55 protein-coding genes and 3 tRNA genes (2 of these 58 running past the window's edge) are annotated in these 56,794 nt (G+C 63.0%); 32 read left to right on the top strand and 26 right to left on the bottom strand.

Annotated elements, in window-relative coordinates:
* The 6 genes in view from AB688_RS12310 to AB688_RS12285 are tightly spaced (at most 36 nt apart) and all read left to right on the top strand, a layout consistent with a single transcriptional unit that may run on beyond the window.
* Positions 1–253: the final stretch of an LLM class flavin-dependent oxidoreductase gene (locus AB688_RS12310; protein WP_054892727.1), read on the top strand. It extends 1,085 nt beyond the left edge of the window; only the last 253 of its 1,338 coding nucleotides appear in the window; the start codon falls outside the window, past its left edge; it ends in the stop codon at positions 251–253.
* Complete coding sequence (gene surE, locus AB688_RS12305) at positions 250–1,188, top strand: 5'/3'-nucleotidase SurE (protein WP_063544360.1); 939 nt, start codon at positions 250–252, stop codon at positions 1,186–1,188. The genes AB688_RS12310 and surE overlap by 4 nt, the downstream gene beginning before the upstream one ends.
* Positions 1,185–2,198: an LLM class flavin-dependent oxidoreductase gene (locus AB688_RS12300; RefSeq protein WP_063544358.1), complete on the top strand. Its 1,014-nt coding sequence runs from the start codon at positions 1,185–1,187 to the stop codon at positions 2,196–2,198. The genes surE and AB688_RS12300 overlap by 4 nt, the downstream gene beginning before the upstream one ends.
* Positions 2,195–3,226 (top strand): LLM class flavin-dependent oxidoreductase, encoded by a 1,032-nt coding sequence (locus AB688_RS12295; RefSeq protein WP_063544356.1) that lies wholly within the window; start codon positions 2,195–2,197, stop codon positions 3,224–3,226. Before AB688_RS12300 ends, AB688_RS12295 begins: the two co-directional genes overlap by 4 nt.
* 36 nt (positions 3,227–3,262) lie before the next feature.
* Positions 3,263–4,258, top strand: coding sequence for an LLM class flavin-dependent oxidoreductase (locus AB688_RS12290; RefSeq protein ID WP_063544354.1), 996 nt, complete (start codon positions 3,263–3,265; stop codon positions 4,256–4,258).
* A 1-nt stretch (position 4,259) separates the two neighbouring features.
* Complete coding sequence (locus tag AB688_RS12285; RefSeq protein WP_054892722.1) at positions 4,260–5,384, top strand: LLM class flavin-dependent oxidoreductase; 1,125 nt, start codon at positions 4,260–4,262, stop codon at positions 5,382–5,384.
* Here the strand turns inward: AB688_RS12285 and AB688_RS12280 are convergent.
* A complete protein-coding gene (locus tag AB688_RS12280) occupies positions 5,362–6,438 on the bottom strand; it encodes a sigma-54 interaction domain-containing protein (RefSeq protein ID WP_063544352.1) in 1,077 nt (358 codons plus the stop codon). The genes AB688_RS12285 and AB688_RS12280 overlap by 23 nt on opposite strands.
* A 423-nt stretch (positions 6,439–6,861) precedes the next feature.
* Between AB688_RS12280 and AB688_RS12275 the strand changes: the two genes are divergently transcribed.
* Positions 6,862–7,347: an autoinducer binding domain-containing protein gene (locus AB688_RS12275; protein ID WP_063544350.1), complete on the top strand. Its 486-nt coding sequence runs from the start codon at positions 6,862–6,864 to the stop codon at positions 7,345–7,347.
* A gap of 182 nt (positions 7,348–7,529) precedes the next feature.
* Here the strand turns inward: AB688_RS12275 and AB688_RS12270 are convergent.
* The 14 genes from AB688_RS12270 to AB688_RS12205 all read right to left on the bottom strand — a co-directional run bounded on the left by AB688_RS12270 (position 7,530) and on the right by AB688_RS12205 (position 16,858).
* Positions 7,530–7,605: transfer RNA gene (locus AB688_RS12270), tRNA-Gly, on the bottom strand.
* Positions 7,606–7,609: 4 nt separating this feature from the next.
* Positions 7,610–7,685, bottom strand: a tRNA-Glu gene (locus tag AB688_RS12265).
* Between the two features lie 92 nt (positions 7,686–7,777).
* Positions 7,778–7,853 (bottom strand) — tRNA-Gly (locus tag AB688_RS12260).
* A 64-nt stretch (positions 7,854–7,917) separates the two neighbouring features.
* Positions 7,918–8,478: a CDP-diacylglycerol--glycerol-3-phosphate 3-phosphatidyltransferase gene (gene pgsA / locus AB688_RS12255; protein WP_054892720.1), complete on the bottom strand. Its 561-nt coding sequence runs from the start codon at positions 8,476–8,478 to the stop codon at positions 7,918–7,920.
* A gap of 33 nt (positions 8,479–8,511) precedes the next feature.
* Complete coding sequence (uvrC, locus tag AB688_RS12250) at positions 8,512–10,335, bottom strand: excinuclease ABC subunit UvrC (RefSeq protein WP_054892719.1); 1,824 nt, start codon at positions 10,333–10,335, stop codon at positions 8,512–8,514.
* 6 nt (positions 10,336–10,341) lie between these two features.
* Entirely contained in the window at positions 10,342–10,980 is a 639-nt protein-coding gene (gene uvrY / locus AB688_RS12245) for a UvrY/SirA/GacA family response regulator transcription factor (protein WP_054892718.1), read from the bottom strand.
* Between the two features lie 63 nt (positions 10,981–11,043).
* On the bottom strand, positions 11,044–11,433 hold the full coding sequence (locus AB688_RS12240; RefSeq protein WP_054892717.1) for a helix-turn-helix domain-containing protein: 390 nt from the start codon (positions 11,431–11,433) through the stop codon (positions 11,044–11,046).
* A gap of 143 nt (positions 11,434–11,576) precedes the next feature.
* Positions 11,577–12,026 (bottom strand): GNAT family N-acetyltransferase, encoded by a 450-nt coding sequence (locus AB688_RS12235; RefSeq protein ID WP_063546703.1) that lies wholly within the window; start codon positions 12,024–12,026, stop codon positions 11,577–11,579.
* Between the two features lie 16 nt (positions 12,027–12,042).
* Positions 12,043–12,441 carry a DUF488 domain-containing protein gene (locus AB688_RS12230; RefSeq protein ID WP_063544348.1) on the bottom strand — a complete coding sequence of 133 codons (399 nt, stop codon included), beginning with the start codon at positions 12,439–12,441 and terminating at the stop codon, positions 12,043–12,045.
* A gap of 145 nt (positions 12,442–12,586) precedes the next feature.
* Positions 12,587–13,282 (bottom strand): glutathione S-transferase N-terminal domain-containing protein, encoded by a 696-nt coding sequence (locus AB688_RS12225; protein WP_063546701.1) that lies wholly within the window; start codon positions 13,280–13,282, stop codon positions 12,587–12,589.
* 112 nt (positions 13,283–13,394) lie between these two features.
* Positions 13,395–14,168, bottom strand: coding sequence for an OmpA family protein (locus AB688_RS12220; RefSeq protein ID WP_063544346.1), 774 nt, complete (start codon positions 14,166–14,168; stop codon positions 13,395–13,397).
* Positions 14,169–14,179: 11 nt separating this feature from the next.
* Positions 14,180–14,569, bottom strand: a complete 390-nt coding sequence (locus AB688_RS12215; protein WP_063544344.1) for a DUF4398 domain-containing protein — start codon at positions 14,567–14,569, stop codon at positions 14,180–14,182.
* A 299-nt stretch (positions 14,570–14,868) separates the two neighbouring features.
* Complete coding sequence (locus AB688_RS12210; RefSeq protein ID WP_063544342.1) at positions 14,869–15,366, bottom strand: PaaI family thioesterase; 498 nt, start codon at positions 15,364–15,366, stop codon at positions 14,869–14,871.
* A gap of 106 nt (positions 15,367–15,472) precedes the next feature.
* A complete protein-coding gene (locus AB688_RS12205; protein ID WP_063544340.1) occupies positions 15,473–16,858 on the bottom strand; it encodes an amino acid permease in 1,386 nt (461 codons plus the stop codon).
* A 289-nt stretch (positions 16,859–17,147) separates the two neighbouring features.
* Here AB688_RS12205 and gcvA point away from each other — a divergent pair, with 289 nt between their 5' ends.
* Together gcvA and AB688_RS12195 are read left to right on the top strand one after the other, a co-directional pair.
* A complete protein-coding gene (gene gcvA, locus AB688_RS12200) occupies positions 17,148–18,044 on the top strand; it encodes a transcriptional regulator GcvA (protein ID WP_063544338.1) in 897 nt (298 codons plus the stop codon).
* Positions 18,045–18,154: 110 nt separating this feature from the next.
* Positions 18,155–19,405: an aspartate aminotransferase family protein gene (locus AB688_RS12195; protein ID WP_063544336.1), complete on the top strand. Its 1,251-nt coding sequence runs from the start codon at positions 18,155–18,157 to the stop codon at positions 19,403–19,405.
* Between the two features lie 3 nt (positions 19,406–19,408).
* Here the strand turns inward: AB688_RS12195 and AB688_RS12190 are convergent, their stop codons facing one another.
* Complete coding sequence (locus AB688_RS12190) at positions 19,409–19,711, bottom strand: hypothetical protein (RefSeq protein ID WP_063544334.1); 303 nt, start codon at positions 19,709–19,711, stop codon at positions 19,409–19,411.
* 220 nt (positions 19,712–19,931) lie between these two features.
* Between AB688_RS12190 and AB688_RS12185 the strand changes: the two genes are divergently transcribed.
* From AB688_RS12185 to fusA, 3 genes are all read left to right on the top strand, one after another.
* Positions 19,932–20,291 (top strand): DUF3757 domain-containing protein, encoded by a 360-nt coding sequence (locus AB688_RS12185; protein WP_063544332.1) that lies wholly within the window; start codon positions 19,932–19,934, stop codon positions 20,289–20,291.
* A 76-nt stretch (positions 20,292–20,367) separates the two neighbouring features.
* Complete coding sequence (locus tag AB688_RS12180; protein ID WP_063544330.1) at positions 20,368–20,796, top strand: hypothetical protein; 429 nt, start codon at positions 20,368–20,370, stop codon at positions 20,794–20,796.
* A 71-nt stretch (positions 20,797–20,867) separates the two neighbouring features.
* Complete coding sequence (gene fusA, locus AB688_RS12175; RefSeq protein ID WP_054892708.1) at positions 20,868–22,979, top strand: elongation factor G; 2,112 nt, start codon at positions 20,868–20,870, stop codon at positions 22,977–22,979.
* A 67-nt stretch (positions 22,980–23,046) separates the two neighbouring features.
* Here fusA and AB688_RS12170 read toward each other — a convergent pair whose 3' ends face one another.
* Both AB688_RS12170 and AB688_RS12165 read right to left on the bottom strand, forming a co-directional pair.
* Positions 23,047–24,489, bottom strand: coding sequence for a SulP family inorganic anion transporter (locus AB688_RS12170; protein WP_063544328.1), 1,443 nt, complete (start codon positions 24,487–24,489; stop codon positions 23,047–23,049).
* Between the two features lie 133 nt (positions 24,490–24,622).
* Positions 24,623–26,332, bottom strand: coding sequence for a S8/S53 family peptidase (locus tag AB688_RS12165; protein WP_063544326.1), 1,710 nt, complete (start codon positions 26,330–26,332; stop codon positions 24,623–24,625).
* Between the two features lie 181 nt (positions 26,333–26,513).
* Between AB688_RS12165 and AB688_RS12160 the strand changes: the two genes are divergently transcribed.
* From AB688_RS12160 to nuoN, 15 genes are all read left to right on the top strand, one after another.
* Positions 26,514–27,248, top strand: a complete 735-nt coding sequence (locus tag AB688_RS12160) for a secretin N-terminal domain-containing protein (protein WP_063544324.1) — start codon at positions 26,514–26,516, stop codon at positions 27,246–27,248.
* 495 nt (positions 27,249–27,743) lie between these two features.
* Positions 27,744–29,069: an isocitrate lyase gene (aceA, locus tag AB688_RS12155; RefSeq protein WP_054892704.1), complete on the top strand. Its 1,326-nt coding sequence runs from the start codon at positions 27,744–27,746 to the stop codon at positions 29,067–29,069.
* A gap of 709 nt (positions 29,070–29,778) precedes the next feature.
* Positions 29,779–30,192 carry an NADH-quinone oxidoreductase subunit A gene (locus AB688_RS12150; protein WP_003251427.1) on the top strand — a complete coding sequence of 138 codons (414 nt, stop codon included), beginning with the start codon at positions 29,779–29,781 and terminating at the stop codon, positions 30,190–30,192.
* A 10-nt stretch (positions 30,193–30,202) separates the two neighbouring features.
* Positions 30,203–30,880 (top strand): NuoB/complex I 20 kDa subunit family protein, encoded by a 678-nt coding sequence (locus AB688_RS12145; protein ID WP_029614113.1) that lies wholly within the window; start codon positions 30,203–30,205, stop codon positions 30,878–30,880.
* Between the two features lie 79 nt (positions 30,881–30,959).
* A complete protein-coding gene (gene nuoC / locus AB688_RS12140; protein ID WP_054892703.1) occupies positions 30,960–32,741 on the top strand; it encodes an NADH-quinone oxidoreductase subunit C/D in 1,782 nt (593 codons plus the stop codon).
* A gap of 2 nt (positions 32,742–32,743) precedes the next feature.
* Positions 32,744–33,241, top strand: a complete 498-nt coding sequence (nuoE, locus tag AB688_RS12135; RefSeq protein WP_012313767.1) for an NADH-quinone oxidoreductase subunit NuoE — start codon at positions 32,744–32,746, stop codon at positions 33,239–33,241.
* Positions 33,238–34,602: an NADH-quinone oxidoreductase subunit NuoF gene (nuoF, locus tag AB688_RS12130; RefSeq protein ID WP_063544322.1), complete on the top strand. Its 1,365-nt coding sequence runs from the start codon at positions 33,238–33,240 to the stop codon at positions 34,600–34,602. The genes nuoE and nuoF overlap by 4 nt, the downstream gene beginning before the upstream one ends.
* A 132-nt stretch (positions 34,603–34,734) precedes the next feature.
* On the top strand, positions 34,735–37,449 hold the full coding sequence (gene nuoG, locus AB688_RS12125; RefSeq protein ID WP_063544320.1) for an NADH-quinone oxidoreductase subunit NuoG: 2,715 nt from the start codon (positions 34,735–34,737) through the stop codon (positions 37,447–37,449).
* Positions 37,446–38,453, top strand: coding sequence for an NADH-quinone oxidoreductase subunit NuoH (gene nuoH / locus AB688_RS12120; RefSeq protein WP_016488222.1), 1,008 nt, complete (start codon positions 37,446–37,448; stop codon positions 38,451–38,453). Before nuoG ends, nuoH begins: the two co-directional genes overlap by 4 nt.
* A gap of 11 nt (positions 38,454–38,464) precedes the next feature.
* A complete protein-coding gene (nuoI, locus tag AB688_RS12115) occupies positions 38,465–39,013 on the top strand; it encodes an NADH-quinone oxidoreductase subunit NuoI (RefSeq protein WP_011534620.1) in 549 nt (182 codons plus the stop codon).
* 10 nt (positions 39,014–39,023) lie between these two features.
* Positions 39,024–39,524, top strand: coding sequence for an NADH-quinone oxidoreductase subunit J (nuoJ, locus tag AB688_RS12110; protein ID WP_054892700.1), 501 nt, complete (start codon positions 39,024–39,026; stop codon positions 39,522–39,524).
* Between the two features lie 3 nt (positions 39,525–39,527).
* Entirely contained in the window at positions 39,528–39,836 is a 309-nt protein-coding gene (gene nuoK / locus AB688_RS12105) for an NADH-quinone oxidoreductase subunit NuoK (protein WP_023631349.1), read from the top strand.
* Positions 39,833–41,686, top strand: coding sequence for an NADH-quinone oxidoreductase subunit L (gene nuoL, locus AB688_RS12100; RefSeq protein WP_054892699.1), 1,854 nt, complete (start codon positions 39,833–39,835; stop codon positions 41,684–41,686). The genes nuoK and nuoL overlap by 4 nt, the downstream gene beginning before the upstream one ends.
* 58 nt (positions 41,687–41,744) lie before the next feature.
* Positions 41,745–43,277 carry an NADH-quinone oxidoreductase subunit M gene (gene nuoM / locus AB688_RS12095; RefSeq protein ID WP_054892698.1) on the top strand — a complete coding sequence of 511 codons (1,533 nt, stop codon included), beginning with the start codon at positions 41,745–41,747 and terminating at the stop codon, positions 43,275–43,277.
* Positions 43,278–43,284: 7 nt separating this feature from the next.
* Positions 43,285–44,754, top strand: coding sequence for an NADH-quinone oxidoreductase subunit NuoN (gene nuoN / locus AB688_RS12090; protein ID WP_054892697.1), 1,470 nt, complete (start codon positions 43,285–43,287; stop codon positions 44,752–44,754).
* 78 nt (positions 44,755–44,832) lie between these two features.
* Here nuoN and AB688_RS12085 read toward each other — a convergent pair whose 3' ends face one another.
* Entirely contained in the window at positions 44,833–46,629 is a 1,797-nt protein-coding gene (locus AB688_RS12085) for a glycoside hydrolase family 15 protein (protein ID WP_063544318.1), read from the bottom strand.
* 162 nt (positions 46,630–46,791) lie between these two features.
* On the opposite strand from AB688_RS12085, the gene AB688_RS12080 reads away from it, so the two are divergent.
* On the top strand, positions 46,792–48,624 hold the full coding sequence (locus tag AB688_RS12080; RefSeq protein ID WP_054892695.1) for an SLC13 family permease: 1,833 nt from the start codon (positions 46,792–46,794) through the stop codon (positions 48,622–48,624).
* Between the two features lie 146 nt (positions 48,625–48,770).
* Positions 48,771–50,189, top strand: a complete 1,419-nt coding sequence (locus tag AB688_RS12075; protein ID WP_063544316.1) for a GGDEF domain-containing protein — start codon at positions 48,771–48,773, stop codon at positions 50,187–50,189.
* A 1-nt stretch (position 50,190) separates the two neighbouring features.
* On the opposite strand, the gene AB688_RS12070 is transcribed toward AB688_RS12075, so the two are convergent.
* The gene (locus tag AB688_RS12070) at positions 50,191–50,949 is read right to left on the bottom strand and encodes a sulfite exporter TauE/SafE family protein (protein ID WP_054892693.1); all 759 of its coding nucleotides are present in this window, start codon (positions 50,947–50,949) and stop codon (positions 50,191–50,193) included.
* Positions 50,950–51,049: 100 nt separating this feature from the next.
* On the opposite strand from AB688_RS12070, the gene AB688_RS12065 reads away from it, so the two are divergent.
* Positions 51,050–51,949 (top strand): LysR family transcriptional regulator, encoded by a 900-nt coding sequence (locus AB688_RS12065; RefSeq protein ID WP_063544314.1) that lies wholly within the window; start codon positions 51,050–51,052, stop codon positions 51,947–51,949.
* A gap of 126 nt (positions 51,950–52,075) precedes the next feature.
* Here AB688_RS12065 and AB688_RS12060 read toward each other — a convergent pair whose 3' ends face one another.
* The 4 genes from AB688_RS12060 to AB688_RS12050 all read right to left on the bottom strand — a co-directional run bounded on the left by AB688_RS12060 (position 52,076) and on the right by AB688_RS12050 (position 53,637).
* Entirely contained in the window at positions 52,076–52,270 is a 195-nt protein-coding gene (locus AB688_RS12060; protein WP_063544312.1) for a hypothetical protein, read from the bottom strand.
* A gap of 219 nt (positions 52,271–52,489) precedes the next feature.
* Entirely contained in the window at positions 52,490–52,651 is a 162-nt protein-coding gene (locus AB688_RS26790) for a hypothetical protein (RefSeq protein WP_155738203.1), read from the bottom strand.
* Positions 52,652–52,749: 98 nt separating this feature from the next.
* Entirely contained in the window at positions 52,750–53,103 is a 354-nt protein-coding gene (locus tag AB688_RS12055; RefSeq protein ID WP_063544309.1) for an SH3 domain-containing protein, read from the bottom strand.
* 42 nt (positions 53,104–53,145) lie between these two features.
* On the bottom strand, positions 53,146–53,637 hold the full coding sequence (locus AB688_RS12050; RefSeq protein ID WP_063544307.1) for a GNAT family N-acetyltransferase: 492 nt from the start codon (positions 53,635–53,637) through the stop codon (positions 53,146–53,148).
* A 252-nt stretch (positions 53,638–53,889) separates the two neighbouring features.
* Here AB688_RS12050 and AB688_RS12045 point away from each other — a divergent pair, with 252 nt between their 5' ends.
* On the top strand, positions 53,890–54,921 hold the full coding sequence (locus AB688_RS12045; protein ID WP_419555263.1) for an alpha/beta fold hydrolase: 1,032 nt from the start codon (positions 53,890–53,892) through the stop codon (positions 54,919–54,921).
* 237 nt (positions 54,922–55,158) lie between these two features.
* Here AB688_RS12045 and AB688_RS12040 read toward each other — a convergent pair whose 3' ends face one another.
* A complete protein-coding gene (locus tag AB688_RS12040) occupies positions 55,159–55,620 on the bottom strand; it encodes a carboxymuconolactone decarboxylase family protein (protein WP_063544303.1) in 462 nt (153 codons plus the stop codon).
* A gap of 1 nt (position 55,621) precedes the next feature.
* Positions 55,622–56,053 carry a cupin domain-containing protein gene (locus AB688_RS12035; RefSeq protein ID WP_063544301.1) on the bottom strand — a complete coding sequence of 144 codons (432 nt, stop codon included), beginning with the start codon at positions 56,051–56,053 and terminating at the stop codon, positions 55,622–55,624.
* A 126-nt stretch (positions 56,054–56,179) separates the two neighbouring features.
* Between AB688_RS12035 and AB688_RS12030 the strand changes: the two genes are divergently transcribed.
* Positions 56,180–56,794: the 5' portion of a PLP-dependent aminotransferase family protein gene (locus AB688_RS12030; protein ID WP_063544299.1), read on the top strand. It continues 798 nt past the right edge of the window; 615 of the gene's 1,413 nt are visible here — the first part of the coding sequence; it begins with the start codon at positions 56,180–56,182; its stop codon lies off the right edge, out of view.

Genomic DNA, 56,794 nt, shown 5'->3' with positions numbered 1-56,794 from the left:
TGGCAACCCGGTGATCGGCACGCCGAGCGATATCGCCGACAGCTTCGAGCAGTGGTTCCAGGCCCGCGCCTGCGACGGTTTCAATGTGTTCTTCCCCTACTTTCCCGGCGCCATCGACACCTTCGTCGACCAGGTGATCCCGGTGCTGCAGCAACGTGGACTGTTCCGCCTCGACTATGCCGGCAGCACCCTGCGCGAACACCTGGGCCTGCCGCGCCCGGCCAACCGCTTCAGCACGCGGGCCCCGGCATGAAGGCCCTGGCCGGCCTGGTGCTGGCGGCGGGCGTGATCAGTGCATCGCCTGCCCTGGCCCTGAATATCCTGCTGAGCAACGACGACGGCTATCAGCATCCGAACATCCGCGCGCTGTACAGCACCCTCAAGGCCGCCGGACACACCGTGCGCATCGCCGCTCCCAAGAGCGAGCAAAGTGCGCGCGGCGGTGCCTTCTACTACGGACGCGAAGTCAGCATCGGGCGCGACGACGACCCCGCCTACCCCGACAGCTACTTTCTCTCCACCCACGAGCAAGGCCCCTGCACCAGCCCGATCTGTGCCGGCCAGAGCGTCAGCATCGAGATCAGCGCAACACCGGTGATGGCCGTGCTCATGGGCCTGAAGAAGGTCATGCCCGACCCGGACCTGGTGATCGTCGGCCCCAACCCCGGCAACAATGTCGGCGCGATCAACCTCGCCTCGGGCACCTTCAACGCCGCCAGTGCGGCGCTGCAGACCGGCGTGCCGACCCTGGCGGTAAGTACCGACCTCGAGGATCACGACCCTCAGCGCACCGCACGCTTCGTACTGCGCCTGGTGCAGGCGCTGGAGCAACAGCGCCCGGCCGACGGCAAGCTGCTGCCCGCTGGCATCGGCCTCAACATCAATCTACCCGCCGGCAGCGAGGTCAAGGGCATTCGCCTGACTCGCATCGGCCGCTACGTGGGTTTCGACACGCGATACACCGACGACCTGGGCAGTTTCGGCGCAGCGCTTTCCGGTAAACCCGGCATCGGCTTTTCCAGCAGTGCACCCGCCAGCGACACCGAGCAGGACGACGAAGCCGTGTGGCTGGCCAAAGGTTACCTGACCATCAGCCCCTTCAGCGGCCTGCTGCAGTCACCTGCCGCCACACCCGCCCTGCAACGGCTCAGCGCCCTGCCCGCCCCCGAACGAGGACAGACACCATGAGCGGTGGTTTTTCACTGGGTTTTCTCACCCGCGTCTACCAGCCGCGGTTCGACGCCAAGGTCTACCGCGACACCCTGGAGCTGTTTCGCGTTGCCGAGGAGCTCGGCTTCGACAGTGGCTGGGTGGCCCAGCACCATTTCGCCAGCGAACAGGGGCGCCTGCCCTCGCCGCTGGTGCTGCTGTCGGCCATCGCCCAGCGCACCCGGAGAATCCGGCTGGGCACGGCGATCATCGTCTTGCCCCAGGAGCCGCCGCTGCGCCTGGCCGAAGATGCCGCCGTACTCGACCTGCTGGCCGACGGGCGCGTGGAATTGGGCCTGGGTGCCGGCTTTGACCCAGACACGTTCAGCGCCTTCGAACTGAACCCCGAGCAGCGCCACGGCCGCTACGAAGACCACCTGCAACGCTTGCACGATGCCCTCGGCAACGCCGCGCTCAACGACCAAGGGCTGCAACTGCGCCCTGCGGCTCGCGGGCTTGGCCAACGCCTGTGGGAGGCCACCTCACGGGTGGAGCAGGTGGCCGCACGTGGCAACGGCCTGATCATGGCGCCCAACCCGCACCTGCCGGTCGAGGCCGGCGTGGAACTGGTGCAGCGCTATCGTCAGGGCTGGCGCAGCGATCACCTCACGGCCCCGCGCGTGGTGCGGGTGCAAGCGGTATTCCCCGAGGGTGGCGACGACACCGCGCTGCGCCAGGACATCCAGGCCTATGTGCGCCGCCAGCAAACCATCGGTGTGCTCGACGCCTCCCTGGGCGGCGATCTGGGTGCAGTGCTCGAACGCCTCGGCGTGCTGCATGGCAGCTCGACGCAGATCGTCGAGGGGCTGCGCCGTGGCCCACAGCTGGGTGTGCACGACCAACTGGTGGTGCAGGTGCAAACCACCAGTACACCGCTGCGCGAAGCGATCAGGGCCCTGGAAATCCTGCGCCAGCACATCGCACCGGCGCTCGGGTGGCGCCCTGGCGTCGCCATTAACCGACCTCTCGAGGAGCCCGTGCAAGCATGACCTTATCCCCGCAAAAACCCTTCAAGCTGGGCTTTCTCAGCCACGCCTTCGGCGAGGACCCACGGCAGGCCTATCGTGACCTGCTGGAGCAATTCGAAGTGGCCGAGGCCCTGGGCTTCGACGGCGGCTGGATCGCCCAGCACCACCTGAGCAGCGGCTTCGGGCAACTGCCTTCACCCCTGGTGTTGCTGGCCGCGGTAGCCGAGCGCACGCGACAGATCGAGCTGGGCACCGGCGTCATCGTGCTGCCCTTCGAAGACCCGATCCGCCTGGCCGAAGACGCCAGCGTGCTGGACAGCCTCAGCGGCCAGCGGGTGCAACTGGGGCTGGGCAGCGGCGGCGCCAACCTCGACAACTTCACCGCCTTCGGGCTGGATCCAGCACAACGCCAGGCGCACTTCGAAGCCCAGCAACAGCAGTTGCAGCAACTGCTCGAAGGCGCGCCCCTGCACGCCGACCTAAGCCTGCAACCGCCCGCCTGCGGCTTGCGCCAGCGCCTCTGGCACTCCCACGGCAGTGTCGCGGGTGCCGCGTATGCCGCCCGGCAAGGCAACGGCCTGCTGCTCGGCACCGCCACCCACGACCCGCTGACCGTGCAGAAGCCCCTGGCCGACGCCTACCTGCATGCCTGGCGCGATACAACCCGAGCGCCACGTATCGGCGTGGTCCGTGCAGTGTTTCCCGCACACGACCGGGGCAGTGCCCAGGCGGAACTGGCCATCGACATCGAACGGCATGTACCGCGCCTGCGCCGTGAAGGGTTGATCGACGAGGCGCTGGACCTGGACGCGCACCTGCGCCTGATGAACGTGCACCACGGCGCCCCCGACGACATCGTCCACAGCCTGCGCCAGGACCCGGCGCTGCTGGGCTACGTCGACTACCTGATCGTGGTCACCCAGGCCGAAAGCTCGACCCAGGCCCAGGTGCTCGAACGCCTGCGCATCATCGCCGAAGACATCGCACCCGCGCTCGGCTGGCGAGCGAAGCACGGGCTGGCTACTCAGCCGCAGGCGACGGTGGGATGATGGTGACCTCTTTCTGCCGCCCGACGGAGCGTGGTCATGGCCCTTGAATTCAGCTGGCAACTGCCGCTCTGCGGCCCGGCTGCGGCGCCCGGCGGCGTGACAGGCCCCGGGCACTGGATTCAACTGGCCCAGGCGGTCGAATATGCCGGGCTCGATGGCCTGTGGATTCCCGGTGGCGCGCAGTGCCTCGACAGCCTGGGCATAGCCGCAGCGCTGTGTGCACACACCCGCCATGTGCGCTTGACCGTCAGCATACCGCCGCAAGTGATGCTGCCAGCAGCGCTGGCCAGTACAGTGCAGAGCCTGCAGTCGATCAGCGCCAACCGCGTGCGCCTGCACCTGCCAGACAGCGAACAGAACAGCCTGCGCCAGGCGTTCGGCGACTGGCTCAACCGCGACCAGCGCAACGAGCGTATTGGCGAATACCTGGAAATCCTCGGGCGCCTGCTGCGCGGCAGCGACCCGGGCTTCACCTACAACGGTCGCTATTTTCAGCTGGAGAACGCAGGCTTTGCCTGGCGCGACCTGCCCGCACCGCCCATCGTCCTCGACGACAGCCAAAGCCCTGCGCTGATCGCCAGCCACGCCCAGGCCTGCCTGCTGCGCCCGGCGCCACCCGCCTGGCTGCGCCAGGCCATTGCCCGACAGCGCGACGCCAGCCCCGAACCGGCGTTGGCACCGACGTTCGCCTGCACCCTCGGCCTGATACTCGCCGACACCGAAGCGCAAGCCTGGGAAGCCGCCGCCCGCCAACTGCCTGCACCACCCGCCGACGGCGCTGACAGCGTGACGCGGTTGCAACGCGATGGCCACCCGCTACGCCGCTTCGAGGTGCACCCCAACCTGCTGCAGCAGGCCCCCGATCAACCGCTGTACCTGGTGGGCACCGCGCAGCAACTCGCCACCCGCCTGCAAGAGCTGCACGGCGTAGGGATCGAGCATATCGTCATCCAGGGCCAGCCGACGGTCAGCGAGGTGCTGCGCTTCGGCGAGCAAGTCCTGCCCCTGCTGACCCGCAAGGAGAGCGTCTGAGATGTACAAGCCCGCGCACAGGCCGATCGAGATCGACTGGTTCCTGCCCACCAATGGCGACGGCCGTCACCTGACCAGCAGCGGCCTGCCCAAGGTCGGCCTGTTCCAGCAGGGTGAACGCGCGCCGACCCTCGACTATTTGCGCCAGGTGGTACGCGCCGCCGAGCTCGGCAACTTCGACGGCATCATGGTGCCCACCGCCAGCGGTTTCGAAGACCCCTGGCTGATCACGGCCGTGCTGGCCCAGGAGGTACAGCGCCTGCGCTTCCTGCTGACGGTGCGTCCGGGGCTCGAACTGCCCGCCTACAGCGCCCACCGCGCCGCGACCCTGCAGTTGCTCAGCAACGGGCGCCTGGACCTGCATGTGGTCAGCGGATCGAGCCGCTTCGAGCAACGCTCGCTGGGGGATTTTCTCGAGCATGACGAGCGCTATGCACGCACTGCCGAGTTCCTCCAGGTGTTCCAGGCCGTCTGGAGCGGACACGGTCAACCCCATCACGGACGCTACTACCGCAGCGGGGGCGGCAGCCCGATCGCACCTCAGGCAGCAGCACCGGCGATCTATTTCGGCGGCGCATCCAACGCCGCCGAACAGGTGGGCGCAGCCCATGCGCAGACCTACCTGATGTGGTGCGAACCGCCGCAGATGATCGCCGAACGCATCCTGCGCATGCGCGAGCTGGCCGCAACTCGCGGACGCACCTTGCGCTTCGGCTTGCGTTTGCACGTGTTCGCCGCGCCCACCGATGAGCAAGCCTGGGCGCATGTGGAGCGGTTGCTGGAGGAGATCCCCAAGGAAGCCATCGAGCAGGCGCAACTGCAGATGGCCGCCTACGAGTCGGTCGGCCAGTCGCGCCAGACCGGGCTGGTCAAGGGACGTGGACGACGGGCGCGTGAGCTGGAGGTTTCACCCAACCTCTGGGCCGGGGTCGGGCTGGTGCGGGGGGGCGCCGGCACTGCGCTGGTGGGCAGCTACCAGCAGGTCGCCGACCGGATCGAAGCCTACAGCCAACTGGGCGTGGAGTGTTTCGTGCTGTCGGGCTTCCCGCATCTGGAAGAGGCGATTCACCTGGGGGCCGAGCTGGTGCCGTTGTTGCGGCGGATCAGCCCGGCGTGCGGCCCTTGAGCATGCCGTGATTGACCAGCAAGGTGCGCATGGCATTGCGGGTGATGCCCAGCAACGCCGCCGTGCGCAGCTGGTTGAAGCCGCAATAGGCAAACGCTTCGCGCACGATCAGGTCTTCGATGTCGTGCAGCAACGCCTCTCCAGGGACCTCGAACAAGCGCAGCAACTGTTCGCGCATCACCTCCTGGGGCAGCGTGTGCACGTTGCCCGCACTGGTCCTGGCCACACTCAGCCCAGCGGAAAACTTCAGGTGCTCCGGGCGGATCGGCTTGTCGCCGGCCACCAGCAATGCCAGGTGCACAACGTTTTCCAGCTCACGGATATTGCCCGGCCAGGGGTAGTCAAGCAGTGCCTGGGTCGCCGACTCGGAGAGCATCGGTTCACTGATGTTCAAGCGCGCGCTGTAGATCCGCCGAAAGTGTTCCACCAACGGCAGGATGTCGAGGGGCCTTTCGCGCAGTGGCAACACGGCGACCTGGGCGACGTTGATGCGATAGAAGAGGTCCAGGCGAAAGTTGCCCGCCTCCACCGCCTGCTCCAGGTCGACGTTGGTGGCGGTTACCAGGCGGATGTCGATCTTCACGGGCTTGCGCGAGCCGACCCGCACCACCTCCTGCTCCTGCAGCACACGCAACAGCTTGACCTGCAGCGCGAGCGGCAGATCGCCAATCTCGTCGAGAAACAAGGTGCCGCCGTCAGCCTCCTCGAACCAGCCGGGACGACGGCCCGCTGCGCCGGAAAAGGCCCCGGCCTCATGGCCGAAGAACTCGCTTTCGGCGAGAGTTTCGCTGATCGCCCCGCAATTGACCGCCACGAAGGCGCCACGACGGCCGCTGGCCGCATGCAGGTAACGGGCGACCAGCTCCTTGCCGGTGCCGGTCTCACCGTTGATCAGCACGGGCACTTCACTGGGCCCGACCCTTTGCAGAAACTCCAGCAGTTGGCGCGAACGCGGATCGGCGAAGACCAGGGCCTTGGCCCGAATCGACAGGGGATCCTTTTCACCTTGGGGGAAGGTCAGGATCGGGCTCGAATGTCCCTGGGGGCCGCTCATGGCAAGGAGTTCCAGCGTAGGTGGCGATCGGAAAGTGACACTACTTTAGCGAGCCCTGGTTATAACCAGAAATATTTAAAAAGCATTACCTCAAAACTTTTGTTTCTGAGCAGTGGGCGGGATGAAAGAGGTGCTGGCGAGCGGGAAGATCGGGTGCGGTGAATGGGAAGCGAATTGAGCCCGGAACGAAAAAAGACGCCGAAGCGTTTTACATCCGCGCACCTTTCAGGCTCTACAAAGGCCGTTGGTTTATGCACGGAATGTGCTACCCGAAAAAATGAAAAAATGGAAGTAAACGCTATGTTTATTTAGTCGTATATATTTCCCACTCTATAGTTGAAAAATTTACTCGGAATTCGGGCAGCGCCTCCACCCGCCGCCCTGCAGTAGCGTCAATCAGGAGCGACACCACAAGGAGGTTCGATGCTCAACCGAACAGCGGAGGACTGGCAACGTCTGGGCCACCTCTCGACGCTACTCGAAGCGTTGCCCGCGCTGGTGCGCGAGCTAGGGTTTCACTACTACCGTTTCAGCTTTGCAAGCTGCACGCATGCGGTCAGCGCAGGCAATCTGGTAACGGGCTCGGAAGCGATTATTCAGGCCGCGCTGGATTTGCGAGCCCATCACCTGCAGCGCTCAAACATCCCGTTGATCTGGGAGCCCAAGGCGTTCGCTACAGCGCCCTCGCTCTGGGCCCAGGCCCAGCGCCTCGGTCTTCGCCACGGGTGGCTACAGCCTCTGCATGAAGGCGTTGCCCACAGCTGCCTGGCGCTGTTGCGGCCTCACGTCAGCGTGTCTGCTACAGAGCATTATCAGAACGCAGCATCAGCGCTCTGGCTGGGTGAATTCCTCCACCGCACGGCAGCGCAAAGTGATGCAGCGCTCAAGTCCAATCGCGGGTGCGTTTGAACATCCCGCATACACGCGAGATGAGCGCGACCGCGCAAGCCCGAATTTCATGGACTAATTTCTGGACTCAATAAGTCCGGATGCTCATGGATGGGAGTGGCTTTGACTGAAACGAAAAAAGACGCCGAAGCGTCTATTTTCAAGTATCTACAGACTTCCATGGAACTCTGTAGATCGATATTTGGAGCGGGAAACGAGACTCGAACTCGCGACCCCGACCTTGGCAAGGTCGTGCTCTACCAACTGAGCTATTCCCGCTAAATGGCGTCCCCTAGGGGACTCGAACCCCTGTTACCGCCGTGAAAGGGCGGTGTCCTAGGCCACTAGACGAAGGGGACATACCCAACGCTTTTCAGCGCACCAGCTATAAAGCCTTGCGGCTTGCACTGGATTTATTTCCCAGCCCTGCCTCAGGCAGCACCGTGAAAATTGGAGCGGGAAACGAGACTCGAACTCGCGACCCCGACCTTGGCAAGGTCGTGCTCTACCAACTGAGCTATTCCCGCGTCGTGATGGGTGCCATTCTAGCGAACTGCCAGGGAAGGTCAACCCCTTGATTCAAAAAAAGTTTTACTTCTGCTCGGAGCCTTCGCGCAGGTGCGGCCAGGCCGCCAGCAGGTAATGCACCATCGACACCAAAGTCAGGCCTGCGGCCACCAGCAACAGCCCGTAACCGAGTGCGACCCAGAAGGTCAGCACCGGCGGATTGCCCAGCAGAATGACCAGCGCCAGCATCTGCGCGGCGGTCTTCCACTTGCCCAGGTTCGACACCGCCACATGCGCCCTCGCCCCCAGCTCGGCCATCCACTCGCGCAGAGCCGATACCACGATTTCACGCCCGATGATCACCGCTGCGGGCAGCGTCAGCCAGAAGTTGGCGTGCACCTGCACCAACAGTACCAGCGCCACGGCGACCATCAGTTTGTCGGCGACAGGATCCAGAAACGCCCCGAACGGCGTGCTCTGCTGAAGACGACGGGCCAGATAGCCATCGAGCCAGTCAGTTGCGGCGGCGATGGCGAACACGCTGCTGGCGGCTACGTAACTCCAGTGATAAGGCACGTAGAACAGCAGAATGAAGATCGGGATGAGCAGGACGCGTAGAACGGTGAGCAGATTTGGAATATTCATCGGTACGACTGGCTGCGAGTTGAACCCGGCATTCTACTCGCTATGCAGGCTCGCATAAATCGACTCGGCAAGCTTTTTACTGATGCCGGGTGCCTTTGCAATCTCGTCGACACTGGCGCGGTTGAGCTCCTGCAGGCCGCCGAAATGTTTCAGCAAGTCTCGACGGCGCTTCGGTCCGACCCCTGCGACGTCTTCGAGGCTGGACGTACGGCGCGCCTTGCCGCGACGTGCGCGGTGACCAGTGATGGCAAAACGGTGCGCCTCATCACGAATCTGCTGAATCAGGTGCAGTGCCGGAGAGTCGCCCTTGAGGGTGAATTCGTGGGCTACATCGTTGAGATACAACGTCTCGAAGCCGGCCTTGCGGGTCACTCCCTTGGCCACCCCGAGCAAGGTGAGGTCACTCAGCGCCAGCTCCTGCATGACTTCACGGGCCATGTTCAGCTGTCCCTTGCCGCCGTCGACCAACAACACATCGGGCAACTTGCCCTCGCCGTCCTTGATTCGCCCGAAACGGCGAGTCAGGGCCTGGTGCATGGCAGCATAGTCGTCACCGGCGGTGACACCTTCGATGTTGAAACGGCGGTAGTCGGACTTGAGCGGGCCTTCAGGGCCGAACACCACGCACGAGGCCACCGTAGCCTCGCCGCTGGAGTGACTGATGTCGTAGCACTCCAGGCGCTGCGGAACCTCCGGCAGGTTGAGCACCTGAGCCAAGGCCTCGAAACGTGCGGCCATGTGCTGGCGATTGGCCAGACGAGCGTTGAGCGCCTGCTCGGCGTTGGTCACGGCCAGTTGCTGCCAGCGCGCCCGAGTCCCTCGGACTCGGTGACTGATGGCCAGGTCGCGACTGCGCAAGGTCTGTACTGCTTCAGTGATGGCCTGAAAGTCCTCGTGGACCACATTGACGATCAGCTCTCCTGGCAGTTCTCGCTCGGCGTTGCCCAGGTAGTACTGGGAAAGGAAGGCCGCCATCACTTCGGACACCTCCTCCTCGATGCCCACCTGCGGGAAGAAGTTCTTGCTCCCCAGCACGCGCCCGCTGCGGACGCTGATCAGGTGCACACAGGCCCCGCCCGGGTTGACGAAGGCGGCGATGACATCGACGTCACCGGAGCCGCCTTCCATGTACTGCTGGTCCTGGACGCGACGCAACAAGGCGATCTGGTCGCGCAGCTCGGCGGCCTTCTCGAAATTCAGCGCCATGGCGGCCTGCTCCATCTCGGCGTTGAGCTCATTGCCCAACTGCTGGCTACGCCCCTCGAGGAACATCACCGAATGCCGTACGTCTTCGGCATACTCCTCGGGCGTGACCAGGCCGACGCACGGTCCCTTGCAGCGCTTGATCTGGTATTGCAGGCACGGCCGGGTGCGGTTGGCGTAATAACTGTCCTCGCACTGACGCACCGAGAAGGCTTTCTGCAGCAGGCTCAGGCTTTCACGGATCGCCCCGGCGCTGGGATAAGGGCCGAAGTAGCGGCCCTTGGCTTTTTTCGCGCCACGATGTATGCCCAGGCGTGGGAAATCGCCGTCGGAAAGAAAGACGTAAGGGTAGGATTTGTCGTCCCGCAACAAAATGTTGTAGGGCGGACGCCACTCCTTGATCAGCGTCTGCTCGAGCAGCAGCGCCTCGGTCTCGTTCGCGGTAATGGTGGTTTCGACCTGAGCGATGCGCCCCACCAGGGCGGCCGTTTTCGGCGCCAGGCCAGTCTTGCGGAAGTAGCTGGCCAGACGCTTCTTGAGGTTCTTGGCCTTGCCTACGTAAAGCAGCCGGGACTCGGCATCGAACATCCGGTACACGCCTGGGCGACCGCTGCAGGTCGCCAGGAACGCGCTGGCATCAAAGAGTTGGGACATGGGGGATTACAGGCTTGCGTCAACCATACCGTGGCGAACGGCCAGCAATGTCAGTTCGACGTCGCTGGTGACCGAGAGTTTTTCGAAGATCCGATAACGGTAAGTATTGACGGTCTTGGGGGACAGACACAACTTGTCTGAGATGATCTGCACTTTCTGGCAGCCGACAATCATCAGGGCAATCTGGATTTCCCGCTCCGACAGCGCATCGAACGGTGACCCCTGGGGCTGGAACGATTTGAGCGCCAGCTGCTGGGCGATCTGCGGGCTGATGTAGCGCTGCCCCGCGAAGGCCAGACGGATAGCCTGGACCATTTCGTCGAGGCCCGCGCCCTTGGTCAGATATCCCGCGGCGCCTGCCTGCAGCAAGCGCGTGGGAAACGGGTCTTCCTCGCATACGGTGACGGCGACCACTTTGGTATCCGGGTGACTGCGTAGCAATTTGCGCGTGGCTTCCAGGCCACCGATTCCGGGCATCTTGACGTCCATGAGGACTACGTCAGGTTTCAGCTCACGGGCAAGCTTGAGGGCGGCTTCGCCCGAATCCGCCTCGCCGACCACTTGCAGCCCATCGATATCGGCCAGCATGCGCGTGATACCGGTACGCACCAGATCGTGATCATCGACCACAAGTACCCTAATCAAGCAGACACCTCGTCATGGGGGCGATTGGATCCGGCCACCTTAACAAAAAATTTCATCACGAACCTAGCGCAAAGCGTCATTGGCATATGCCTGGCGGTCTGCCCTTCGCAGGCGAGTCTTTTCGTAGCTTTCGTTATCTGCCGCCAGACGCCCGAGCAGGTGCCAGATCGCTGCCCGATCGGCTGAAGTCAGCCGTCGCAACATACCCAGCACGCGGCTCTCATCGCCACTGAGGCATTCCAATGGCGCTGGCGTGCGCAGGCCGCTGAGTACGTACGCAGCATCGACGCCCTTTGCGGCGAGCGCCGCCAGATAATCGATGCGTGGCGTGCGCTCCCCACTTTCGTACTTGCCTTGGGCGTTTGGCTCGACACCCCCGATGTCGCCGAACACTCGCTGGGTCAATCCCAACCGCTCGCGCTCTTCCCTCAAACGCAGACCGAATCCTTTCATTCGACTCCCTTCCTCTCTCGATCAGATAGCCCTGGGCGCGTCCGGCCCCCAGGCGAATAGCCACGAATCCAGTTGGCACTATGCACATTGGATCCAACCAACACAAGCTACTATTACGGCGCTTGTCTAAACCTGTACCGACATCAAGACCTCGCGCCCGTGACCATGACATTGCGCTGCATACGAACGAAACAGTCGTCCTCCCCTATTTCGACAAAGCCCGACCGTGCGTAGAGTCGCCTGGCCGGGTTACTGCGGAACACCATAAGGCGCAGTAACGGCAAACGACGTTGCGCTGCCCATCCGGCCAACTGCCCCAGCACCCAGGATCCAACGCCGTGCCCGCGGTACTCGGGCAGCAGGTGCAGTTCGCGAATGAACAAAGCCTGGCGGTCCTGACTGAGGCTGCAGAAACCCAGCACTTGCTCTTCCGCCTTCACCAGCCACTGCTCGCGCCAGCTCCAAGCTTCGTCGAATGCCTCTTCGATCCATAACAGGTCGAACTCGCGGTAGTACGGGAGCATGGCGCGCCGCGTCAGATCGCGGGCGAAGGTACGACAGCCTGCGGTAGCCGGAACAAGTTCAAGTGATATTTGAGTCATAGCATCTCTATCCGCCTGGCTCCTGGGCATAACACACCGGTGAACTGCCCGGCCCCCTTCGCTCGAGCTCTTCTTCCAGCCAGTCGGCGAGCACCCGGGCATTGTTGTGCGCAGTATCCTTGCCTGCGAACAACAGGGTCAGAGTCCCCTTGGCCGCCAGATCCAACAGCGGATACCAATGCTCAGGATGGGCCGCGAGTTCGGCACGGTAGTGCTCGGAAAAACCGGCAAAGTCCATATCCCCGGCATGAAACGCCCTGCGCAGCGCATCCGACGGTGCAACGTCGCGCAACCACTGCCCGTGCAAGGCATCCTTGCGCATATTGCGTGGCCACAAGCGATCGACCAGCACGCGCTGTCCGTCCTCAGGCGAAACCGATTGATACACGCGCTTGCAACAGATCATCGAATTTTCCGGCGCTATTTTCACCCTCAGCCTACGACTTACATTGACCAAGGTCACGCAACAGCCACTCGATCAACACCAGACAACCGCTGCGCAACCCTCGCCCGGGGCAAGAAAAGAGGCCGCGCGGGCGGCCTCGATCAAGTCAGCCCGGAATTTTCAGCCCACGCTGCACCGCAGGACGCTCCAGGAATTTCGCCAGCACTCGCTGCACTTCCTTGAACGCCTCGAAGCCCACCAGATCACGGGCGTCGTAGCGATCCACCAGATTGCGCACCCAGGGGAAAATGGCGATGTCAGCGATGCTGTACTCATCGACCATCCACTCACGGCCCTTCAGGTGACGATCGAGCACACCGAGCAGACGCTTGGATTCGTTGACGTAGCGATCACGCGGACGCTTGTCCTCGTAATCCTTGCCGGCGAAGAAATGGAAGAACCCCACCTGGCCGAACATTGGCCCGATGCCGCCCATCTGGAACATCAGCCACTGCAAGGTCTGATAGCGCTGCGCGGGGTCCTGGCTGAGCAACTGGCCAGTCTTCTCCGCCAGGTACTGGAGGATCGCCCCTGACTCGAACAGCGGCAATGCCTGCCCGCCGGGACCGTCGGGATCGAGAATCGCAGGGATCTTGTTGTTGACGCTGAGCGAGATGAACTCGGGCGTCAGCTGATCGTTGGTCTCGAAGCTGACCTTGTGTACCTCATAGGGCAGGCCGATCTCTTCGAGCATGATCGAGACCTTGACGCCATTGGGTGTGGCCAGCGAGTAGAGTTGCAGGCGCTCGGGGTGCTGCGCCGGCCACTTCTGTGTGATGGGAAAAGCGGACAGATCGGTCATGGTGGATTCCGAATGCGAAGGGATCATCACTCTAGAACCAACGTCAAGGTTTGACCATGGCCTTCCAGAGATCGAAAGTGACGCCCACACGGGTGCGCCACTTGTCGCTGGATCAATAGCGTGGCAGAACAGGCTGGGCGTCGTTGGAGATGACCACTTCGACGCGCCGGTTGAGCTGGCGCGACTGTGCATCGTTATTACCTGCCACTGGATACTCCTTGCCGTAGCCGGCAGTGACCATACGATCGCCGGCCACGCCTTGGCGACGCAGGGCATTGGCCACCGCCGCCGCGCGCTGCTCGGACAGTCGCTGGTTGAGGGCATCGCTGCCAGTCGAGTCGGTGAAGCCTTCGATCAGCACCTTGCGCTCTGGATTTTGCTGCAGGTAGTGCGCGAGTTGCTGAATGTTACGATGGCTGCCGCCACGCAGCTCGGCACGCCCGGTGTCGAACAGTACATCGCCGAAGGTGATGACCGTACCACGGTCGCTGGGTTTGGCATTGAGGCGCTGCAACGCCTTGAGCTGTGCGGTCCGCACATCCAGACGCGCCAGGGTGCGCTGAGCTTCGATGCCCTGCAGGCCAGTTTCGGCCTGACGCAGCAAGATGGTCTGCTCGGCAGTTTCGATCCTGCGGTTGGCCAGATAGGCGAGCTGAGTCACCTCGGCGCTCTTGCGGTCCTTGAGCGAAGCTTGCTCGGCTCGTCCCAGAGCGCTGAAGGCCTCACGGGTTTCCAGCGCAGCAACACGACTCGACTCAGGCTTTGCCTGGAGCACCGAATATGCCTCCCGCGCCTCGAGCAACCCAGGGTTTTCCGGGGTGGTGCCACAACCGGCCAGCATCAGAGCCACAACCGATACACCCGGCAGCAGATGGAATTTCGACATGATGGTTCTCCTCAGCGGGGGGTAGCGATGGCTTGGGGGGCGTCGAGCAATTCCTGCTTGAGCACCTCGATGCCTTGGCGCGCAGTGTCAAGCTGCGCCTGGGTCTTGCGAGCAGCAGCCTTGCGCTCGGCCAGCCGGGCATCGGCCTCTGCCTGCTCGGCGAGTATCTTCACCTGAGCGGCATCCTTCTCACCCAGTGCGCGCTCCATGGCGTTGAGTTTGTCCTGGGCGGCACGCATTTCCGCCGGCGCGTACTGCGTGGCGTCGGCAGAGACCGCCCGGTTGACCGCGCTACGAGTCAGCTCGATCTGCTCGCTGGGCATGAGCGAACTGGCGCAGCCACCCAGCGCCAGGAGCAGGCCGGCAGCAGGCAGGAAATTGATATTGAATCGGGCAGGCATTGAACAACTCCTCGTGAGTTGACGACACACGAACACAGGGCTCCCGCCGTGTTCGCGCGGTGATGGTCGAAAGGTCCAGAGGGTACGGTCGATGTTCGCGGTGCGGGCTGGTTCAGCCGCCACGAGAGGGGAGCAATCGGTGAGAAACGTAGAACATCTATGACAGTCTCTTGGAAAAGCCGTGCAAGACTATTCCGCAGATATTGAACGCCACATAGGAACTATCCGAACCAACCACGGGTAATTTTCGACAACCCGCAAGCTGCATCGGGTAGCCGATGGCTACCCGCCCCTAGGGTTCAGCTACGCTCGTGCGCCTGCCGCTTGAGCTTTTCGGTGTCGACACGCACGAACACCGAATCGGCGCGGACGGTCAGCACGTCCCCGGCCCAGACCTCACAGATGACTCGGCTCTTGCGCCCGACCTCACCTTCGACCCTGGCCTTGAGCAGCAACTCGACACCCATGGGCGTAGGTTTGAGGTAGGTCAGGCTGAGGGTGCCGGTGACACAGTCAATACGCGGCAAGCTGCCCGGCTCGCGCCCTTCGGCCCGGTAATGGTAGGCCATTGCGGTCCAGTTGGAATGGCAGTCCACCAGCATCGCCAGCAGGCCACCGTAGACCAATCCGGGCCAGCCGATGAAGCCGCTGTCAGGTGAGTGCCGGCACAGCAGGTGCACGCCGTCGCTGTCCCAGTGGCTCTGGATATGCAGGCCACTGGGGTGGGAACAACCGCAGCCATAGCAGGAGCCTTCGGGCGCCGCCAGTTGCTGGAGGGAGAGTGCTTTCTCGTTCATACGCTTCCTGTGCTTGTTGGAATGGGAAGGATGGCGGGAGGATGGTAGCGCTCCCCCCCTTCCTTGTGCACTCACCTGCAGCGGCAACACAGGATGAGCGCAAGCCTCAAACGACTTGCACCCGACCAGCCCTCTCTCGCCGCCGTGTCACGGAAATCAGCAGGATCACCGCGGTAACCCCGGCCGTCATCAGGGTTTCGTAGCGATAGGCATCGCTGAACAGCATGTACCCCAGCACCAGTACGATAGTCCCGATCACCAGCCAGGTGAGCCATGGGAACAACCACATCTTCAATGCAAGCTCCGTCCCCTCACGCTCAGCCCGCGCACGCATGCGCAGTTGCGAAACAGCAATCACCAGGTACACCAGCAGGGCGATGGCCCCCGTGGTCGACAACAGGAAACCGAACACCTTGCCCGGGAACACATAGTTGACGAAACAGCCGGCGAAACCCGCCAACGTCGAAAGGATCACTGCTACGGTCGGCACACCAGCCCCGGAAATACGCCGGGTCATGCTCGGCGCCTCACCGCGAGCGCCCAACGAATAGAGCATCCGCGAGGCCGTGTAGAGCCCGGAGTTCATGCAACTGGTCACCGCCACCAACACCACCAGATCGACCACCAGCTTGGCGCCCGGCACATTGAGCACCTCCAGGACGCGCTGGAACGAGCCCACGGCCTTGAGCTCCGGATCGTTCCAAGCTACCAGCGACACCACCAGGAAGATCGACGCCAGGTAGAAGATAGCGATGCGATACACCACAAGGTTGGTGGCACGACGGATCTTCTCCTTGGGGTTGGCGGTTTCATCGGCGGCAATGGTGACGATCTCGGCACCGAAGAACGAGAAGATAGTGATCAGCACGCCCCCCAGCACCGTGCCGAAGCCATTTGGCATGAAACCTCCGTTGGCCCACAGCTGGCTGACGCCGGAGACCTTGGCCAACGGCCAGACGCCGAACAGTGCCAGGCTGCAGATGATAATGAAGGCGAGAATGGCGACCACCTTGATCAACGCGAACCAGTACTCGAAGGCGCCGAAGTTCTTCACGCTGACCAGGTTGGTCCCCGACAGCAGTACCATGATCAGGAAGGCGAATAGCCAGGACGGCACATCGGGAAAATAGGCATGGAGGATATCGGCGCCAGCGATCGCCTCGACCGGGATGATCAATACCCAGAACCACCAGTACAGCCAGCCGATGGTGAAACCGGCCCAAGGTCCGATGGCCTCGGTGGCGTAGGTGGAAAACGAACCGCTGTTGGGGTTGGCGATGGCCATTTCGCCAAGCATGCGCATCACCAGCAGCACCAGCAGGCCGGTCATGGCATAGGAAATGAGGATCGCCGGGCCTGCCGTGGCGATGGCGTTGGAGGAGCCGATGAACAGGCCGGCACCAATGATGCCTGCGATGGAAATCATGGACACCTGGCGCGAAGTCAGGCCGTGCTGCAGCGAACGCTGTTTCTTTTGTTGTGACGATGCCATGGGGAACCCTCTGATGGGTCGGCCGCCGCAAAAGGCGGCGATGAGTCTGAGCAGATTTTGTTGTAGGTCTGTGCTGTTGTTTCTTGTTGTTGTGCAGTTTTCGCTGTCACTGCGCACAGGACAGGAAGTTGGAGTAAGGGGTGTTTTTTCTCTTGCCTCTCCATCGGGTTGTAATCGTTGATCCAGGTCAGTATTAATCTATAGGCGTGGCTCAACAAACGACCTTTTAGAAACACATGATTCCGTTTTGGAATGCATTTCTTATTTTTCCTGCCTGGTAACGCCTGTCATGTCCAAACGCCTGATGCCCTCCACCACCGCCCTGCAATGCTTCGAGGCAGCCGCCCGCCACCTGAGCTTTACCCGTGCGGCGCAGGAGTTGCACCTCACCCAGAGCGCGGTGAGCAAACAGGTCGCACAGCTCGAGGACATGTTGTCCCACCCGCTGTTCCAGCGTATTCGCCGACGCCTGCACCTGACCCCGGCAGGCGCGCTGTACCTCACCGAAGTGAACAAGATCCTCACCCAGATCGACATCTCCAGCCGCTACATCCTCAGCTACGGCGACGAGACGGAAGTCCTGCGCATCGCCACCCAACCCACCTTCGGCGCGCGCTGGCTGGTGCCACACCTCAAAGGTTTCGGCGAACGCCATCCGCGCATCCACCTGGACGTGCGTAACGAACTGGAGCCATTCGACCTCGTGCAGGCCAAGGTCGATATCGCGTTCTTCTTTGGCCAGGGCACCTGGCCCGGCGCCACCTGCCTGGAGCTGTTCAGCGAGGAGGTGGTGCCGGTGTGCGCACCACAACTGTTGCAGGCACATGCGTTCGGCAGTGCCCAGTCGCTGACCGAGCACCGTCTGCTGCAATGCGCATCGAGGCCCGAAGCCTGGCACGAGTGGTTCCTTGGGCTGGGGCTGCACAGCCAGAACAGCTACCACGGACCACGCTTCGACACCTTCTACCTGTGCATCCGCGCAGCCATCGCAGGCTGCGGAATTGCCCTGATTCCGCGTTATCTGGTGGCCGAGGAACTGAGCGAAGGCAAGCTGGTGGTGCCGTGGAATCATCCGGTGGCGAGCAATGGCCGGCACTTCATGGCCCATGCCGAGCATGCGGCCGAGGTGCCCAAGGTGAAGGCCTTCGTGGAGTGGATCCTGGAACGGGCAGCTGAAGAGGGTTAAAAGTCGAACTTCGAGAATCCAAGGAATGATCCCAATCGAATAATTCGTTTGCCGAACACACATTCATCGCGCTTGGATAATAAGAAATTCGAACAAGGTTCCGTGCGTCCATGAGTCAGGAAAGTATCAGCCAGTCCATCGCCATCGTTCACCCGATCACACTTTCCCATGGCCGCAACGCCGAAGTATGGGATACCGACGGCAAGCGCTATATCGACTTCGTCGGCGGTATCGGCGTGCTCAACCTGGGACACTGCAACCCGGCAGTGGTCGAGGCCATTCAGCACCAGGCCGCCCGCCTAACCCACTACGCCTTCAACGCGGCTCCCCATGCGCCTTATCTTGCCCTCATGGAGCAACTGAGAGCGTTCGTTCCAGTGAACTACCCGCTCGCCGGCATGCTCACCAACAGCGGCGCCGAAGCCGCGGAGAACGCGTTGAAGGTGGCCCGTGGCGCCACCGGCAAGCGCGCGGTCATCGCCTTCGACGGCGGCTTCCATGGCCGCACCCTGGCCACCCTCAACCTCAACGGCAAGGTCGCCCCCTACAAGCAACGCGTGGGTGAGCTGCCGGGGCCGGTCTATCACCTGCCCTACCCCAGTGCCGATACCGGCGTGACCTGCGAACAGGCACTCAAGGCCATGGAGCGGCTGTTCAGCGTCGAGCTCGCGGTCGAGGATGTCGCAGCCTTCATCCTCGAACCGGTGCAAGGCGAAGGCGGCTTCCTCGCGCTCGACGCCACCTTCGCCCAAGCCCTGCGCCGCTTCTGCGACCAGCATGGCATTCTCATGATCATCGACGAGATCCAGTCCGGTTTCGGACGCACCGGCCAGCGCTTCGCCTTCCCACGCCTGGGCATCGAACCGGATCTTCTGTTGCTGGCCAAGAGCATCGCCGGCGGCATGCCGCTGGGTGCAGTGGTCGGCCGACGTGAACTGCTGGATGCCCTGCCCAAGGGCGGGCTTGGCGGCACCTATTCAGGCAACCCCATCGCCTGTGCCGCGGCCCTGGCCAGCCTGGCGCAGATGAGCGACGAGAACCTTGCCACCTGGGGCGAGCGCCAGGAGCAGGCCATCGTGAGACGCTTCGAACACTGGAAGGCCAGTGGCCTGTGCCGTTACCTGGGGCGCCTGACCGGCGTTGGCGCAATGCGCGGGATCGAGTTCGTCAACCCCGACGGCAGCCCGGCGCCTGCGCAACTGGCCAAGGTAATGGACGCTGCACGAGCCAAGGGGTTGCTGCTGATGCCCAGTGGCAAGGCCCGCCACATCATTCGCCTGCTGGCGCCGCTGACCATCGAAGCCGAAGTACTCGAGGACGGGCTGGATATTCTCGAACAGTGCCTGGCCGCACTGGACTGAGACTCAGAGCCCCAGTTCTTCTGGCGTGAGCATGTCGGACTCGAAGGCGATCCAGCCGCCTTCCAGCTCGGCATGGCCGTTGACGATCGGGCCGTAGTAAGTCAGGCCGTTCTCAAGCGTGACACAGATATGCGTGGCCGACTTTTCAGGAGCCGCGAGCGTACCGACGAAATGCACCTTCTTCAGCGTTTCGGTCACCGCCTCGAGACCGATGCGCATGCCTGGATTCTCCGAAGCCTCGGCGTCCCCGCCACGGTCTTCGGCGCTGACAGTCACAGTGGCGATGTAGGGGTACTTGGTACTCAAGCGGGGTTACCTCGATCAGATGGAGTGGCAGCTGTCGCCAGGGCCCGTCAGGGTACGGCAGCACGAACAGGACCGCGAGCGAATAATACGCCTTGGGCCCTGAGACGCCCTCCCCACAACAGATATCTCCTACGCAATCACAGCCTTGAAGCTGATTATGGGGTAGATCGCCTACCTCTAGGATGGCGCCTTCAACCTACACTGAAGAAGGCATTATCCAATGCGCAAGACCCTGATGTTGTTCCCGGCGCTGGCCATGCTGATGGTTGCCGGCCACGCGGCAGCACAGAGCTGCCCTGCAGCCTCCGAAATCACTCAGAAGCCTCTCGACGGCGGTGGCTACGCCTATCAAGCCCCCGGCGGCTGGAGCGGCGACAATCCGTTCGCCGACCAGGACGACCTCAAAAGCTTCAAATTCACCGCCGTCAAGTTGAAGGAAAACGTGGTGCTGTGTGACTACGAGGCGGACGCACTGGGTGGCGCGCGCATGGCATTGCGCGAATCCAGGCAGCCAGACAAGGGCAACTGGAACGACGGCTTCTGCAAGTCGGCCAACCCCGTCGACTGCACCTTCAAGTAAGCCTGAAAGTTGGTCCTTGCATGCCTCGGCTGGTATTGTGCCCGCCGAGGCATGCCCCACCACACGAGGACCCAGAGTGAGCGCCGAAGAACCCCTGATCGCCGACCTGTTCGAGGTCGACAAACGCCTGACCCTCAAGCCCGTCGTGGACTTCAATACCTACCTGCGCAACGCCTTCGGCGACGGCGCCTGCCGCTGTCATCGCTGCGTCGAGCTGAACGGCGACGAAAGCAGCTACAGCCACCGCCACACCTTCGAGTTCGATGGCCGCCCGATGCATCGGCGCTTCGCCAACACCGCAGGCAGCGATGTATTGCAAGCCTTGAAGAAAGCCTGGCTGTCGTACACCAAGAACGACCTGCCCCTGCTCGGCCAGCTCGATCTGCACACCCTGCGCACCTTCACCGAAACGAACCTGCATGAGCGGCTGCTGGCCCTGCTCCCGGCCAGCGGCCTGGCGCGCGAGGTCGATGGCACTTGGATACTGCAAGCCCAGGCCGACTGACAGCCCGGCGGCGCAGCAGGATTCTCCCGGTCTGCTACCGTGGGAGAATCCTCACCTGCAGGTGACCTGCCATGGCCCGCACTACCCCCATCGAGCTGTACCGCAATATCGGCATCGTCGCCCACGTCGATGCCGGCAAGACCACCACAACGGAACGCATCCTGTTCTACACCGGGGTCAACCACAAGATGGGCGAGGTCCACGATGGCGCCGCGACCATGGACTGGATGGCCCAGGAGCAGGAGCGCGGCATCACCATCACCTCGGCGGCGACCACGGCGTTCTGGCAAGGCTCGACCAAGCAGTTCGCCGACAAGTACCGTTTCAACATCATCGATACGCCCGGCCACGTCGACTTCACCATCGAGGTGGAGCGCTCGCTGCGCGTGCTCGATGGCGCGGTGGTGGTGTTCAGCGGCGCCGACGGGGTCGAGCCGCAGTCCGAGACGGTGTGGCGCCAGGCCAACAAGTACCACGTGCCACGCTTGGCCTACATCAACAAGATGGATCGCCAGGGGGCAGACTTCCTGCGCGTGGTGAAGCAGATCGATCAGCGTCTGGGCCACCACCCGGTGCCCATCCAACTGGCCATCGGCAGCGAAGAAAACTTCATCGGCCAGATCGACCTGGTGAAAATGAAGGCCATCTACTGGAACGACGCCGACCAGGGCACCAGCTACCGCGAAGAACCGATTCCCGCCGAACTGCAGGCCCTGGCCGACGAATGGCGCGCGCACATGGTCGAGGCCGCAGCCGAAGCCAATGACGAACTGACCCTTAAGTTTCTTGAAGGCGAAGAGCTGAGCATCGACGAGATCAAGGCCGCCCTGCGTCAACGCACCATCGCCAACGAGATCGTACCGACCATCCTTGGCTCCTCGTTCAAGAACAAGGGCGTGCCACTGATGCTGGACGCGGTGATCGACTACCTCCCCGCCCCCAGCGAAATCCCTGCAATCAAGGGCACCGACCCGGACGACGAGGAAAAGCATCTCGAGCGCCATGCCGACGACAAGGAACCGTTCTCCGCACTCGCCTTCAAGATCGCCACCGACCCCTTCGTCGGCACCCTGACCTTCGCTCGTGTCTACTCCGGCGTACTCAGCTCCGGCAATGCGGTGCTCAACTCGGTCAAGGGCAAGAAGGAACGCATCGGCCGCATGGTCCAGATGCACGCCAACCAGCGCGCCGAAATCAAAGACGTGTGCGCGGGCGACATCGCCGCGCTGATCGGCATGAAGGACGTGACCACCGGCGATACCCTGTGCGACATCGACAAGCCGATCATCCTCGAGCGCATGGACTTCCCGGACCCGGTGATCTCGGTCGCGGTCGAGCCGAAAACCAAGGCCGACCAGGAGAAGATGGGGATCGCCCTGGGCAAGCTCGCCCAGGAAGACCCCTCGTTCCGCGTGCGCACCGACGAAGAGACCGGGCAGACCATCATCTCGGGCATGGGCGAGCTGCACCTGGACATCATCGTCGACCGCATGCGCCGGGAGTTCAACGTCGAAGCCAACATCGGCAAACCACAGGTCGCCTACCGCGAAAAAATCCGCAACACCTGCGAGATCGAAGGCCGCTTCGTCCGACAGTCTGGCGGACGCGGTCAGTATGGCCATTGCTGGATCCGCTTCGCCCCGGGCGACGAAGGCAAGGAAGGCCTGGAGTTCATCAATGAGATCGTCGGCGGCGTGGTGCCGCGCGAGTACATCCCGGCAATCCAGAAAGGCATCGAGGAACAGATGAAGAACGGCGTGCTCGCCGGGTATCCGCTGATCAACCTCAAGGCCGCAGTGTTCGACGGCTCCTACCACGACGTCGACTCCAACGAAATGGCCTACAAGATCGCCGCATCCATGGCCACCAAGCAGCTGTCTCAAAAAGGCGGCGCGGTGTTGCTGGAGCCGGTAATGAAGGTCGAGGTGGTAACGCCCGAAGAGTACCAGGGCGACATTCTGGGCGACCTGAGCCGTCGCCGCGGGATGATCCAGGATGGTGACGAGACGCCCGCCGGCAAGGTGATTCGCGCCGAGGTGCCGTTGGGCGAGATGTTCGGCTACGCCACCTCGATGCGCTCGATGACACAAGGCCGGGCCAGCTTCTCTATGGAGTTCACGCGCTATGCAGAGGCGCCGGCGAGTATCGCCGATGGCATCGTGAAGAAGAACCGAGGGGAATAGCCCAGGCGACCTCATCGCGGGGCCCCGACTTGCCCCGCGATGGCGTCGGTCTCGCCGACTCAGAACCTCAATGTTGCTCGCCTGCCCGCCGCAACAGCTTCTTGCACCGCTCCGACAGATGCACAACGCGCAGGTGCTTGCCCGCACGGGAATACCGCTCGCGCAGCGTCTTCAACGCGGCGATCGCCGAGTAGTCGACGAAACTCAGGTGCTTGCAGTCCAGCGTCACGCTCTGCGGATCCTGCGCCGGATCGAACTGCTCGAGAAACGGTGTGGTCGAGGCAAAGAACAAGGTGCCATGAACCTGGTAAATCTTGCCGCCCTGGCCATCCTCGTGGCTATCGGCATACAGCTCACGAGCATGCTGCCAGGCGAAGTTGATGGCAGCGATGACGATCCCGAACAGCACCGCGGCGGCCAGGTCCGTCAGTACCGTGACCACCGTCACGGCAATGATCGCCAACACATCACTTTTCGGCACCTTGTGCAGTACTCGCAGCGACGCCCAGGCAAAGGTCTGCTGCGCCACGACGAACATCACCCCAACCAGTGCCGCCAGCGGAATACGCTCGATCAGCGGCGACAGGAACAACACGAACAGCAGGATCATCACCCCCGCCACCACCCCCGACAACCGACCGCGGCCATTGGAGCTAAGGTTGATCACGGTCTGGCCGATCATCGCGCAGCCGCCCATGCCACCGCACAGCCCCGACACCATGTTGGCCGCGCCCAGGGCCACACATTCACGGTCAGGGAAACCGCGACTCTCGGTGATCTCATCGGTGAGGTTGAGGGTCAGCAGAGTTTCCAGCAGACCGACCATGGCCATCACCAGCGCATAGGGGGCGATGATCTTGAGCGTCTCGAGGTTCCAGGGCACCTCCGGCCAGGCCAGTTGCGGCAGGCCGCCGGCGATGTGCGCCATGTCGCCGAGGGTGCGGGTCGGCAGCGCGAGCAGGTAGACCAGCAGGCCCACACCGACAATCGCCACCAGCGCAGGCGGCACCGCGCGGGTCAGCTTCGGCAGTACGTAGACCACCAGCATCGTCAGGGCTACCAGACCGACCATCAGCAGCAGCGGCTTCCCGCCTAGCCAGTGCTCGCCGTCCTTGAAATGCTCGAGCTGGGCCATGGCGATGACGATGGCCAGGCCATTGACGAAGCCAAGCATCACCGGGTAAGGCACCAGCCGCACCAGCTTGCCAAGGCGCAGCACGCCGAACAGGATCATCACGATCCCGCCAAGCAGCACCGTGGCCAACAGATACTGGGCACCGTGCTGCACGACCAGGGCGACGATCACCACCGCCATCGACCCGGCGGCGCCGGAGATCATACCTGGGCGACCGCCAAACAACGCGGTCAGCGTGCAAATGATGAAGGCACCATAGAGCCCCATCAGCGGATTGAGGTGCGCCACCAAGGCGAAGGCGATGCACTCGGGCACCAGGGCGAAGGAGGTGGTCAGGCCAGCGAGGACGTCGGCGCGAAGTCGGGCGGGTTTCATGTAGATCCTGTGAAGTGTCCAGTCTGGGCGACCGCGCGCGGGTGCACTGGGTGACCCCAATCACACGAGCGGAAGCAAAATCGAGGGGCGCGATGTTACGGAATTTGTCTGACAGCGGCCACCGCCGCTCTGCTCAGCGCACCCGTTCCCGGCTCTGCACCGCGAGATCCAGCGCACGCTGCATGTCCAGCCGCGCCGAGCGGCCCAGGTCAGGGTCATTGAGACGACCATTGCGCTCCGACGGCAGGATCGGCGCCGTCAGGTCCTCGGCATCCATCGCCTCGAAGTCCTGTTCAGAGCCCATGGTCAGGGCACTGCGGCGCAGCAACATACGCACCTGCTCGGGCGTAAGCTGCGGATTGATCGACAACATCGCTGCCACCGTCGAAGCCACCAACGGCGTCGCGTAGGACGTACCGCAGTGCGGCTTGCCAGCATCGGCAGGTTGCAGGCAGGCTGCTGCACTGACATCCACACGCATGTCGACGTTGGAGCTGCGGCGCTTGACCACATGCTGCGGATCGTCAACCGCGGTGTCGCGCTCGCTGCGTTGATGCCCGCCCACCACCAGCAACTGCTCGGTCACGAACGACGATGGCAAACGGTATTCATCGGTGCCAGACCATGACGAGCCATTGCCCGCCGAATTGACCACCACCACATCCGGGTGCTCGCTGCGCAGCCACAGGAAGAATTCCTCGAGCAACTCCTCGTAGCCACTCATGGCCAACCCCGAGCGCACCAGCGAATCGACCTCGTCGCCCTCCACGCTTCTGGCGCCGACGCGGTGGATACCCCAACTCCAGTTGAGCACCCGTACGCCGTCCTCGACCAGGTTGACCGACGCGGCAATATTGGCGGTGATACCTGCATCCGAGTTGCGCTCGACGATCACCTCGAACCCGGGGCTGGCCTTGCCCAGGCCGCTGAGAAAGCCACCTGCCACCCCCTCCCCGCGCCCGGCCAGGATACCGGCGACGTGGCTGCCGTGGCTCTGCGCACGTGCGCCGTCGCGGCCGTAAAGGCAGGTCTGTCTTGGCCCGCAGGCGCCGCGATAAGCCTGAAAGGGCGCAGCGTCGAAATCCAGCTCGCGCTCGATCACGCCCACGCGTATCGGCTGTACCGGCACGTTCGAGGCCGGGACCCGGCGCTGGTAGTAGTACAGGGCATCCGTGAAACGATTGGCCGCCCACTCATCGGCCTGGTCGATGACCGTAGCCTTGCCGCCCTCGCCTTCCTCACCTCGCTCCGGCGCCGACTCCTCGACGATCACCGCGTCCACGCTGAGCTCGCTGCCCATGCGCAGGATCATCGCATCGCGCTGTACAAGATCACGTACCGGCAGCCGCAGTTGGTAGACGTTCAACGGCGGGATCGCCCCCACCACCTGCGCACCATATTTGTCGGCGATACGTTGCGCCTCCTCGCGCCCGTTGTGCTTTTCCTCGATCAGCAGGCTGACCAGGTCGAGGTAGGTGGTCAGGCCGTCCATGTTCCTGGCCACCTCGTGCGGGCCTGCGGCGACCACATGGCTGCGCTGGCGAGTGAGCCAGACCGGATTGCTTTTCTGCCCGCCGACCTGCAGCCACAAAGGAGCGCTCGGACCGGGCTGGTCGAGCGTGAACTCGAGCCTGTCGCCCTCGCGCAGCACGACATTGGCCGGCAAGGCCCGGTCCCCCAGCCACACCTGTGGAGCCTGGTGCTCCAGACCTTGCGCGCGCAGGCACCAGTGCTGCGGGGCTTCGGACAGTAAATCGCCGCAGCGCTGCAACTGCTGGATGCGCGGCTCGGCAATGGCACTCTGTCCAAGAGCAAGTAACAACAAAGGTAGGTAGCGCTTCATGCCGAGGGTCTGCCATGGTCTTTTTGCTGCGACCCCAGCGCTCAGGCGATGGTTCAGCTGTTGACGGTAGCCCGCGAAAGCTCCGCAGCTGCGCTGCAAATTTCAAATCCCTGTGATCCAGACACGGCACAATGCTGGCAAATTTGCCATCATGTCTATTCAACCTGCGGAGACCACGAACATGCCGCTACGCCCCCTTGTCACCGCCCTGCTGCTGGCGGCCAGCCTCACCGCACAGGCGGCCACCGAAGTCGTGCCGCTGCAGCACCGCAGCAGCGCCGAGCTGCTGCCGACCGCCCAGTCCTTTCTTGGAAAGGACGGAACCGTCAGCGCCTTCGAGAACAAATTGATCGTCAATGCCAGCCCGGAACGCATCGACGACCTGCGCGCATTGCTACAGCAGTTGGACACTGCGCCCAAACGCCTGCTGATCAGCGTCGACAACAACGACAGCAACTACCAGGACAAACGCGGCAACGCCCGGGTCATCCAGTACGGCACCAGCAACCGAGAAGGCGGCCTGCAGCAGATCCAGGCCAGCGAAGGCCAGCCGGCGCTGATCCAGATCGGCCAGAGCATCCCCATCACCAGCACCTCGACCGATGGTTACGGACGCATCCAGAGCGACACCCAATACCGCAATGTGACCCAGGGCTTCTACGTCACGCCGAGCGTCAGCGGTGAAACGGTTCGTCTGCAAATCAGCACCAATAATGATCGAATGAGCCAGGAACGCCAGGATGTAGTGAAGGTGCAGAGTACCGACACAACTGTCTCTGGCAGGCTCGGCGAGTGGATCACCCTGGCGGGGTACAACCAGCAGAGTCAGGCCGACAATAGCCCTTCGGCCCTCACTTACAGCACCCAGCGCGGTGAAAACATGACGCTACGTGTCAAAGTCGACCTTCTCGACTGATCCCAGGCCGTACAAGGCCTCGACCAAGGGCCTTGAAACTGACTGCAGAGTCGCATTAGACCAAAGATGTAGTAAGCCTAAAAAAGCACTACAAAACATTTGACAGGCTCTTTTCGCCAAGGGCATGATGGCCTCGCTCCCGCTAATCAGGGGCCCTGGCAAGGGCCTTCGGGACGCCCTCCCGACACCCCTGGAGGCGTCCTGTGTCTATACGGCCCACAAGGCGGTTCGACGGGATTGCGACTGCAACGAAGAAGTTGTCCCGAGGGACGGAAGCGCATCACCGCAGAACCGGCAATCGACGTCGCACCGCAGCAAGGCATCCACGAGCCGACCTGCTGGGGACACCTTCGCCTGAACTGCACCCCCTTCCCCTTCGAGCCTTCCCCGTTCGCCGCCGCACTCCCCCGGACAGGACAGCCGCCAGGCCTCTGATTCCGCGCCCTGAGCATCCGCACAACTACACTCAAGATCGATGCGACGAGGTTTATTTCCATGGCACTGACACGCGAACAGCAAATTGCAGCCCTCGAGAAAGACTGGGCCGAAAACCCGCGCTGGAAAGGCGTGACCCGTACCTACACCGCCGCCGATGTCGTTCGCCTGCGTGGCTCCCTGCAGCCAGAGCACACCTTTGCTCGTCAAGGCGCAGAAAAACTGTGGAAGCTGGTCACCCAAGGTGCCCACCCGTCCTTCCGGCCCGAAAAAGATTTCGTCAACTGCATGGGCGCCCTCACCGGCGGCCAGGCCGTGCAGCAGGTAAAAGCCGGCATTCAGGCCATCTACCTGTCCGGTTGGCAGGTAGCCGCCGACAACAACTCGGCCGAGTCCATGTACCCTGACCAGTCGCTGTACCCGGTCGACTCGGTACCGACCGTGGTCAAGCGCATCAACAACGCCTTCCGCCGCGCCGACCAGATCCAGTGGAAAGCCGGCAAGAACCCGGGCGACGATGGCTACATCGACTACTTCGCACCGATCGTGGCTGACGCCGAAGCCGGTTTCGGCGGCGTGCTGAACGCCTACGAGCTGATGAAGAACATGATCGAGGCAGGCGCCGCCGGCGTGCACTTCGAAGACCAGTTGGCCTCGGTGAAAAAATGCGGCCACATGGGCGGCAAGGTACTGGTACCAACCCAGGAAGCCGTACAGAAGCTGGTGGCCGCGCGTCTGGCCGCTGACGTTGCGGGCGTACCGACCATCATCCTCGCTCGCACTGACGCCAACGCTGCCGACCTGCTGACCAGCGACTGCGACCCTTACGACCAGCCGTTCGTGATCGGCGAGCGTACCCGTGAAGGCTTCTACAAGGTACGTGCCGGCCTCGACCAGGCCATCGCCCGCGGCCTGGCGTACGCTCCGTACGCCGACCTGATCTGGTGCGAAACCGCCAAGCCGGACCTGGACGAAGCCCGTCGCTTCGCCGAAGCGATCAAGAAGGAGTACCCGGACCAACTGCTGTCGTACAACTGCTCGCCATCCTTCAACTGGAAGAAGAACCTGGACGATGCCACCATCGCCAAGTTCCAGCGCGAACTGTCGGCGATGGGCTACAAGCACCAGTTCATCACCCTGGCTGGCATCCACAACATGTGGCATGGCATGTTCAACCTGGCGCACGACTACGCCCGCAACGACATGACCGCCTACGTGAAACTGCAAGAGCAGGAATTCGCCGACGCCAGCAAGGGCTACACCTTCGTGGCGCACCAGCAGGAAGTGGGCACCGGCTATTTCGACGACATGACCACCGTGATCCAGGGTGGCGCTTCGTCGGTGACGGCACTGACCGGTTCGACCGAGGAAGAGCAGTTCCACTGATAGTGGATTGCTGACAGAGGACCGGGGCTTGAGAAAGCCCCGGGCTTTCTTTTGCTTGCTGCCCCCACCACTCCCTCCCCCTGCAGACGCCTGATGTCCTGACGACGAGGCAAACCCCGAGATCAGGTCTATGCTTGAGGCAGCACAGCAAGCAAGGACTGCCACATGCCTCGTCCAAGCCAACGCCTGGATGCCCCCTATATAAAGAAGCACAGCCCGTATCCGGCTTGCTCGATTGCGCTTCCTTGCCATTGCCGCCCGCCCCCCGTCGCCCCGTCATTCGCCGAAACATTGACCCAGAGCGGTACACGAGAACGCTGCAACTGCTAGAACGAGAGTTTTTCTCATTTGCAAGTGACAAGATTGCGAATTGAACTAGACAGGTATCAGATGGCTCGGCAAACAGCGGCTCAGCCAAATGATATTAATTATCATTATTAAATTGAAGACTCGTTACGCCAACCAAGAAACATAATTAACAAATCTGATTGGAATGCCCGAAAATCAAGGCTTTCAGCGATTTACGAAAGATTTTTGTTCTTAATCCTACGAATAATTTTGCACTGGAAATTTTACTTGCCGTGGGTTTACCCATAAAATCAGCGCGATTGATTCAGCTGCGACATTTGGTCACTGCATCAGCGACACCGCGTCGCCGCTCTACTTATTTCAGACTGCAGAGCTGGGTCTCTGTATAAGGATTTCAAGCATGTCCGATTCGGCAGGACTCATCGCCCACAACTGGGGCTTTGCCATCTTCCTCCTGGGTGTCGTCGGCCTGTGTGCCTTCATGCTCGGCCTGTCCAGCCTGCTCGGCAGCAAGGCCTGGGGCCGCGCCAAGAACGAACCCTTCGAATCCGGCATGCTGCCCGTTGGCAGCGCCCGCCTGCGCCTGTCCGCCAAATTCTATCTGGTCGCGATGCTGTTCGTGATCTTCGATATCGAAGCCCTCTTTCTCTTTGCATGGTCTGTGTCCGTCCGCGAAAGCGGCTGGACCGGATTCGTCGAAGCTCTCGTTTTCATAGCAATTCTGTTGGCAGGTCTTGTCTACCTATGGCGCGTCGGTGCTCTTGATTGGGCTCCCGAAGGTCGCCGCAAGCGGCAAGCGAAGCTGAAACAATGAGGCTTTGGCAATGCAATACAATCTCACCAGAATCGATCCGGATGCGCCCAACGAGCAGTACCCGGTAGGTGATCGGGAAACCGTCACCGACCAACTGCTCGAAGACCAGGTCCACAAGAACATCTACATGGGGAAACTCGAAGATGTGCTGCGTGGCGCGGTCAACTGGGGTCGCAAGAACTCCCTCTGGCCGTACAACTTCGGCCTGTCCTGCTGCTACGTGGAAATGACCACGGCCTTCACGGCACCCCACGACATCGCCCGCTTCGGCGCCGAAGTCATCCGGGCCTCGCCGCGCCAGGCCGACTTCATGGTCATCGCCGGTACCTGCTTCGTCAAAATGGCGCCGATCATCCAGCGCCTCTACGAGCAGATGCTCGAGCCCAAGTGGGTCATTTCCATGGGTTCGTGCGCCAACTCCGGTGGCATGTACGACATCTACTCGGTCGTTCAGGGGGTCGACAAGTTCCTCCCCGTGGACGTCTATGTGCCTGGCTGCCCGCCGCGCCCCGAGGCTTTCCTGCAAGGCTTGATGCTGTTGCAGGAATCGATCGGCCAAGAACGACGCCCGCTCTCCTGGGTGGTTGGTGATCAAGGTATTTATCGTGCCGAGATGCCTGCCCAGAAAGACCTGCGTCGTGAACAGCGCATTGCGGTAACCAACCTGCGCAGCCCCGACGAAGTCTGATCCAGCGACCTGCCGCCCGCTCCCCAAGGAGCCGGCGGCCTGGCTTCATTCTCAACGTTGACCCAAAGCGACCGAGACCATGACAGCGGACACCGCTATTTTCATTCCGCCCTACAAGGCTGACGACCAAGATGTGGTCGTCGAACTGAACAACCGCTTTGGCGCCGAAGCATTCGTCGCCCAGGAAACCCGCACCGGCATGCCCGTACTGTGGGTCAAGCGCGCCCAGCTCAAGGAAGTGCTCAGCTTCCTGCGTGGCGTGGCCAAGCCCTACAGCATGCTGTACGACCTGCATGGCGTCGACGAGCGCCTGCGCACCCAACGCCGCGGCCTGCCTGCCGCCGACTTCAGCGTGTTCTACCACCTGTTGTCGGTCGAGCGTAACAGCGACGTGATGATCAAGGTGTCGCTCAGCGAGGGCGACCTGAACCTGCCGACCGTGACCGGTATCTGGCCGAACGCCAACTGGTACGAACGCGAAGTCTGGGACATGTTCGGCATCGACTTTGCCGGCCACCCGCACCTCAGCCGGATCATGATGCCGCCGACCTGGGAAGGTCACCCGCTGCGCAAGGACTACCCTGCCCGCGCCACCGAATTCGATCCGTACAGCCTCACGCTCGCCAAGCAGCAGCTTGAAGAGGAATCGGCGCGCTTCAACCCCGAGGCCTGGGGTATGAAACGCCAGGGCGCCAACGAGGACTACATGTTCCTCAACCTCGGCCCCAACCACCCTTCTGCCCACGGTGCCTTCCGTATCGTCCTGCAGTTGGACGGCGAAGAGATCGTCGACTGCGTCCCGGACATCGGCTACCACCACCGTGGTGCCGAGAAGATGGCCGAGCGTCAGTCCTGGCACAGCTTCATTCCCTATACCGACCGTATCGACTACCTCGGTGGGGTAATGAACAACCTGCCGTACGTCCTCGCGGTCGAGAAGCTGGCCGGTATCCAGGTGCCGCAGAAAGTCGACGTGATTCGCATCATGCTCGCCGAGTTCTTCCGGATCACCAGCCACCTGCTGTTCCTGGGTACCTATATCCAGGACGTCGGCGCCATGACCCCGGTGTTCTTCACCTTCACCGACCGCCAGCGCGCCTACACCGTGATCGAGGCGATCACCGGTTTCCGTCTGCACCCGGCCTGGTACCGCATCGGCGGCGTTGCCCACGACCTGCCGCGCGGCTGGGACAAACTGGTCAAGGATTTCGTCGAATGGCTGCCCAAGCGCCTGGACGAATACACCAAGGCCGCCTTGCAGAACAGCATCCTCAAGGGCCGTACCATCGGCGTTGCCGCATACAACACCAAGGAAGCGCTGGAGTGGGGTACCACCGGTGCCGGCCTGCGCGCCACCGGTTGCGACTTCGACCTGCGCAAAGCCCGTCCCTACTCCGGCTACGAGAACTTCGAGTTCGAAGTACCGCTGGCCCACAACGGCGATGCCTATGATCGCTGCATGGTCCGTGTCGAGGAGATGCGCCAGAGTATCCGCATCATCGACCAGTGCCTGCGCAACATGCCGGAAGGCCCGTACAAGGCGGATCACCCGCTGACCACGCCGCCACCGAAAGAGCGCACCCTGCAGCACATCGAGACCCTGATCACCCACTTCCTGCAAGTCTCGTGGGGCCCGGTCATGCCGGCCAACGAGTCGTTCCAGATGATCGAGGCGACCAAGGGCATCAACAGTTACTACCTGACGAGCGATGGCGGCACCATGAGCTACCGCACCCGGATCCGTACCCCGAGCTACCCGCACCTGCAGCAGATCCCTTCGGTGATCAAGGGCAGCATGGTCGCGGACCTGATCGCGTACCTGGGCAGTATCGACTTCGTTATGGCTGACGTGGACCGCTAAGCATGAACAGCACGCTTATCCAAACCGACCGTTTCGCCCTGAGCGAAACCGAGCGCTCGGCCATCGAGCACGAGATGCACCACTACGAGGACCCGCGCGCGGCGTCCATCGAAGCCTTGAAAATCGTGCAGAAGGAACGCGGCTGGGTGCCGGACGGCGCCATCTACGCGATCGGCGAAGTGCTGGGCATCCCTGCCAGCGACGTCGAGGGCGTGGCCACCTTCTACAGCCAGATCTTCCGCCAGCCGGTCGGGCGCCACATCATTCGCGTGTGCGACAGCATGGTCTGCTACATCGGCGGCCACGAATCGGTCGTCAGCCAGATCCAGAGCGAACTGGGCATCGGCCTGGGCCAGACCACCGCCGATGGCCGCTTCACCCTGCTGCCGGTGTGCTGCCTGGGCAACTGCGACAAGGCCCCCGCGCTGATGATCGACGACGACACCTTTGGCGACGTGCAGCCTGCAGGCGTCTCCAAACTGCTGGAGGGTTACGTATGACCATCACTTCCTTCGGCCCGGCCAACCGCATCGCGCGCTCGGCTGAAACCCACCCGCTGACCTGGCGCCTGCGTGATGACGGCGAGCCGGTCTGGCTGGCCGAGTACGAGTCCAAGAACGGCTACGCTGCGGCCCGCAAGGCCCTGGCCGACATGTCCGCCGACGACATCGTGCAAAGCGTCAAGGACTCCGGCCTCAAGGGTCGCGGCGGCGCAGGCTTCCCCACGGGCGTGAAGTGGGGCCTGATGCCCAAAGACGAATCCATGAACATCCGCTACCTGCTGTGCAACGCGGACGAAATGGAGCCCAACACCTGGAAAGACCGCATGCTGATGGAGCAACAGCCCCATCTGCTGGTCGAGGGCATGCTGATCAGCGCCCGCGCGTTGAAGGCCTACCGTGGCTACATCTTCCTGCGCGGCGAGTACACCACGGCAGCGAAGAACCTCAACCGTGCCATCGATGAAGCCAAGGCTGCAGGCCTGCTGGGCAAGAACATCCTGGGCTCCGGTTTTGACTTCGAGCTGTTCGTGCACACCGGTGCCGGCCGCTACATCTGCGGTGAAGAAACCGCACTGATCAACTCGCTCGAAGGCCGCCGCGCCAACCCACGCTCCAAGCCGCCCTTCCCTGCCGCTGTCGGCGTGTGGGGCAAGCCGACCTGCGTGAACAACGTCGAAACCCTGTGCAACGTCCCGGCCATCGTCGCCAACGGCAACGACTGGTACAAGTCGCTGGCCCGCGAAGGCAGCGAAGACCACGGCACAAAACTGATGGGCTTCTCCGGCAAGGTGAAGAACCCGGGCCTGTGGGAACTGCCATTCGGCGTGACCGCCCGCGAGCTGTTCGAAGACTACGCCGGTGGCATGCGCGACGGCTTCAAGCTCAAGTGCTGGCAGCCAGGCGGTGCCGGTACCGGCTTCCTGCTGCCGGAACACCTGGATGCACAGATGTACGCCGGTGGTATCGCCAAGGTCGGCACCCGCATGGGTACGGGCCTGGCCATGGCGGTCGACGACAGCGTCAACATGGTCTCGCTGCTGCGCAACATGGAAGAGTTCTTCGCCCGCGAGTCGTGCGGCTGGTGCACACCATGCCGTGACGGCCTGCCATGGAGCGTGAAGATGTTGCGCGCCCTGGAGAAAGGCCAAGGCCGCGCCGAAGACATCGAGACCCTGCTGGGTCTGGTCAACTTCCTCGGCCCAGGCCGCACCTTCTGCGCTCACGCACCGGGTGCCGTGGAGCCGCTGGGCAGTGCCATCAAATACTTCCGGTCCGAGTTCGAGGCCGGTGTCGCGCCCGCTAGCGCTGCCGACACCCTGCGCCCGAACCTGGCCAAGCCGATTGTGGTCGGCGCATAACAAGATGAATCGCGGGTGGTCCGTGCCACCCGCCAGCTTGCAGGCCGGCCCGAACGATTCGTGGCCGGCCGCAAGCTCACCGATTTCCATTAGCCACGCCTGCTCACGCGGGCCAACGAAGAACTTTGAACCATGGCCACTATCCACGTAGACGGCAAAGCGCTCGAAGTCAACGGTGCAGACAACCTGTTACAGGCCTGTCTGTCGCTCGGCCTCGACATCCCTTATTTCTGCTGGCACCCGGCGCTCGGTAGCGTCGGCGCCTGCCGGCAATGTGCGGTCAAGCAGTACACCGACGAGAACGACACCCGTGGTCGTATCGTCATGTCCTGCATGACCCCTGCCTCCGACGGCACCTGGATCTCCATCGACGATGACGAGTCGAAGGCGTTCCGTGCCAGCGTCGTCGAGTGGCTGATGACCAACCACCCGCACGACTGCCCGGTGTGCGAGGAAGGCGGTCACTGCCACCTGCAGGACATGACGGTAATGACCGGCCACAACGCGCGCCGCTACCGTTTCACCAAGCGTACCCACCAGAACCAGGACCTCGGCCCGTTCATCGCCCACGAGATGAACCGCTGCATCGCCTGCTACCGCTGCGTGCGCTACTACAAGGACTACGCAGGCGGTACCGACCTGGGTGTCTATGGCGCCCACGACAACGTGTACTTCGGTCGCGTTGAAGACGGCGTGCTGGAGAGCGAGTTCTCTGGCAACCTGACCGAGGTCTGCCCGACCGGCGTGTTCACCGACAAGACCCACTCCGAGCGCTATAACCGCAAGTGGGACATGCAGTTCGCCCCGAGCATCTGCCACGGCTGCTCCAGCGGCTGCAACATCAGCCCCGGTGAGCGCTACGGCGAACTGCGCCGCATCGAGAACCGCTTCAACGGCTCGGTGAACCAGTACTTCCTGTGCGACCGTGGCCGCTTCGGCTACGGCTACGTCAACCGCAGCGACCGTCCACGCCAGCCGCTGCTGGCCGATGGCAGCAAGCTGGGCCTCGACGCCGCGCTGGACAAAGCCGCTGACCTGCTGCGCGGCCGTACCATCGTCGGCATCGGCTCGCCGCGCGCCAGCCTCGAGAGCAACTACGGCCTGCGCGAGCTGGTCGGCGCCGACTACTTCTACTCGGGTATGGAAGCCGGTGAGCTGGCCCGCGTACGCCTGGTGCTGGACGTGCTGAACAACAGCCCGCTGCCGGTGCCGACCCTGCGCGACATCGAAGACCACGACGCCGTGTTCGTACTCGGCGAAGACCTCACGCAAACCGCCGCCCGCGTCGCCCTGGCTGTTCGCCAGGCCACCAAGGGCAAGGCCGAGGCCATGGCCGAAGGCATGAAGGTGCAGCCATGGCTCGACGCCGCGGTGAAGAACATCGGCCAGCACGCGCTGTACCCGCTGTTCATTGCCTCGCTGGCCGAGACCAAGCTCGATGACGTCGCCGAGGAATGCGTACACGCAGCCCCTGCCGACCTCGCCCGCCTGGGCTTCGCCGTGGCCCACGCCATCGACCCGAGCGCACCCGCCGTCGAAGGCCTGGACGCCGAAGCGAAGGCGCTGGCCCAGCGCATCGCCGACGCCCTGGTCGCCGCCAAGCGCCCATTGGTGGTTGCCGGTACTTCGCTGGCTGACGCCGCACTGATCGAAGCCGCGGCCAACATCGCCAAGGCGCTCAAGCTGCGCGAGAAGAACGGCTCGCTGAGCCTGGTCGTGCCTGAGGCCAACAGCCTCGGCATGGCCATGATGGGTGGCGATTCGGTCGATGCTGCACTGGACGCCGTCATCACCGGCAAGGCCGACGCCATCGTCGTGCTGGAGAACGACCTGTACACCCGCGTGCCAGCGGCCAAGGTCGATGCTGCGCTCGCCGCTGCAAAAGTGGTGATCGTCGCCGACCATTCCAAGACCGCCACCAGCGATCGCGCCGACCTGGTGCTGCCAGCGGCCTCCTTCGCCGAAGGCGACGGCACCCTGGTCAGCCAGGAAGGCCGCGCCCAGCGCTTCTTCCAGGTGTTCGACCCACAGTACCTGGACAGCAGCATCCAGATCCACGAAGGCTGGCGCTGGATGCACGCCCTGCGTGCCACCCTGCTGAACAAGCCGGTCGACTGGACTCAACTGGACCACGTCACCAGCGCCTGCGCCAACGCCGCACCGCAACTGGCTGGCATCGTCAACGCAGCGCCAAGCGCCGCGTTCCGCATCAAGGGCATGAAGCTTGCCCGTGAGCCGCTGCGCTACTCGGGCCGCACCGCCATGCGCGCCAACATCAGCGTTCACGAGCCGCGCACACCGCAGGACAAGGACACCGCGTTCGCCTTCTCGATGGAGGGCTACTCGGGCTCGGCCGAACCGCGCCAGCAAGTGCCATTCGCCTGGTCGCCAGGCTGGAACTCCCCGCAAGCCTGGAACAAGTTCCAGGATGAAGTCGGTGGCCACCTGCGTGCCGGTGACCCTGGCGTGCGCCTGATCGAATCGCAAGGCGATCGCCTGAACTGGTTCAACAGCATCCCGGCTGCCTTCAACCCGGCGCGCGGGACCTGGACTGCCGTGCCGTTCTTCCACCTGTTCGGCAGCGAGGAGAACTCTTCGCGTGCTGCACCGGTACAGGAACGTATCCCGGCGGCCTACGTGGGCCTTGCCAAGTCCGAAGCCGACCGCCTGGGCGTCAACGACGGCGCACTGCTGAGCCTGACCGTCGCGGGCGTTTCGCTGCGCCTTCCGCTGCGCATCAATGAAGAACTGGGCGCTGGCCTGGTGGCGTTGCCCAAAGGCCTGGCCGGCATTCCGCCCGCCATCTTCGGTGCATCCGTCGAAGGCCTGCAGGAGGCAGCACAATGAGCTGGTTCACCCCCGAAGTGATCGATGTGATCATCCAGGTCGTCAAGGCTATCGTGGTGCTGCTCGCCGTGGTGGTCTGCGGCGCCCTGCTCAGCTTCGTCGAGCGCCGCCTGCTGGGCTGGTGGCAAGACCGCTACGGTCCGAACCGTGTCGGCCCGTTCGGCATGTTCCAGATCGCCGCCGACATGCTGAAGATGTTCTTCAAGGAAGACTGGAACCCGCCCTTCGTCGACAAGATGATCTTCACCCTGGCGCCGGTCGTGGCCATGAGCGCCCTGCTGATCGGCTTCTCGATCATCCCGATCACACCGGGCTGGGGCGTTGCCGACCTGAACATCGGCCTGCTGTTCTTCTTCGCCATGGCCGGCCTGTCGGTCTACGCGGTGCTGTTCGCCGGCTGGTCGTCGAACAACAAGTACGCCCTGCTGGGCAGCTTGCGGGCCTCGGCGCAGACCGTGTCGTACGAAGTGTTCCTGGGCCTGGCGCTGATGGGCGTGGTGGTACAGGTGGGCTCGTTCAACATGCGCGACATCGTTGAATACCAGGCCCAGAACCTGTGGTTCATCATTCCGCAGTTCTTCGGCTTCTGCACCTTCTTCATCGCTGGCGTCGCCGTGACTCACCGTCACCCGTTCGACCAGCCGGAAGCGGAACAGGAACTGGCCGACGGCTACCACATCGAGTATGCCGGCATGAAATGGGGCATGTTCTTCGTCGGTGAGTACATCGGCATCATCCTCATCTCGGCGCTGCTGGTCACCCTGTTCTTCGGCGGCTGGCACGGCCCGTTCGGCATCCTGCCGCAACTGCCGTTCCTGTGGTTCGCATTGAAGACCGCGTTCTTCATCATGCTGTTCATCCTGCTGCGCGCCTCGATCCCGCGCCCGCGCTATGACCAGGTGATGGACTTCAGCTGGAAGTTCTGCCTGCCGCTGACCCTGATCAATTTGCTGGTGACCGCTGCGATCGTGCTCTACAACACGCCAGCCGTCGCGGCCCAGTGAGGATTTGACCCATGTTCAAATATATCGGCGACATCGTTAAGGGCACCGGCACTCAGCTGCGCAGCCTGGTGATGGTGTTCTCCCACGGGTTCCGCAAGCGCGACACCCTGCAATACCCCGAAGAGCCCGTGTACCTGCCGCCACGCTATCGCGGCCGCATCGTCCTCACCCGCGACCCCGACGGCGAGGAGCGCTGCGTAGCGTGCAACCTTTGCGCGGTGGCCTGCCCGGTCGGCTGCATCTCGCTGCAGAAAGCCGAGACCGAGGACGGCCGTTGGTACCCGGAGTTCTTCCGCATCAACTTCTCGCGTTGCATCTTCTGCGGCCTGTGTGAAGAGGCGTGCCCGACCACCGCGATCCAGTTGACTCCGGATTTCGAAATGGCCGAGTTCAAGCGTCAGGACCTGGTGTACGAGAAAGAAGATCTGCTGATCTCCGGCCCCGGCAAGAACCCTGACTACAACTTCTACCGTGTTGCGGGTATGGCCATCGCTGGCAAGCCGAAAGGCTCTGCGCAGAACGAAGCCGAGCCGATCAACGTGAAGAGCTTGCTCCCATAAGGACAGAAAGATGGAATTCGCTTTCTACTTCGCATCCGGGATCGCCGTGGTCTCCACCCTTCGGGTGGTGACCGGCACAAACCCCGTGCACGCCCTGCTCTACCTGATCATTTCGCTGATCTCCGTGGCGATGATCTTCTTCTCCCTGGGTGCGCCGTTCGCCGGCGCCCTGGAAGTGATCGCCTACGCTGGCGCCATCATGGTGCTGTTCGTCTTCGTGGTGATGATGCTCAACCTGGGGCCGGCGTCGGTCGCCCAGGAGCGTGGCTGGCTCAAGCCGGGCATCTGGGCAGGGCCGGTGATCCTCGCCGCCCTGCTGCTGCTGGAGCTGCTGTACGTGCTGTTCGCCAATCCGAGCGGTGCTGCCATCAGCGGTACCACGGTTGACGCCAAGGCCGTCGGCATCAGCCTGTTCGGCCCCTACCTGCTGGTAGTCGAACTGGCCTCGATGCTGCTGCTGGCCGCGGCCGTCACCGCCTTCCACCTGGGCCGCAACGAGGCGAAGGAGTAAATCATGGGTGCTATCCCTCTCGAGCATGGTCTGGCGGTTGCCGGCATCCTGTTCTGCTTAGGTCTGGTCGGCCTGATGGTCCGCCGCAACATCCTCTTCGTGCTCATGAGCCTGGAAGTCATGATGAACGCCGCAGCCCTGGCGTTCATCGTCGCCGGTGCCCGTTGGGTCCAGCCCGACGGTCAGGTGATGTTCATTCTGGTGATCAGCCTGGCAGCCGCCGAGGCCAGCATTGGCCTGGCAATCCTGCTGCAGCTGTATCGCCGCTTCCACACTCTCGACATCGATGCTGCCAGTGAGATGCGCGGATGAACCTTCTCTTCCTGACTTTCGTCTTTCCCCTGATCGGCTTCCTGCTGCTGTCGTTCTCGCGCGGGCGGTTCTCGGAGAACCTGTCCGCCCTGATCGGCGTCGGTTCGGTCGGCCTCTCGGCCGCGACCGCCGCCTACGTGATCTGGCAGTTCAACGTCGCGCCGCCTGAGGGCGGTGCGTACAGCCAGCTGCTGTGGCAGTGGATGTCGGTGGACGGCTTCGCGCCGAACTTCACCCTGTACCTGGACGGCCTGTCGGTCACCATGCTCGGCGTGGTCACCGGCGTGGGCTTCCTGATCCACCTGTTCGCCTCCTGGTACATGCGTGGCGAAGCCGGTTACTCGCGCTTCTTCTCGTACACCAACCTGTTCATCGCCAGCATGCTGTTCCTGATCCTGGGCGATAACCTGCTGTTCATCTACTTCGGCTGGGAAGGTGTAGGCCTGTGCTCCTACCTGTTGATCGGTTTCTACTACAGCAACCGCAACAACGGTAACGCGGCACTGAAGGCCTTCATCGTCACCCGCATCGGCGACGTGTTCATGGCCATCGGCCTGTTCATCCTGTTCGCCCAACTGGGTACGCTGAACGTCCAGGAACTGCTGGTGCTGGCACCGCAGAAATTCCAGGCGGGCGACACCTGGATGGTCCTGGCCACCCTGATGCTGCTCGGTGGTGCGGTCGGTAAATCGGCCCAGCTGCCGCTGCAGACCTGGCTGGCCGACGCGATGGCTGGCCCGACCCCGGTTTCGGCACTGATCCACGCCGCGACCATGGTCACCGCAGGCGTCTACCTGATCGCCCGTACCCACGGCCTGTTCACCCTGGCGCCGGACATCCTGCACCTGGTTGGCGTAGTAGGTGGCATCACCCTGGTACTGGCCGGCTTCGCCGCGCTGGTGCAGACCGACATCAAGCGTATCCTCGCCTACTCCACCATGAGCCAGATCGGCTACATGTTCCTCGCCCTGGGCGTTGGCGCATGGGATGCGGCGATCTTCCACCTGATGACCCACGCCTTCTTCAAGGCCCTGCTGTTCCTTGCCTCCGGTGCGGTGATCGTTGCCTGCCACCACGAGCAGAACATCTTCAAGATGGGCGGCCTGTGGAAGAAGCTGCCACTGGCCTACGCCAGCTTCGTGGTCGGTGGTGCTGCCCTGGCCGCCCTGCCGATCCTGACCGTGGGCTTCTACTCCAAGGACGAGATCCTCTGGGAAGCCTTCGCCAGCGGCAACACCAACCTGCTGTACGCAGGCCTGGTCGGCGCGTTCATGACCTCGCTGTACACCTTCCGCCTGATCTTCATCGCCTTCCACGGCGAAGCGAAGACCGAAGCCCACGCTGGCCACGGCATCAGCCACTGGCTGCCGCTGGGCGTGCTGATCGTGCTGTCGACCTTCGTCGGCGCCTGGATCCACCCGCCGCTGGCAGGCGTGCTGCCTGAGAGCGCCGGTCATGCCGGTGGCGAAGCCAAGCACTCGCTGGAGATCGCCTCGGGCGCCATCGCCATCGCCGGTATCCTGCTGGCTGCGGTGCTGTTCCTGGGCAAACGTCGCCTGGTCACCGCGATCGCCAACAGCAGCATCGGTCGCGTCCTGTCGGCCTGGTGGTTCGCCGCCTGGGGCTTCGACTGGATCTACGACAAGCTGTTCGTCAAACCTTACCTGCTGATCAGCCACATCCTGCGCAAGGACCCGGTTGACCGCGGTATCGGCCTGATTCCTCGCATGGCTCGCGGCGGCCACGTCGCCATGAGCAAGACCGAGACCGGTCAGCTGCGCTGGTACACCGCCTCTATCGCCGTAGGTGCCGTGCTCGTGCTCGGCGCCGTGGTAGTGGCCGCGGTATGACCATGAATATTGCGAACCTCGCGAACCTTGCGACTCTGCGAAAGGAAACGAACCCGTCATGATTCTGCCTTGGCTGATCCTGATCCCCTTCATCGGCGGCTTCCTGTGCTGGCTGGGTGAGCGCTTCGGCGCCACCCTGCCGCGCTGGATCGCGCTGCTGACCATGTCCCTGCTGCTCGGTATCGGCCTGTGGCTGTGGGGCACCGGTGACTACACCCTCGCCCCCGCTCCGGGCGCCGAACCTGCCTGGGCTGTGGAATACAAAGTCCAGTGGATCCAGCGCTTCGGCATCAGCATCCACCTGGCCCTGGACGGCCTGTCGCTGCTGATGATCCTGCTCACCGGCCTGCTCGGTGTGCTGTCGGTGCTGTGCTCGTGGAAAGAGATCCAGCGCCACGTCGGCTTCTTCCACCTCAACCTGATGTGGATCCTCGGCGGCGTGGTCGGTGTGTTCCTGGCGCTGGACCTGTTCCTGTTCTTCTTCTTCTGGGAAATGATGCTGGTGCCGATGTACTTCCTCATCGCGCTCTGGGGTCACAGCTCGGCAGATGGCAAGAAGACCCGGATCTACGCGGCGACCAAGTTCTTCATCTTCACCCAGGCCAGCGGCCTGATCATGCTGGTGGCGATCCTTGGCCTGGTGCTGGTCAACTACAACGCCACCGGCGTGATCACCTTCAACTACAGCGACCTGCTCAAGGCACAGCTGCCGCCAGGTGTCGAATACCTGCTGATGCTGGGCTTCTTCATCGCCTTCGCGGTCAAGCTGCCAGTGGTTCCGTTCCACTCCTGGCTGCCTGACGCCCACGCCCAGGCGCCGACTGCAGGCTCCGTCGACCTCGCCGGCATCCTGCTGAAGACTGCCGCCTACGGCCTGCTGCGCTTCGCCCTGCCGCTGTTCCCGAACGCCTCGGCCGAGTTCGCGCCGATCGCCATGACCCTGGGCCTGATCGGTATCTTCTACGGTGCCTTCCTGGCCTTCGCCCAAACCGACATCAAGCGCCTGATCGCCTTCTCCAGCGTCTCGCACATGGGCTTCGTGCTGATCGGTATCTACTCCGGCAGCCAGCAAGCCCTGCAGGGTGCGGTGATCCAGATGCTGGCCCACGGCCTGTCGGCTGCGGCGCTGTTCATCCTGTCCGGCCAGCTGTACGAGCGCCTGCACACCCGTGACATGCGCCAGATGGGTGGCCTGTGGCACCGCATCGCGTATCTGCCAGCCATCAGCCTGTTCTTCGCCGCCGCGTCGCTGGGCCTTCCGGGCACCGGCAACTTCGTCGGCGAGTTCCTGATCCTGATCGGCAGCTTCGCCCACGTGCCATGGATCACCGTGATCGCCACCACCGGCCTCGTGTTCGGTTCGGTCTACTCGCTGATCATGATCCACCGCGCCTACTTCGGTCCGGCCAAAGCCGACACCGTGCTGGCCGGCATGGACGGACGCGAGCTGATCATGGTGCTGGGCCTGGCGGTGCTGCTGATCGTGCTGGGCGTCTACCCGCAGCCGTTCCTCGACACCTCTGCCGCCACCATGAGCGGTGTGCAGCAGTGGCTCGGTTCCGCTTTCACTCAACTCGCTTCGGCCCGGTAAGAGCGCTATGGAATTCACCACTCAACACTTCATCGCATTGGCGCCGATGCTGATCACCACCATCACCACGGTGGTGGTGATGCTGGCGATCGCCTGGAAGCGCAACCACTCGCAGACTTTCCTGCTGTCCACCGTGGGCCTGAACCTGGCCCTGCTGTCGATCCTGCCGGCACTGAAAGTCGCACCGCTGGCGGTCACCTCGCTGGTGACCATCGACAAGTTCGCCTGCCTGTACATGGCGATCATCCTGGTGGCCACCCTGGCCTGCGTTACCCTCGCCCACGCCTACCTGGGCGAAGGCTCCAAGGGCTTCCCGGGCAACCGTGAAGAACTCTACCTGCTGCTGCTGATGTCGGCGCTCGGTGGCCTGGTGCTGGTCAGCGCCAACCACCTGGCAGGCCTGTTCATCGGCCTGGAGCTGCTGTCGGTGCCGGTCTATGGCCTGGTAGCCTATGCGTTCTTCAACAAGCGCTCGCTGGAAGCCGGCATCAAGTACATGGTGCTCTCGGCTGCAGGTTCGGCCTTCCTGCTGTTCGGCATGGCCCTGCTCTACGCCGATGCCGGCGCCCTGACCTTCGACCAGCTGGGCAAGGCCCTGGCCGCCACCAGCATGCCAAGCCTGCTGGCCCAGCTGGGCCTGGGCATGATGCTGGTAGGCCTGGCCTTCAAGCTGTCGCTCGTGCCTTTCCACCTGTGGACGCCGGACGTGTACGAAGGTGCCCCGGCACCGGTCGCCGCCTTCCTGGCCACCGCCAGCAAGGTTGCGGTATTCGCCGTGGTCGTGCGCCTGTTCATGCTCTCCCCTGCCGCCAGCAGTGGCGTGCTGAGCACCGTACTGGCAGTGATCGCCGTCGCCTCGATCCTGGTCGGTAACCTGCTGGCGCTGACCCAGAGCAACCTCAAGCGTCTGCTGGGTTACTCGTCCATCGCCCACTTCGGTTACCTGGTCATCGCCCTGGTGGCGAGCAAGGGCCTGGCACTGGAGGCCATGGGCGTGTACCTGGTCACCTACGTGATCACCAGCCTGGGCGCCTTCGGCGTGATCACCCTGATGTCCTCGCCGTACGCCGGCCGTGACGCCGACGCGCTGTACGAGTACCGCGGCCTGTTCTGGCGCCGTCCGTACCTGACCGCGGTACTGACCGTGATGATGCTGTCGCTGGCCGGTATCCCGCTGACTGCAGGCTTCATCGGCAAGTTCTACATCATCGCCACCGGCGTCGAATCGCACCTGTGGTGGCTGGTCGGTGCTCTGGTGATCGGCAGCGCCATCGGCGTGTACTACTACCTGCGGGTCATGGTGACCCTGTACCTGGTAGAGCCGAACCTGCGTCGTCACGATGCGCCGCTGAAGTGGGAACAGCGTACCGGCGGCGTCATGCTGCTGGCCGTTGCGATCCTGGCCTTCGTGCTGGGTGTATACCCGCAGCCGTTGCTGGAACTCGTTCAGCAGGCTGGCCTGCACCTGGTGGGCTGATCCGTTCTGCGCTGTATCAAGACACCCCGCCTCGGCGGGGTGTCTTGTTTCTGGCACCGGTAAAACCGGCCACCGCCTTCAACCACAGCGAGCACGGTCCCGCGCCGGGCATTCAGCTCGGTGCAGATTCAATGCGGTATTGATAATGCCGATGTGACTGAACGCCTGGGGAAAATTCCCCAGCATTCGCTGCCCGAGCGGATCGTACTGCTCGGCCAGCAGGCCCACGTCGTTGCACAACCCGGTCAGGCGGTCATACAAGGCCTGCGCCTGGGCCTGACGCCCCAGCAGCACATACACGTCAGCCAACCAGAACGAACACACCAGGAAGGTCCCCTCCCCAGGCGCAAGGCCGTCGCTGCAACTGTCGCTGTCGTAGCGCAGCAACAACCCATTCTTCAGCAGACGATGCTCGATCTGTTCCAGCGTCCGCAAGAAACGCGGATCTTCCGCTGGCAGAAAACCGGTCAGGGCAATCTGCAGCAGGCTGGCATCAAGCTCGCTCGAACCATAGGCCTGCACGAAGTACTGCCCACCAGCGTCCAGCCCCAGCTCGCACACCTCTCGGTGAATCTGCTCGGCTACCTGACGATAATGCCTGCCCCGTTCGCGATCCTCCTCGGTGGTTTCAGCCAGACTCGCCGCACGGTCGAACGCAACCCAGGCCATCACCTTCGAATGCACGAACTGTTGGCGACCGCCACGCACCTCCCAGATTCCTTCGTCGGGCTCGCGCCAGATGCGCTCCACATACGGCATGATCAACCGGGCGATTGCGGCACTGCGAGGGTGGCGGGGCAGCCCGCCCTTGATCGCCTGGGCCATGGCATCGGCCACCTCACCATAGATATCCAGCTGGCGCTGCCCGGAGGCTGCGTTGCCGATGCGCACCGGGCTTGAGCGTTCATACCCGGCCAGCCAGGGCAAGGTGAACTCGGCCAGGTCGCGCTCGCCTGCCAGGCCATACATGATCTGCATCTGCTCCGGATTACCGGCCACCGAGCGCAGCAGCCATTCGCGCCAGGCCTGCGCTTCATCGAAGTACCCCAGGTTCATGAACGCCAGCAGGGTCATGGTGGCGTCCCGTAACCAGCAATAGCGATAGTCCCAGTTACGCTCGCCACCAATGCGCTCGGGCAGCGAGGTGGTGGCCGCAGCGACGATCCCGCCGGTGGGCGCATAGGTCAGCGCCTTGAGGGTCAACAGCGAGCGACGCACCAGAGCGCTGTGCGGCCCCATGTCAGGGCAGCGGGCAGCGAAGTCCTGCCAGAGCTCCAGGGTGCGTGCGAGCGCCTGATCAGCGTCGAAATCCGGCGTGTCGGGCAGGTGCGAGGGTTGATGACGCAAGGCGAACACCTGCCGCTCGCCCGCGCCCACATGAAAGCGGCAGACGCTGTGATGGTCCATTGCATGCAACCCGACCGTGCTACGCAGGATCAGCCGGTCGGGGCCGGCAACGGCACTGAGGGTCAGTGGATCGAGCCGCTCCACCCAGGGAACACTGCGGCCATAGTCGAAGCGCAGCACCAGATCGAGCTCGAATCGGGTCTGCCCCGAAAGACCTTCGACGATGCGTAGCACGGCGTTGTCTTCACCCAGGGGCATGCAGTCGAGTACCCGGGCACGGCCGCTGGCAGTGGTCCAGGTGGTTTCCAGTACCAGGGTATCGCCCAGGTACTGCCGGCTGCACTGCTCCACCGGGTCGCTGGGCGCCAGGCGCCAGCGACCATTTTCTTCATTGCCGAGCAAGGCGGCGAACACCGCCGGGGCGTCGAAACGGGGCAGGCACAGCCAGTCGATCGAACCATCGCGGCTGACCAGGGCTGCGCTACGGCAGTTGCCAAGCAGGGCATAGTCTTCGATGTGCGCGGGCATTGGAGCTCCTTGGATTGAGGCTTGGGTTCGCTCTGTTGCTTGTGACCACAACCGAGCACGCTTTGCGCCCCTCGCCCGAATCCTGCAGTACATCAACGACGTCGCCTCCCTGGCCTGCTACTGTTCTCCCCAGCCCCAACCCGTGAAGGATCACCCTGCCCCATGTCTTCCGACCTGCTCCTGGTCCTCGGCCTGCTGGCCATCGTCGTCACCCTGTTCATCCTCAACCGCCCCCGTATGGATGTGGTTGCCCTGTTGGTGATCCTGTTTCTGCCGCTGTCCGGCATCCTCACCGTCGAGCAGGCCCTGGCCGGCTTCAGTGATCCCAACGTGGTGCTGATCGCCGCGCTGTTCGTGATCGGCGAAGGCCTGGTGCGCACCGGCATCGCCTACCGCATCGGCGACTGGATGAGCGAACGCGCCGGAAACAGCGAGGCACGCTTGCTGGTGCTGTTGATGGTCGCAGTCGCCGGGCTTGGCTCGGTAATGAGTTCGACCGGGGTGGTGGCGATCTTCATCCCGGTGGTGCTGAGCATCGCTGCGCGTCAAAAGCGCTCGCCAAGCCGCCTGATGATGCCGCTGAGCTTCGCCGGCCTGATCAGCGGCATGCTCAGCCTGGTGGCGACGCCACCGAACGTGGTGGTGCACAGCGAGTTGGTACGCCATGGGCTGGAGGGCTTCAACTTCTTCAGTTTCACCCCGTTCGGCCTGGTCATCCTGGTGCTGGGCGTGGGCTACATGTTGCTGACCCGCCGCTGGCTCAACGGCGAGGTGCGCAAGGACGGCCGCAGCGAAAGCCGTCGCACCCTGCTCGACCTGGTGCTGGACTACAAACTCAGCGGCCGCGAGCGGCGGCTGCGCATTCGTCCACATTCGCCGCTGATCGGCCATACCCTTGGCGAACTCGAATTACGTACCCGCCATGGCGCCAATGTGGTCGGCATCGAGCGCCAGCACAAATTCACCACCCGGGTGATCGCCGCCGACTCCGGCACCTTGCTGCAACAGGGCGATGTGCTGCTGCTCGACCTCTTCGCCAATCGCGACGATCTGCGCAGCCTGTGCCAGACCATGCAACTGGAACCCCTGCACTTCAAGGCCGCCTACTTCATCGATCAATCGCAGGAAGTGGGCATGGCCGAGGTCTCGCTGCCGCCCGGTTCGCAACTGATTGGCAAGACTATCCTGGAGCTGGCCTTTCGCAGTCGCTACGGCCTCAATGTGGTCGGCTTGCGCCGCGAGCAGAACGCGGTCGATGAGCAACTGGTGGAAGAGAAACTGCGCCTGGGCGATACCCTGCTGGTCATCGGCCCCTGGAAGGCCGTGCGCCAGCTGCAAAGTCAGCCGCGCGACTTCCTGGTACTCAGCCTGCCAGCCGAAGTCGATCAGGTGGCGCCTGCGCGCGCCCGTGCTCCGCACGCCTTGCTGAGCCTGGCGGTGATGGTCGGACTGATGGTCAGCGGCCTGGTACCCAATGTCCTCGCTGCGCTGATCGGCTGCCTGTTGATGGGCGCCGGGCGCTGTATCGACATGAACAGCGCCTACCGCGCGATCCATTGGCAAAGCCTGGTACTGATCGTCGGCATGCTGCCCTTCGCCCTGGCCCTGCAGAAGACCGGCGGCATCGACCTGGCCGTCACCGGGCTGGTCGGCCTGCTCGGCGGCGCCGGCCCGCTGGCCATCCTGGCCTGCCTGTTCGCCCTCACCGCAGTGATCGGGCTGTTCATCTCCAATACGGCTACGGCAGTGCTCATGGCTCCGGTTGCAATCAGCACGGCGCAACAGCTGGGGATGTCACCGTACCCCTTCGCCATGACCGTGGCCCTGGCCGCCTCGGCAGCCTTCATGACGCCGGTGTCCTCGCCGGTCAATACCCTGGTGCTCGGCCCGGGCCAGTACCGCTTCGCCGACTTCGTCAAGATCGGTGTGCCCTTCACCCTGCTGGTGATGGGTGTGACCGTGGTGATGGTGCCCTGGTTCTTCGGGTTGCAGTGAGCCGGCTGAAAACCTGTACCAAACCTGAAATATCAGGGAGGATCGGCACAAACTAATATCCAATTGACATCAATTCGTTTCATGAACCACACTGCAAGCCATGTGTCCCAGGTGTTCGCTGTAGTCGTCCTGGATTACGTTCCCGCTTGTCGGTCGAGCCCATGGTGTTTTCAGCCCAGTCGCGCCTGCTGCCTCCGTTGATCCTGTTTGGCCTGACCTTCGCCCTGACGCTGGGCGGTATCCTGGCCAGGCCGATCGAATCCCTGTCGCTGTTCTGGCCGGTCAATGCGGTGTTGGCCGGGGTTCTGCTGCGCCATCCCCGCCAGGGCAGTATCCTGGGCGTGGCCCTGATGTACCTGGCGATGGTCAGTGCTGATCTGATCTGTGGCAGCGAGTGGCGCCCGGCCCTGTGGTTCAACCTGTGCAACGTCGGTGCGATCGTCACTCTCTGGCGTCTGCTGGCGCACTTGCCCCGCTCCCACCGGCGCCTGCGTACACCTCACGGCGTACTGCGCGTCTTCGCTGCCTGTGCCGCAGGGGCCGTGGTGGCTGCGAGCCTCGCCTGCGTGATGGCCGCGCCCTGGTTCGATCAGTCATTGCGCACCACCTGGCTGGCCTGGTTCAGCGAACAGTTCTCCACCAGCGTACTCGTGCTGCCGATCATGCTCACTGCGCCGTCGCTCCCGGCCCTGGTGCGCAGCGGAGGGCTGCCTGTGCGACTGGCACCCTTGCTGGTGCTGCTGGCGTCGCTGGTGCTCAGTATCGTTTTCGGCGGCCCTGGCGCAATCGCCTTCCCCATTTCTGCGCTGCTGTGGTGCGCCCTGAGTTACTCCCCCTTCATGCTTTCGTTGCTGACCCTGACAGCGGGTAGCACCCTCATCGTTGCCGTAGCCCAGAACCTGATGCATTTCAGCGTGCCGCAGAGCGAGCCTGGCGTCACTGCGCTGATGTCGGCTCGCCTGGGCATCGCCATGCTGGTGCTTGGGCCGCTGGTGGTGGCCTGCGTGAGTAACGCCAACCGCGCCCTGCTGTCGCGCCTGGCGCACCAGGCGACCATCGATCACCTGACCGGCGCCCTGACCCGCAGCGCCTTCACTCGCCAGGCCAACGCCCTGCTCGAAGGCCGGCAGCAGCATGCCCAGACGCTGCCGCTGACCTTGATGATGCTCGATATCGACTACTTCAAGGCCATCAATGATCGCCATGGCCACGCCGTCGGCGACTACGTCCTGCGCCAATGCGCCAGGGCACTGCAGGACCAACTGCACGATGGCGAACTGTTCGCACGCCTGGGTGGCGAGGAGTTCGTCATCGTCATTCCGGGGCTGGCTCCTGAACAGGCCGCGTTCACTGCCGAGCGTCTGCGCCGGGCCGTGCAGGACCTGCAGATGGTGCAAGGCGAGGTGCCACTGCGTATCACCGTGAGCATCGGTGTCAGTGGCTGCAACGATAGCCAACCGATAGCCGACCTTGATGCCTTGCTGGCCGACGCCGACCAGGCGCTGTATCGCGCCAAGGCCCATGGCCGCAATCGTGTCGAGCAGGCCCAGCGCCAGGTCGTCTGAGTCAGCCGATCAAGTCCCACGAAAGCTTGCCGATCAGCACGCACAGCAGCACCAGGAACAGCCCGCGCACGAACCCTGCCCCCTTGCGTACCGCCAACCAGGTACCCGTCAAAGCCCCCAGGATGTTGAACACCGCCATCGGCAATGCAATGGCCCACAGCACGTTACCCGAGGGCACGAAGAACACCAGCGCTGCAAGATTGGTGGCGATGTTCACAAGCTTGGCCGACGCCGAGGCGTGGAGAAAATCCAGGGCGAAAAAGCGGATGAACAGGAAGATCAGGAAGCTGCCCGTGCCAGGGCCGAACAGACCGTCATAGAAACCGATGGCACCGCCGATCAGTACCGCCAGGCACTGTTCCCTGCGGCCGATGCGCGTCGGTGTGTGCACGGCACCGAAGTCCTTCTTGCAGAACGTGTAGATCGCCATCAACACGATCAGCACCAGCACCGCTGGGCGCATCACACTGGGAGGGACCAACGACACGGTCGCAGCCCCGACGAACGACATCACGAAGGCACTGGCCATCGCCGGCACGATCAGCCCCCAGTCGAGGCTGACCTTGCGAATGAACGAGCGCGCAGCGAAAGCCGTGCCGCACACCGACGCGAACTTGTTGGTGCCCAGCAGCGCTGCCGGTTGAGCACCGGGCAACACATTGAACAATGCAGGAATCTGGATCAGCCCGCCGCCGCCGACCGCAGCATCGATCAATCCGGCAGCGAAGGCGAACAGGGACAACAGGACGATATCCGTCATTTGAAAGGTTCCAGGCAGGGAGAGCGTGCGCAAAGCCTAATCAAATGGCCGCACCTGTGTTGAAATGCCATATTGCACAAACCGCAATGAGGAACTCGCCATGGCACTGGACATGCTGCGCGAAATACAGGCCTTCGTCAGCGTCGCCCATAAGCGCAGCTTCGTTACCGCTGCCCGCGCGCTGGGGCGCTCACCCAGCGCCGTAACCCGTGCAGTGCAAGCACTGGAGGACAACGCTGGCACCCGCCTGCTCAATCGCAGTGCCAACGCCGTGACCCTGACCGAAGCCGGTGAGCACCTGCTGCCACATGCACAACGCTTGCTGGAGGTGCAACGTGATGCCGCCGATGAGTTGGCGGCGCTGAGCGGTTCGGCGCAAGGCTGGATCCGCTTCGCAGTGCCCGAACTGTTAGGCCAGAAAGTACTGCCAGCGGTACTCGCAGACTTTTCCCAGCGTCACCCCCAGGTAACCCTGGACGTACAGTTCGTCGACCAGGCCCTGGACCCGGTGCAAGGCAAGTTCGATTTCGTCGTGCGCGGCGCCTTTCCCCAGTCAAGCGAACTGATCGGCTATCCACTGTGGACCTACCGCCGCCACCTGTACGCCAGCCCGGCGTACCTGCAGCAACACGGTTTGCCACTGGAGCCAGAGGAGTTGAGCGGCCATGCGCTGATCCTGCACACCGCTCCACGCATCCTCAAGGCTTGGCACTTCTGCCGCGACGGCCAGATCACCAGCCTGCGACCACGTCCGCGCCTGCGCCTGTCCGCTGGCACTGCGGTGTATCAAAGCGCGCTGGCAGGCGCCGGCATCGCCCGCCTCGCCGACTGGCTGGGCGAACCACAAGTGCAGGCCGGGCGCTTGCTGCGGGTATGTCCGGCGTATCACCTGACCTCCAGCAGCGGCCAGGATCCACAGATGCATGCGCTCTATCCGCCAGGCGAACAACCGGCTCGGGTCCGTGAACTGCTGCAAGCGATGCGTCGTGCACGTCCCTGACCCCAAGATGGCGCTGTACAAATTCTGCTCAATTTAACAAAGGCCGCTTCACTCCTGGCTTGTAGCGTTTTATCCACAGACCTACCCACGTTTTTTGTGGACAGAATTCCGAGGCCAGATAACGACTTATCGCACACGCACCAGTGCAGCATTGGCCAGCTTGACCAATTCGATCCACTCGCCAACGTTGATCGCCCCGGCCTGCTCGAGTTGTTCGGCACAGACCAGTGCCTGCTCGTAATCCCGTTCGCTGGCGATACCTGTGCCAACGAACCGCTCCCGCCACTCCAGCATCGCTGCAGTGCCCTTCTTGCTTTCCATGTACGACTCCGAGACAGGTGGGCTGCCGTCAAGCCAAAACTCCAGACACCCCCACGCTCAGGGGCCGAAAACGGCCGCGGGAGATTACACGAGCGGTCATCAAACAAGAATAAATATCAACAAGAAGCCGACGGAAAGTCGATGAGAGGCGTAGCAGGAGGTAAAACGCATCGAGCCCGTCTCACGGGTAGACGGGCTCGGGAAAGTTGGACGGGCATTTCAGCCCGGCGGGATGGTACCCAGCAAGCCGATCAGGATCGTCAGCATCAGGAAACCACCCAGGAACAACGCAAGCTTGCCCATTGGAACCTCGACAAAGTAGGGACTGAACGGCAGAGCTGCCCGCCAGGGATACGGTGCAGCCGCGCTTGCCCAGCGCATACCGCTTCGTACGGCTGGGCTTGAGGGGCATTGTCAGGCCTTGGCTGATACGGTTACAGATTCAGGTTGCTGGAAAAAAAGCATATCAGATTGGTCGTTCAGTCCATCTGTCGCAACTTTTCCAACGGCAACCACCCCAGTTCACCGTTGCGCTGGTGCCGACACCAGAGCCAGCCGTTCAAACGCCGCAGCCCCACCATCACCTGTCCGGGATCAGCGTCCAGCTCATAGGCCGAGTACGACTCCAGTGCCCGCCCCTGGCCAACACCGAGCCGCTCGATCAGTTGCCCCGGTACCCAGCCTGGCTCTTGCCCCTCACAACTGCACAGGTACCAGTCCTGCCAGTCTTCCTCGCCCTCGTAACGCTGCCCGATCTGCAACAACGTCCCTCGGGCGAAGCTGATGGGTCGGGGGTATTCACTGCGATGGCTTTCGATCACCACGTATTTCATATGCCGCTCCCTGGCTATAGAAGAATCAGTCCTGGCAGTCGCTCAGAGGCTCATGACCATTTCATGCCAAGCCATGCCACCGTGATCGGAGCTGGAAGGTTTCACGTACTCGTATCCCATCTTTTCGTACAACCCTACATGCTGGTCTTTGCACATCAGGTGAATGGTCGCCTTGCCACGTTCACGCATCTGCGTGATGAAGCGCGTCATCAGTTGCCCGGCGAAACCGCGCCCCTGAAACGCCGGATCGACCACCACCGACATGATCACCACATTGGGCGCCTGGGCATCGTGCCCCACCAGTTCCTTGAACGCCTCATCGGACATCACCACCTCGTGGGCACAACCACTGTTGATGAAACCCACCACTTGACCGTCCTGTTCCAGCACCAGGAAACCCTCCGGGTACTGGGCGATGCGCGTGGCAATCTTCTCCCGCGTGGCCGCTTCGTCGCCCTCGTAGGCGGTGGTTTCGATGTGATAGCAGCGGTCCACATCCGAAGGCGTGGCGGGGCGGAAAACAGGCGTATTCATGGGGCAGGTCCGTGTCTCGATAAGCAGAGGACGACATCCTAACCGCAGCGGCTCAGCTTCGCACCGCGATCACACATCACACCCTGCTTAACCGAGCATTACCTGTGCCCCCCGCTTTTGTATGTTTACGTATCAAAACCCAGCGCAGATACGTAGGAAAACCACACCCAACGTCATCAGACACATCCTTGATACACCCCGACATTTTACTGGTTGCCACCCCCGCCCCACGGCCAAGCCAAGGAAATGTCCATGTCCAGCCCTCACCGTTTCAGATACCCCGCTCTGCTCGCCGCCGTACTGATGCCGCTGAGCCTCGTTGCCACAGGCGCAGCCTTCGCCGCCGACCCAATGCCTGCCGCCCCAAGCACGCAAACCGCTCACGACACCTTTGGCCCGCTCAAGCACATCAAGGCCGGCGTGCTGGATGTCGCCTACGTCGAACAGGGCCCCGCCGACGGTCCCGTAGTCATCCTGCTGCACGGCTGGCCCTATGACATCCACAGCTTCGAAAGCGTGACGCCCCTGCTCGCTGCCAAGGGTTATCGCGTCCTGGTGCCCTATGTTCGCGGCTACGGCGACACCCGCTTCCTCTCCGACAAGACACCTCGCAACGCTCAACCCTCGGCCCTGGCCAGCGATGTGATCGCCTTCATGGACGCCCTGCACGTGCAAAAGGCCGTGCTCGCCGGCTTCGACTGGGGTGCGCGCAGCGCCGACATCGTCTCGGCCCTGTGGCCCGAACGGGTCAAGGCACTGGTCTCGGTCAGCGGCTATCTCATCAGCAGCCAGGAGGCCGCCAAGGCCCCGCTGCCGCCCAGTGCCGAGCTGCAATGGTGGTACCAGTTCTACTTCGCCACCGAGCGCGGCCGTGCCGGGTATGAAAAGAATCGCCATGATTTCGCCAAGCTGATCTGGCAGCTCGCCTCGCCTAAGTGGGCATTCGACGATGCCACCTTCGATCGCAGTGCCAAGGCGCTGGACAACCCTGACCAGGTGGCGATCACAGTCAACAACTACCGCTGGCGCCTGGGCCTGGCGCAGGGCGAGACTCAATACGACCCGCTGGAAGCGAAACTGGCCAGGTTCCCCGCAATCACGGTACCGACCATCACCCTCGAAGGTGACGCCAACGGCGCACCGCATCCGCCGGCAGACGCCTATCGGCAACGTTTTACCGGGAAGTACGAGCATCGCCTGCTGACCGGCGGGATTGGCCATAACCCACCGCAGGAGGCACCTGCTGCCTTCGCACAGGCAGTGGTGGACGCCGACCACCTTTGACCGGCCCTGGCTCATCCACAAACAAAAGCCCTGGCGTGCCGGGGCTTTGTGCGCAGGACAACAGGTCATCAGGACAATAAAGGTCAACGGCCTGTTGCAGGTCGGAATCCCAGCAGTGCTTTGGCCTGGGCATTGGACGCCCCCCCGGATCGCCGCATGATAGAACAGCGCCTCCTGCCAAAACTGGCCAACGCCTGTCCTGGGGGCACCGAGTCTGGCGCCCGGCAATCAGCACCTTCATCGCGCCAACTCCCCGACGGCCTTGGGCGTGTTGCGGAAACTGATGGCCATACGGTTGTATGCGTTCATCAAGCTGATGGCGATCGTCAGGTCGATCAGCTCGCGCTCGGCAAACACCAGGCGGGCTGCCGCATAGGCGTCATCCGGCACACCGGTCTGCGCCACTCGCGTGACCTGCTCGGCCCAGGCAAGTGCCGCCCGCTCGCGCGCATCGAACAGATCGCCCGCTTCTGCCCAGGCCTGGACCAGAGCGATCTTCTCGATCTTCTGGCCTTTCTTGATCAGGTCGCGGGTATGCATGTCCAGGCAATAGGCGCAGTTGTTGATCTGCGAGACCCGCAGGTAGACCAGTTCTACCAGCGTTGCATCGAGGCCGCTCTGCATGACATAGGCGTAGACCCCTCCCAGGGCCTTTGCCCCACCGGGTGCCAGTTGGTTGTAATCGAGTCGGTTGGTCATCTTACTTCTCCCCGGCGTGTGCGACAGGTGTGGTGAGGGCTTTGTCATCGCTATCGACAATGAAGACCGCGAGCAACTTCGCAGGCGCTGTCTTGCTGGCGTTGCGGCTCACGGTATGACGCGCGCCGGGATTCTCGTACCAGCTTTCACCGGCCTTGAAGACCTGCTTGGGGCCATCATCGACCTGGGACTCGATGGCCCCCGATACGACATAGGCGTAGATGAATGCAGATTGGGCATGCACATGCGAAGGCGACTGTGCCCCCGGCGCATAGTCCACCTCGACCGCCACCAGCGATTTGCCTGGAATGTTGGGAATGGCATGTTCGAAGTTGGGCGTCACTACCTCGCCGACACCATGCGCCTGGGCCGTCAGCGAAGCGCCCAACAGGACGCCGGCAAAAAGGGTAGCCGTGAGCGAAAAACGCTTCATCAAGAGTTCCTCGTGGAATGAATGACAACGTCAGTCTCGGTGCTATCTGGTACATTAAAAAGCACCAAAAACACCTTTTTTATATGTACCAAGCGGCTACCTCGTCGCGTCCAGGCCTAAATACTCATGCCGCTCAACGTCAGCATCGACCGCGCTGCAAAAACACCCTTGACCGAGCAGATCCGCGCCAGCATCGGTGCCGCGATCGAATCCGGCGTACTCAAGCCTGGCGCACGCCTCCCCTCCTGGCTGGACCTCGCCGCCCAGTTGGGCGTATCGCGCGGCACCGTGCGCGCCGCCTACGAGATGCTCGTGGATGCCCAGCTCGTGGTCGCCTCACGGGCGGAAGGCACACGCGTCTGCGACCGGCCAGCACTCCCCGCGCGCGAAGAAACACCCCCGCGCGAAACTCCGTTCATGGAGTTGTACCGCGAGTTCACCGCAGGCCCCGCAATCTTCCAGCTCGGTGTTCCGGCCCATGAAAGCTCGCCAGCGAGGCTGTTCAGCCAAATCCGCTCACATGCCATGCGCTCGGAGATGCGCGGCTCGATCCAGTACCCCGACCCGCGGGGCGAACTGGAACTGCGTCGGGTGGTGGCCGCCTATGTGGCCATCGCCCGAGGCATCGAGTGCCTGCCCTCACAGGTGATCATCACCAGTGGTTTTGCCGGCGGGCTCGGCCTGCTTCTGCAGACGCTGGGCATCGGCGGCCGCAAGGCCTGGATCGAAGACCCCGGCTTT

The sequence above is a fragment of the Pseudomonas putida genome, assembly GCF_001636055.1.
Lineage (GTDB): Bacteria > Pseudomonadota > Gammaproteobacteria > Pseudomonadales > Pseudomonadaceae > Aquipseudomonas > Aquipseudomonas machongensis.
Note: the sequence above shows the minus strand (reverse complement) of the source record. Positions and strands in the feature narration are given on the sequence as shown.

Bases quoted from the DNA above. Each gene is read 5' to 3' on its own strand.
- AB688_RS12300 (WP_063544358.1), top strand. From the start codon at position 1,185: ATGAGCGGTGGTTTTTCACTGGGTTTTCTCACCCGCGTCTACCAGCCG.
- AB688_RS12080 (WP_054892695.1), top strand. From the start codon at position 46,792: ATGTCTTCCGACCTGCTCCTGGTCCTCGGCCTGCTGGCCATCGTCGTC.
- aceA (WP_054892704.1), top strand. From the start codon at position 27,744: ATGGCACTGACACGCGAACAGCAAATTGCAGCCCTCGAGAAAGACTGG.
- AB688_RS12210 (WP_063544342.1), bottom strand. From the start codon at position 15,366: ATGAACGAGAAAGCACTCTCCCTCCAGCAACTGGCGGCGCCCGAAGGC.
- AB688_RS12170 (WP_063544328.1), bottom strand. From the start codon at position 24,489: ATGAAACCCGCCCGACTTCGCGCCGACGTCCTCGCTGGCCTGACCACC.
- AB688_RS12215 (WP_063544344.1), bottom strand. From the start codon at position 14,569: ATGCCTGCCCGATTCAATATCAATTTCCTGCCTGCTGCCGGCCTGCTC.
- AB688_RS12050 (WP_063544307.1), bottom strand. From the start codon at position 53,637: ATGAATACGCCTGTTTTCCGCCCCGCCACGCCTTCGGATGTGGACCGC.
- AB688_RS12185 (WP_063544332.1), top strand. From the start codon at position 19,932: ATGCGCAAGACCCTGATGTTGTTCCCGGCGCTGGCCATGCTGATGGTT.
- nuoI (WP_011534620.1), top strand. From the start codon at position 38,465: ATGTTCAAATATATCGGCGACATCGTTAAGGGCACCGGCACTCAGCTG.
- AB688_RS12150 (WP_003251427.1), top strand. From the start codon at position 29,779: ATGTCCGATTCGGCAGGACTCATCGCCCACAACTGGGGCTTTGCCATC.
- AB688_RS26790 (WP_155738203.1), bottom strand. From the start codon at position 52,651: ATGCGCTGGGCAAGCGCGGCTGCACCGTATCCCTGGCGGGCAGCTCTG.
- AB688_RS12280 (WP_063544352.1), bottom strand. From the start codon at position 6,438: ATGAGCGGCCCCCAGGGACATTCGAGCCCGATCCTGACCTTCCCCCAA.
- AB688_RS12060 (WP_063544312.1), bottom strand. From the start codon at position 52,270: ATGGAAAGCAAGAAGGGCACTGCAGCGATGCTGGAGTGGCGGGAGCGG.
- AB688_RS12145 (WP_029614113.1), top strand. From the start codon at position 30,203: ATGCAATACAATCTCACCAGAATCGATCCGGATGCGCCCAACGAGCAG.
- AB688_RS12160 (WP_063544324.1), top strand. From the start codon at position 26,514: ATGCCGCTACGCCCCCTTGTCACCGCCCTGCTGCTGGCGGCCAGCCTC.
- nuoL (WP_054892699.1), top strand. From the start codon at position 39,833: ATGAACCTTCTCTTCCTGACTTTCGTCTTTCCCCTGATCGGCTTCCTG.
- AB688_RS12070 (WP_054892693.1), bottom strand. From the start codon at position 50,949: ATGACGGATATCGTCCTGTTGTCCCTGTTCGCCTTCGCTGCCGGATTG.
- AB688_RS12035 (WP_063544301.1), bottom strand. From the start codon at position 56,053: ATGAAGCGTTTTTCGCTCACGGCTACCCTTTTTGCCGGCGTCCTGTTG.
- nuoN (WP_054892697.1), top strand. From the start codon at position 43,285: ATGGAATTCACCACTCAACACTTCATCGCATTGGCGCCGATGCTGATC.
- AB688_RS12085 (WP_063544318.1), bottom strand. From the start codon at position 46,629: ATGCCCGCGCACATCGAAGACTATGCCCTGCTTGGCAACTGCCGTAGC.
- AB688_RS12230 (WP_063544348.1), bottom strand. From the start codon at position 12,441: ATGATCTGTTGCAAGCGCGTGTATCAATCGGTTTCGCCTGAGGACGGA.
- AB688_RS12225 (WP_063546701.1), bottom strand. From the start codon at position 13,282: ATGACCGATCTGTCCGCTTTTCCCATCACACAGAAGTGGCCGGCGCAG.
- AB688_RS12285 (WP_054892722.1), top strand. From the start codon at position 4,260: ATGTACAAGCCCGCGCACAGGCCGATCGAGATCGACTGGTTCCTGCCC.
- AB688_RS12275 (WP_063544350.1), top strand. From the start codon at position 6,862: ATGCTCAACCGAACAGCGGAGGACTGGCAACGTCTGGGCCACCTCTCG.
- AB688_RS12295 (WP_063544356.1), top strand. From the start codon at position 2,195: ATGACCTTATCCCCGCAAAAACCCTTCAAGCTGGGCTTTCTCAGCCAC.
- AB688_RS12165 (WP_063544326.1), bottom strand. From the start codon at position 26,332: ATGAAGCGCTACCTACCTTTGTTGTTACTTGCTCTTGGACAGAGTGCC.
- nuoJ (WP_054892700.1), top strand. From the start codon at position 39,024: ATGGAATTCGCTTTCTACTTCGCATCCGGGATCGCCGTGGTCTCCACC.
- AB688_RS12220 (WP_063544346.1), bottom strand. From the start codon at position 14,168: ATGTCGAAATTCCATCTGCTGCCGGGTGTATCGGTTGTGGCTCTGATG.
- nuoF (WP_063544322.1), top strand. From the start codon at position 33,238: ATGACCATCACTTCCTTCGGCCCGGCCAACCGCATCGCGCGCTCGGCT.
- AB688_RS12045 (WP_419555263.1), top strand. From the start codon at position 53,890: ATGTCCAGCCCTCACCGTTTCAGATACCCCGCTCTGCTCGCCGCCGTA.
- surE (WP_063544360.1), top strand. From the start codon at position 250: ATGAAGGCCCTGGCCGGCCTGGTGCTGGCGGCGGGCGTGATCAGTGCA.
- fusA (WP_054892708.1), top strand. From the start codon at position 20,868: ATGGCCCGCACTACCCCCATCGAGCTGTACCGCAATATCGGCATCGTC.
- AB688_RS12240 (WP_054892717.1), bottom strand. From the start codon at position 11,433: ATGAAAGGATTCGGTCTGCGTTTGAGGGAAGAGCGCGAGCGGTTGGGA.
- AB688_RS12040 (WP_063544303.1), bottom strand. From the start codon at position 55,620: ATGACCAACCGACTCGATTACAACCAACTGGCACCCGGTGGGGCAAAG.
- nuoM (WP_054892698.1), top strand. From the start codon at position 41,745: ATGATTCTGCCTTGGCTGATCCTGATCCCCTTCATCGGCGGCTTCCTG.
- AB688_RS12290 (WP_063544354.1), top strand. From the start codon at position 3,263: ATGGCCCTTGAATTCAGCTGGCAACTGCCGCTCTGCGGCCCGGCTGCG.
- AB688_RS12195 (WP_063544336.1), top strand. From the start codon at position 18,155: ATGAGTCAGGAAAGTATCAGCCAGTCCATCGCCATCGTTCACCCGATC.
- AB688_RS12205 (WP_063544340.1), bottom strand. From the start codon at position 16,858: ATGGCATCGTCACAACAAAAGAAACAGCGTTCGCTGCAGCACGGCCTG.
- AB688_RS12065 (WP_063544314.1), top strand. From the start codon at position 51,050: ATGGCACTGGACATGCTGCGCGAAATACAGGCCTTCGTCAGCGTCGCC.
- gcvA (WP_063544338.1), top strand. From the start codon at position 17,148: ATGTCCAAACGCCTGATGCCCTCCACCACCGCCCTGCAATGCTTCGAG.
- nuoG (WP_063544320.1), top strand. From the start codon at position 34,735: ATGGCCACTATCCACGTAGACGGCAAAGCGCTCGAAGTCAACGGTGCA.
- uvrC (WP_054892719.1), bottom strand. From the start codon at position 10,335: ATGTCCCAACTCTTTGATGCCAGCGCGTTCCTGGCGACCTGCAGCGGT.
- nuoE (WP_012313767.1), top strand. From the start codon at position 32,744: ATGAACAGCACGCTTATCCAAACCGACCGTTTCGCCCTGAGCGAAACC.
- nuoC (WP_054892703.1), top strand. From the start codon at position 30,960: ATGACAGCGGACACCGCTATTTTCATTCCGCCCTACAAGGCTGACGAC.
- nuoH (WP_016488222.1), top strand. From the start codon at position 37,446: ATGAGCTGGTTCACCCCCGAAGTGATCGATGTGATCATCCAGGTCGTC.
- AB688_RS12055 (WP_063544309.1), bottom strand. From the start codon at position 53,103: ATGAAATACGTGGTGATCGAAAGCCATCGCAGTGAATACCCCCGACCC.
- nuoK (WP_023631349.1), top strand. From the start codon at position 39,528: ATGGGTGCTATCCCTCTCGAGCATGGTCTGGCGGTTGCCGGCATCCTG.
- pgsA (WP_054892720.1), bottom strand. From the start codon at position 8,478: ATGAATATTCCAAATCTGCTCACCGTTCTACGCGTCCTGCTCATCCCG.